57 protein-coding genes, 1 tRNA gene, 1 pseudogene and 1 riboswitch (1 of these 60 only partly in view) are annotated in these 55,560 nt (G+C 73.5%); of the genes and pseudogenes, 36 read left to right on the forward strand and 23 right to left on the reverse strand.

Annotation, left to right across the window (positions count from 1 at the left end):
* Window positions 1–927 precede the first annotated feature (927 nt).
* A tRNA-Pro gene (locus DMH08_RS02655) sits at window positions 928–1,001 on the reverse strand.
* 299 nt (window positions 1,002–1,300) lie between these two features.
* On the opposite strand from DMH08_RS02655, the gene DMH08_RS42285 reads away from it, so the two are divergent.
* The 9 genes from DMH08_RS42285 to DMH08_RS02700 all read left to right on the forward strand — a co-directional run bounded on the left by DMH08_RS42285 (window position 1,301) and on the right by DMH08_RS02700 (window position 13,857).
* On the forward strand, window positions 1,301–3,199 hold the full coding sequence (locus tag DMH08_RS42285; RefSeq protein WP_267898522.1) for a PP2C family protein-serine/threonine phosphatase: 1,899 nt from the start codon (window positions 1,301–1,303) through the stop codon (window positions 3,197–3,199).
* Between the two features lie 450 nt (window positions 3,200–3,649).
* A riboswitch (cyclic di-AMP (ydaO/yuaA leader) is annotated at window positions 3,650–3,803 on the forward strand.
* Between the two features lie 12 nt (window positions 3,804–3,815).
* On the forward strand, window positions 3,816–4,640 hold the full coding sequence (locus DMH08_RS02665; RefSeq protein WP_125611450.1) for a CHAP domain-containing protein: 825 nt from the start codon (window positions 3,816–3,818) through the stop codon (window positions 4,638–4,640).
* 162 nt (window positions 4,641–4,802) lie between these two features.
* A complete protein-coding gene (locus tag DMH08_RS02670; RefSeq protein ID WP_125611452.1) occupies window positions 4,803–7,685 on the forward strand; it encodes a bifunctional glycosyltransferase/CDP-glycerol:glycerophosphate glycerophosphotransferase in 2,883 nt (960 codons plus the stop codon).
* Entirely contained in the window at window positions 7,679–9,091 is a 1,413-nt protein-coding gene (locus tag DMH08_RS02675; protein ID WP_125611454.1) for a glycosyltransferase, read from the forward strand. The genes DMH08_RS02670 and DMH08_RS02675 overlap by 7 nt, the downstream gene beginning before the upstream one ends.
* Window positions 9,092–9,115: 24 nt before the next feature.
* Window positions 9,116–10,297 carry an acyl-CoA dehydrogenase family protein gene (locus DMH08_RS02680; protein WP_125611456.1) on the forward strand — a complete coding sequence of 394 codons (1,182 nt, stop codon included), beginning with the start codon at window positions 9,116–9,118 and terminating at the stop codon, window positions 10,295–10,297.
* Window positions 10,294–11,073 (forward strand): SDR family oxidoreductase, encoded by a 780-nt coding sequence (locus DMH08_RS02685; protein WP_026402057.1) that lies wholly within the window; start codon window positions 10,294–10,296, stop codon window positions 11,071–11,073. The genes DMH08_RS02680 and DMH08_RS02685 overlap by 4 nt, the downstream gene beginning before the upstream one ends.
* Window positions 11,074–11,087: 14 nt before the next feature.
* Window positions 11,088–11,705, forward strand: coding sequence for a TetR/AcrR family transcriptional regulator (locus DMH08_RS02690; RefSeq protein ID WP_125611458.1), 618 nt, complete (start codon window positions 11,088–11,090; stop codon window positions 11,703–11,705).
* A 73-nt stretch (window positions 11,706–11,778) separates the two neighbouring features.
* Entirely contained in the window at window positions 11,779–12,933 is a 1,155-nt protein-coding gene (locus DMH08_RS02695; RefSeq protein ID WP_026402059.1) for an acetyl-CoA C-acetyltransferase, read from the forward strand.
* 105 nt (window positions 12,934–13,038) lie between these two features.
* Complete coding sequence (locus tag DMH08_RS02700; protein ID WP_125611460.1) at window positions 13,039–13,857, forward strand: FAS1-like dehydratase domain-containing protein; 819 nt, start codon at window positions 13,039–13,041, stop codon at window positions 13,855–13,857.
* A 57-nt stretch (window positions 13,858–13,914) separates the two neighbouring features.
* Here DMH08_RS02700 and DMH08_RS02705 read toward each other — a convergent pair whose 3' ends face one another.
* Complete coding sequence (locus tag DMH08_RS02705) at window positions 13,915–15,066, reverse strand: acyl-CoA dehydrogenase family protein (RefSeq protein WP_125611462.1); 1,152 nt, start codon at window positions 15,064–15,066, stop codon at window positions 13,915–13,917.
* 120 nt (window positions 15,067–15,186) lie between these two features.
* On the opposite strand from DMH08_RS02705, the gene DMH08_RS02710 reads away from it, so the two are divergent.
* The 3 genes from DMH08_RS02710 to DMH08_RS02720 all read left to right on the forward strand — a co-directional run bounded on the left by DMH08_RS02710 (window position 15,187) and on the right by DMH08_RS02720 (window position 17,736).
* Complete coding sequence (locus DMH08_RS02710) at window positions 15,187–15,924, forward strand: GntR family transcriptional regulator (protein WP_125611464.1); 738 nt, start codon at window positions 15,187–15,189, stop codon at window positions 15,922–15,924.
* Window positions 15,925–15,998: 74 nt separating this feature from the next.
* Window positions 15,999–17,177: an acyl-CoA dehydrogenase family protein gene (locus DMH08_RS02715; RefSeq protein ID WP_125611466.1), complete on the forward strand. Its 1,179-nt coding sequence runs from the start codon at window positions 15,999–16,001 to the stop codon at window positions 17,175–17,177.
* Window positions 17,178–17,181: 4 nt separating this feature from the next.
* Window positions 17,182–17,736, forward strand: coding sequence for a CaiB/BaiF CoA transferase family protein (locus DMH08_RS02720; protein ID WP_125611468.1), 555 nt, complete (start codon window positions 17,182–17,184; stop codon window positions 17,734–17,736).
* 24 nt (window positions 17,737–17,760) lie between these two features.
* Here DMH08_RS02720 and DMH08_RS02725 read toward each other — a convergent pair whose 3' ends face one another.
* Complete coding sequence (locus tag DMH08_RS02725; RefSeq protein WP_158642241.1) at window positions 17,761–19,197, reverse strand: tyrosine-type recombinase/integrase; 1,437 nt, start codon at window positions 19,195–19,197, stop codon at window positions 17,761–17,763.
* Complete coding sequence (locus DMH08_RS02730) at window positions 19,124–19,633, reverse strand: helix-turn-helix domain-containing protein (protein ID WP_125611472.1); 510 nt, start codon at window positions 19,631–19,633, stop codon at window positions 19,124–19,126. Before DMH08_RS02730 ends, DMH08_RS02725 begins: the two co-directional genes overlap by 74 nt.
* Window positions 19,634–19,688: 55 nt before the next feature.
* Here DMH08_RS02730 and DMH08_RS02735 point away from each other — a divergent pair, with 55 nt between their 5' ends.
* The 11 genes from DMH08_RS02735 (at window position 19,689) to DMH08_RS02785 (ending at window position 25,601) form a co-directional block, all read left to right on the forward strand.
* Entirely contained in the window at window positions 19,689–19,940 is a 252-nt protein-coding gene (locus DMH08_RS02735) for a helix-turn-helix transcriptional regulator (protein WP_199747584.1), read from the forward strand.
* Between the two features lie 289 nt (window positions 19,941–20,229).
* Window positions 20,230–21,762, forward strand: coding sequence for an AAA family ATPase (locus DMH08_RS02740; RefSeq protein WP_125611474.1), 1,533 nt, complete (start codon window positions 20,230–20,232; stop codon window positions 21,760–21,762).
* Between the two features lie 103 nt (window positions 21,763–21,865).
* Entirely contained in the window at window positions 21,866–22,402 is a 537-nt protein-coding gene (locus tag DMH08_RS02745; RefSeq protein ID WP_125611476.1) for a hypothetical protein, read from the forward strand.
* A complete protein-coding gene (locus DMH08_RS02750; protein ID WP_125611478.1) occupies window positions 22,402–22,779 on the forward strand; it encodes a DUF7715 family protein in 378 nt (125 codons plus the stop codon). Before DMH08_RS02745 ends, DMH08_RS02750 begins: the two co-directional genes overlap by 1 nt.
* Entirely contained in the window at window positions 22,776–23,054 is a 279-nt protein-coding gene (locus DMH08_RS02755) for a hypothetical protein (RefSeq protein WP_125611480.1), read from the forward strand. The genes DMH08_RS02750 and DMH08_RS02755 overlap by 4 nt, the downstream gene beginning before the upstream one ends.
* A gap of 4 nt (window positions 23,055–23,058) precedes the next feature.
* The gene (locus DMH08_RS02760; RefSeq protein ID WP_125611482.1) at window positions 23,059–23,463 is read left to right on the forward strand and encodes a helix-turn-helix domain-containing protein; all 405 of its coding nucleotides are present in this window, start codon (window positions 23,059–23,061) and stop codon (window positions 23,461–23,463) included.
* A complete protein-coding gene (locus DMH08_RS02765) occupies window positions 23,426–23,650 on the forward strand; it encodes a hypothetical protein (RefSeq protein ID WP_125611484.1) in 225 nt (74 codons plus the stop codon). Before DMH08_RS02760 ends, DMH08_RS02765 begins: the two co-directional genes overlap by 38 nt.
* A gap of 12 nt (window positions 23,651–23,662) precedes the next feature.
* Entirely contained in the window at window positions 23,663–24,307 is a 645-nt protein-coding gene (locus tag DMH08_RS02770) for a hypothetical protein (protein WP_125611486.1), read from the forward strand.
* A 273-nt stretch (window positions 24,308–24,580) separates the two neighbouring features.
* The gene (locus tag DMH08_RS02775; RefSeq protein ID WP_125611488.1) at window positions 24,581–24,952 is read left to right on the forward strand and encodes a terminase; all 372 of its coding nucleotides are present in this window, start codon (window positions 24,581–24,583) and stop codon (window positions 24,950–24,952) included.
* A gap of 95 nt (window positions 24,953–25,047) precedes the next feature.
* Window positions 25,048–25,323, forward strand: coding sequence for a hypothetical protein (locus DMH08_RS02780; protein WP_125611490.1), 276 nt, complete (start codon window positions 25,048–25,050; stop codon window positions 25,321–25,323).
* Window positions 25,320–25,601, forward strand: a complete 282-nt coding sequence (locus DMH08_RS02785) for a hypothetical protein (protein WP_125611492.1) — start codon at window positions 25,320–25,322, stop codon at window positions 25,599–25,601. Before DMH08_RS02780 ends, DMH08_RS02785 begins: the two co-directional genes overlap by 4 nt.
* A gap of 55 nt (window positions 25,602–25,656) precedes the next feature.
* On the opposite strand, the gene DMH08_RS02790 is transcribed toward DMH08_RS02785, so the two are convergent.
* The 9 genes from DMH08_RS02790 to DMH08_RS02830 form a co-directional block, all read right to left on the reverse strand.
* Window positions 25,657–25,857 (reverse strand): hypothetical protein, encoded by a 201-nt coding sequence (locus tag DMH08_RS02790; protein ID WP_125611494.1) that lies wholly within the window; start codon window positions 25,855–25,857, stop codon window positions 25,657–25,659.
* 348 nt (window positions 25,858–26,205) lie between these two features.
* Window positions 26,206–27,495 carry a helix-turn-helix domain-containing protein gene (locus DMH08_RS02795; RefSeq protein ID WP_233617364.1) on the reverse strand — a complete coding sequence of 430 codons (1,290 nt, stop codon included), beginning with the start codon at window positions 27,493–27,495 and terminating at the stop codon, window positions 26,206–26,208.
* Window positions 27,496–27,645: 150 nt separating this feature from the next.
* A complete protein-coding gene (locus DMH08_RS02800; RefSeq protein ID WP_125611498.1) occupies window positions 27,646–29,832 on the reverse strand; it encodes an FtsK/SpoIIIE domain-containing protein in 2,187 nt (728 codons plus the stop codon).
* Window positions 29,833–29,929: 97 nt separating this feature from the next.
* Window positions 29,930–30,787, reverse strand: coding sequence for a DUF2637 domain-containing protein (locus DMH08_RS02805; RefSeq protein ID WP_125611500.1), 858 nt, complete (start codon window positions 30,785–30,787; stop codon window positions 29,930–29,932).
* A complete protein-coding gene (locus DMH08_RS02810) occupies window positions 30,784–30,993 on the reverse strand; it encodes a hypothetical protein (RefSeq protein ID WP_125611502.1) in 210 nt (69 codons plus the stop codon). The genes DMH08_RS02805 and DMH08_RS02810 overlap by 4 nt, the downstream gene beginning before the upstream one ends.
* A gap of 66 nt (window positions 30,994–31,059) precedes the next feature.
* Window positions 31,060–31,512: a hypothetical protein gene (locus DMH08_RS02815; RefSeq protein ID WP_125611504.1), complete on the reverse strand. Its 453-nt coding sequence runs from the start codon at window positions 31,510–31,512 to the stop codon at window positions 31,060–31,062.
* Complete coding sequence (locus DMH08_RS02820; RefSeq protein WP_125611506.1) at window positions 31,509–31,874, reverse strand: DUF6907 domain-containing protein; 366 nt, start codon at window positions 31,872–31,874, stop codon at window positions 31,509–31,511. The genes DMH08_RS02815 and DMH08_RS02820 overlap by 4 nt, the downstream gene beginning before the upstream one ends.
* Entirely contained in the window at window positions 31,871–32,176 is a 306-nt protein-coding gene (locus DMH08_RS02825) for a hypothetical protein (protein ID WP_125611508.1), read from the reverse strand. The genes DMH08_RS02820 and DMH08_RS02825 overlap by 4 nt, the downstream gene beginning before the upstream one ends.
* Window positions 32,173–32,445, reverse strand: coding sequence for a hypothetical protein (locus DMH08_RS02830; RefSeq protein ID WP_125611510.1), 273 nt, complete (start codon window positions 32,443–32,445; stop codon window positions 32,173–32,175). The genes DMH08_RS02825 and DMH08_RS02830 overlap by 4 nt, the downstream gene beginning before the upstream one ends.
* 257 nt (window positions 32,446–32,702) lie before the next feature.
* On the opposite strand from DMH08_RS02830, the gene DMH08_RS02835 reads away from it, so the two are divergent.
* The 6 genes and pseudogenes from DMH08_RS02835 to DMH08_RS02855 all read left to right on the forward strand — a co-directional run bounded on the left by DMH08_RS02835 (window position 32,703) and on the right by DMH08_RS02855 (window position 37,080).
* Complete coding sequence (locus DMH08_RS02835) at window positions 32,703–33,374, forward strand: CaiB/BaiF CoA transferase family protein (protein WP_125611512.1); 672 nt, start codon at window positions 32,703–32,705, stop codon at window positions 33,372–33,374.
* Window positions 33,373–33,528: pseudogene (locus DMH08_RS42740) on the forward strand (IS982 family transposase); the annotation flags it as partial. The gene DMH08_RS02835 and the pseudogene DMH08_RS42740, both read left to right, overlap by 2 nt.
* Window positions 33,529–33,638: 110 nt before the next feature.
* On the forward strand, window positions 33,639–34,493 hold the full coding sequence (locus tag DMH08_RS02840) for a helix-turn-helix transcriptional regulator (RefSeq protein WP_125611514.1): 855 nt from the start codon (window positions 33,639–33,641) through the stop codon (window positions 34,491–34,493).
* Between the two features lie 80 nt (window positions 34,494–34,573).
* Entirely contained in the window at window positions 34,574–35,344 is a 771-nt protein-coding gene (locus DMH08_RS02845; RefSeq protein WP_125611516.1) for a glucose 1-dehydrogenase, read from the forward strand.
* A gap of 33 nt (window positions 35,345–35,377) precedes the next feature.
* Window positions 35,378–36,385 (forward strand): aldo/keto reductase, encoded by a 1,008-nt coding sequence (locus DMH08_RS02850; RefSeq protein WP_026402064.1) that lies wholly within the window; start codon window positions 35,378–35,380, stop codon window positions 36,383–36,385.
* A 71-nt stretch (window positions 36,386–36,456) separates the two neighbouring features.
* A complete protein-coding gene (locus tag DMH08_RS02855; protein WP_125611518.1) occupies window positions 36,457–37,080 on the forward strand; it encodes a TetR/AcrR family transcriptional regulator C-terminal domain-containing protein in 624 nt (207 codons plus the stop codon).
* On the opposite strand, the gene DMH08_RS02860 is transcribed toward DMH08_RS02855, so the two are convergent.
* From DMH08_RS02860 to DMH08_RS02875, 4 genes are read right to left on the reverse strand one after another with little or no spacing between them, the layout of a single operon-like run.
* Window positions 37,077–38,147, reverse strand: coding sequence for an NAD(P)H-dependent flavin oxidoreductase (locus DMH08_RS02860; RefSeq protein ID WP_125611520.1), 1,071 nt, complete (start codon window positions 38,145–38,147; stop codon window positions 37,077–37,079). The genes DMH08_RS02855 and DMH08_RS02860 overlap by 4 nt on opposite strands.
* Window positions 38,144–38,911, reverse strand: a complete 768-nt coding sequence (locus DMH08_RS02865) for a CoA-transferase subunit beta (protein ID WP_125611522.1) — start codon at window positions 38,909–38,911, stop codon at window positions 38,144–38,146. The genes DMH08_RS02860 and DMH08_RS02865 overlap by 4 nt, the downstream gene beginning before the upstream one ends.
* Window positions 38,911–39,768 (reverse strand): CoA transferase subunit A, encoded by an 858-nt coding sequence (locus DMH08_RS02870; protein WP_026402068.1) that lies wholly within the window; start codon window positions 39,766–39,768, stop codon window positions 38,911–38,913. The genes DMH08_RS02865 and DMH08_RS02870 overlap by 1 nt, the downstream gene beginning before the upstream one ends.
* Complete coding sequence (locus tag DMH08_RS02875) at window positions 39,765–40,511, reverse strand: enoyl-CoA hydratase family protein (RefSeq protein WP_026402069.1); 747 nt, start codon at window positions 40,509–40,511, stop codon at window positions 39,765–39,767. Before DMH08_RS02875 ends, DMH08_RS02870 begins: the two co-directional genes overlap by 4 nt.
* A gap of 80 nt (window positions 40,512–40,591) precedes the next feature.
* On the opposite strand from DMH08_RS02875, the gene DMH08_RS02880 reads away from it, so the two are divergent.
* Window positions 40,592–41,365 carry an SDR family oxidoreductase gene (locus tag DMH08_RS02880; RefSeq protein WP_026402070.1) on the forward strand — a complete coding sequence of 258 codons (774 nt, stop codon included), beginning with the start codon at window positions 40,592–40,594 and terminating at the stop codon, window positions 41,363–41,365.
* Window positions 41,362–42,270 (forward strand): SDR family oxidoreductase, encoded by a 909-nt coding sequence (locus DMH08_RS02885; protein ID WP_026402071.1) that lies wholly within the window; start codon window positions 41,362–41,364, stop codon window positions 42,268–42,270. Before DMH08_RS02880 ends, DMH08_RS02885 begins: the two co-directional genes overlap by 4 nt.
* A gap of 25 nt (window positions 42,271–42,295) precedes the next feature.
* Here the strand turns inward: DMH08_RS02885 and DMH08_RS02890 are convergent, their stop codons facing one another.
* The gene (locus DMH08_RS02890; RefSeq protein ID WP_026402072.1) at window positions 42,296–43,243 is read right to left on the reverse strand and encodes an AraC family transcriptional regulator; all 948 of its coding nucleotides are present in this window, start codon (window positions 43,241–43,243) and stop codon (window positions 42,296–42,298) included.
* 73 nt (window positions 43,244–43,316) lie between these two features.
* Between DMH08_RS02890 and DMH08_RS02895 the strand changes: the two genes are divergently transcribed.
* Entirely contained in the window at window positions 43,317–44,171 is an 855-nt protein-coding gene (locus tag DMH08_RS02895) for an NAD(P)H-binding protein (protein ID WP_125611524.1), read from the forward strand.
* Here DMH08_RS02895 and DMH08_RS42290 read toward each other — a convergent pair.
* Window positions 44,156–45,703: a protein kinase domain-containing protein gene (locus tag DMH08_RS42290; protein WP_125611526.1), complete on the reverse strand. Its 1,548-nt coding sequence runs from the start codon at window positions 45,701–45,703 to the stop codon at window positions 44,156–44,158. The genes DMH08_RS02895 and DMH08_RS42290 overlap by 16 nt on opposite strands.
* Window positions 45,704–45,943: 240 nt before the next feature.
* Here DMH08_RS42290 and hrpA point away from each other — a divergent pair, with 240 nt between their 5' ends.
* Window positions 45,944–49,927 (forward strand): ATP-dependent RNA helicase HrpA, encoded by a 3,984-nt coding sequence (gene hrpA / locus DMH08_RS02905; RefSeq protein WP_125611528.1) that lies wholly within the window; start codon window positions 45,944–45,946, stop codon window positions 49,925–49,927.
* Window positions 49,928–49,969: 42 nt separating this feature from the next.
* Here the strand turns inward: hrpA and DMH08_RS02910 are convergent, their stop codons facing one another.
* On the reverse strand, window positions 49,970–50,194 hold the full coding sequence (locus DMH08_RS02910) for a hypothetical protein (RefSeq protein ID WP_026402075.1): 225 nt from the start codon (window positions 50,192–50,194) through the stop codon (window positions 49,970–49,972).
* 58 nt (window positions 50,195–50,252) lie between these two features.
* Between DMH08_RS02910 and pip the strand changes: the two genes are divergently transcribed.
* Together pip and DMH08_RS02920 are read left to right on the forward strand one after the other, a co-directional pair.
* On the forward strand, window positions 50,253–51,203 hold the full coding sequence (gene pip, locus DMH08_RS02915) for a prolyl aminopeptidase (protein WP_199747585.1): 951 nt from the start codon (window positions 50,253–50,255) through the stop codon (window positions 51,201–51,203).
* Window positions 51,204–51,484: 281 nt separating this feature from the next.
* Window positions 51,485–52,846 (forward strand): chromosome segregation ATPase, encoded by a 1,362-nt coding sequence (locus tag DMH08_RS02920; protein WP_125611552.1) that lies wholly within the window; start codon window positions 51,485–51,487, stop codon window positions 52,844–52,846.
* A 54-nt stretch (window positions 52,847–52,900) separates the two neighbouring features.
* Here the strand turns inward: DMH08_RS02920 and DMH08_RS02925 are convergent, their stop codons facing one another.
* Window positions 52,901–53,590 (reverse strand): hypothetical protein, encoded by a 690-nt coding sequence (locus DMH08_RS02925; protein WP_026402077.1) that lies wholly within the window; start codon window positions 53,588–53,590, stop codon window positions 52,901–52,903.
* A gap of 137 nt (window positions 53,591–53,727) precedes the next feature.
* The gene (locus tag DMH08_RS02930; protein WP_026402078.1) at window positions 53,728–54,243 is read right to left on the reverse strand and encodes a hypothetical protein; all 516 of its coding nucleotides are present in this window, start codon (window positions 54,241–54,243) and stop codon (window positions 53,728–53,730) included.
* A 233-nt stretch (window positions 54,244–54,476) separates the two neighbouring features.
* Here DMH08_RS02930 and DMH08_RS02935 point away from each other — a divergent pair, with 233 nt between their 5' ends.
* Complete coding sequence (locus tag DMH08_RS02935; protein ID WP_125611530.1) at window positions 54,477–55,286, forward strand: ABC transporter ATP-binding protein; 810 nt, start codon at window positions 54,477–54,479, stop codon at window positions 55,284–55,286.
* A gap of 27 nt (window positions 55,287–55,313) precedes the next feature.
* Here DMH08_RS02935 and DMH08_RS02940 read toward each other — a convergent pair whose 3' ends face one another.
* On the reverse strand, window positions 55,314–55,560 hold the end of the coding sequence (locus tag DMH08_RS02940; protein ID WP_125611532.1) for an AAA domain-containing protein. 1,175 nt of this gene lie beyond the right edge of the window; only the last 247 of its 1,422 coding nucleotides appear in the window; its start codon lies beyond the right edge, outside the window; the stop codon is at window positions 55,314–55,316.

A 55,560-nucleotide genomic window follows, 5' to 3' on the forward strand; every position in this document is an offset into this window, starting at 1 on the left:
TATAAGGCCCGTATAGAAGACCGTACAGCCATCGATTGCCACAAAACCCACCCACGTGGTGCGGCGCGCGGGACTCTCGGGCCTTTCACCTCCCTCGAGTCGCCCCGCGGAGCGGCGTCCTTCACCGCGATCCACGCGAAACCATCGATTCCCCGTGGCGGAGGCAGGCAGGTGTGCTGGCGACACGTTCGCGGTCCTCGCCGGCGCCTCCGCTGAGCCCCAGCAGAACCACACCCGGTCCGGCTGAACCAGCAGCTATACGCCGCCAGGCTGTCCGGCAGGACCACCGTCGACCTGACGACACCCACGACCGGTTCGACTCCACCAACCCCGGCGCCGACCCAAACATGCACACCGGCCGTCCCCGCCGCGCCGACAACGAGCCCGCGCCCCAACCAGTAACCAGCCGCAGCACAAATCAGCCTCCCACCTTCGGCGAGGCTCGACAGGCTTGATGGCCCGGAGACAAGCGCCGCCAGCACGTGTCCACAACGCGGCGGCGTTCTCGCAGGCTCCGACAGCGCCATCGGACTAACGGCAACAAGGCCCAGGGCGACGGCCACCTCGCGCTTTCTGCGAATATCTTTGCTGGGCTCGTCGCGATCCGGCGCTGTCCGAAACGGGCTGTGGCGCGGACGGCGGTCCTCCGCCCGGCGGACGAGACGGACCTCAGCAGGGCCTTCGCTCTGCTGAGCGGAGAACTAGCGGTTGCGGGACGGCTCACGTGGCAGTCACCATGCGTGGCGTCACGGACCCCACACTCGGTCGGAGCGAGTGAACACCGCTGCTCGCGGACGTTGAACCTGAGGCGCATCCGGTGCCGTGTGAACCGGGGGGCGGTGAGGACGCTCTGATTCGCTCACGAGCGGCTAACGGACGATCAAGAAGGCCGGTCCTCCGTGGTGGAGAACCGGCCTCTGAGCTCTGTCGGGACGGCGGGATTTGAACCCACGACCCCTTGACCCCCAGTCAAGTGCGCTGCCAAACTGCGCTACGTCCCGGTGCCTGCCTGTCTCGGCGGGCGTTGATTACTCTAGCGCAGTCCGCGGGGTTGTGCGTACCGGGAATCCGAAGGCCGAGGGTGGCGGTGGGACGGCCTGGACGGTGCGGGGTGTGACGCGGGTCACTCGGTGGGGTAGGGGTTGGTCCCCGGAGGGTCACTGGAACGGGTGAAGTTCGGGCATCCAGGGAAAACCGGGTTAAAGATACGGGTAGGAGACCCGGAAAGGGACGAATAGTCCTTCGTTGGCGTATGTAGCTTTTTTCTCTCGGGGCATGCCGTGCCGAACGGGGGAGTGGCTTGGCCGAAGCGGAGGGGCCGCGCGCGCCGGGGGTGCACGCGGCGGTGCCCGACCTTGAGGACCTGCGGGGGGCCGCGCATGACCGCGCGATCCTGGCCGAGGCGCGGGTCGTGCTGGCACGCAGGCTCGGGGTGCCGCCCGGGGAGGCGCTGCAGCACCTGATCTGGCTCGCGCGCGACCTGGACATGGAGCTCGCCGAGGCGGCGGCGCTGGTGGTCAAGGACGTCGGGGCCGGGGCGGCGGAGGCCGTCGCGGCGGCGCGGCGGGCGCCGCGGGCGGAGGTGGCGCGGACGCGGCGGGCGGTGGTGTCGGAGGCCGAGGACGTGCTGCGGCGGGTCACCGCGGAGGACACCGGGGGCGATCGGGAGATCCTGGCCGGACTGCCGGACGATCCGGTGGCGCGGGCGGTGCTGGACGGCGCGCTGGACTCGGCGGCGCATCTCGTGCCGGTGCGGGGGCCCGAGGGGAATGTCGCGGACTTCCTGTACGCGCGGTTGAACGAGCAGGCGAGGGATCTGTTCGGCCGGGGCGCCGAGAAGCTGACGGGGCGGCGGCTGCTGCAGACGGATCCGGGTGCGGCCCTGACGGGGGTGTTCGAGGAGTACGTGGGGGTCCTCGACGGCGCGGGGACGCTGGAGCGCGATTCGATCATGTACACGACGGCGCAGAGCGGGTTGTCGCGGACGTCGCGGATGAGCGTGCGGTGCGTCCGGGTGCCGACGGGGGTGTGCGTCGTCTGGCGCTACCACAGCAGGGAGGACCGGCTGGCGCGGCGGCTGGAGCGGGTGGAGCGGCTGGCGCAGCTGGGGTTCGGGGAGTGGGACCTGGTGACGGGCGAGGCGTCGTGGACGCCGCAGATGCTCGCGAACTACGGGGTGTCGCAGGACGAGGTGCCGCCGATGCCGCACGATCTGCCGAAGGTGGTGGCCGAGGACGATCTGCCGCTGGTGGAGGAGGCCCTGCAGACGCTGTTCTCGCGGCGGGAGCCGGTGGAGGCCGAGCACCGGGTGATCGGGGCGGACGGGCGGCCGCGGCACCTGTGGGTGTTCGCCGAGCCGGTCCTGGACGACGCGGGCCTGCCGGTGTCGGTGAACATCGTGTCGCAGGACATCACGCGGCGGCGGGGCGTGGAGCGGGCGCTGGCGGACACGCGGCGGCAGATGCTGAAGCAGCAGGCGCGGACGGCGCAGGAGCGGCGGGTCGCGGTGACGCTGCGGCGGGCGATCCTGCCGGACGAGAGCGAGCTGGAGCGGCTGCCGGGAGTGCGGATCGCGCTGCGCAGCCTCGCGGCGGAGAGCGCGGCGCGGATCGGCGGCGACTGGTTCGCGACGCGGGGGATGCCGGACGGACGGGGCCTGTTCGCGATCGGGGACGCGGCGGGGCACGGGCTGCCCGCGGCGGCGGCGATGGCCCGGACGCGGAACGGGCTGCTGGGGCTCGCGTTCACCGGGGAGCCGGCGGGCCGGCTGGTGGGCTGGCTGAACGAGCTGGTGGGGACGATGGACCCGCCCGCGACGGGCACCGCGATCGTGGGGCATTTCGACTCGGGCCGGGGCGTCATGGAGTGGACGTGCGCGGGGCATCCGCCGCCGATCCTCGTGCGGGGCGGGCGGGCGTGGCCGCTCGAGGTCGTCCGGGATCCGATGCTGGGGGCGATGCCGGGGTGGGAGTACACGACGATCAAGACTCCGCTGGTGCGGGGCGACATGGTCTTCCTGTACACCGACGGCCTGGTGGAGCGCCGGGACGCGGATCTGGACGAGCGCATCGAGCGGCTCACGCGGATCCTGGAGGAGGGGTCGGGCCGTCCGGAGGTGGCGCTCGACGAGGTGCTGGCGCGGATGGAGCACGACCGGGCGGCGGACGACACCACCCTGTTCGCGCTCCGGGTCGAGTGACGGACGCCGCCTCTGACCTGCGCCGATGCGGTGGTGTGACTTAGGGCACAGCCAAGGCGGCGGTGGGCGGCCCGGGGGGCGGTGCCGGGCCGTCGCGCCGGGCGTCTCGTCGATCTCCGGGGGCGCCGGACGGCGGTGCCCGGCAACCCCTGTGCGCCAAGGGTTCCGGGACCGCCGATAAAGATCGGGAAGAACGGCCCGCGGGTGAGCGTTGGGATGTCCTTGAAGGCCGCTTGACCAGGGAAAAGATCAATTTTGGCCTGGTTTGCTTTCTTTCTGAAGGTTGGTACCTTCAACCCGAATCTCGCAGCGCGATCCACGCGTTGTACCGGCCGTGCCAGGGGCGCGGCCGCCGGTCGCGGAGCGGTCCACGCACGCGACGCGCGCCATGCACGCGCGCCCCTTCAAGAGCAGTCGCTCAGAGAAATCCGACAATCCAGCGCCGCACGCGCGGCGTGAAGGCCGAGTCCGCGCAGGTCCACGAGGGCCGCAGCGGAGCCGGGGACCCAAGTTTCTGGGGTGAATCGGCGCGTTTCGAGCGCGCCGTAGGGCTCTTCCATGCCCGAATCCGTCAGCTAACCCGGTAGGCGTCATGGGAGACAAGGAGATTCCCTGCATGACCGGTCGTTTCGATCGACTTACCGAGTCCGTGAAGCGCCTGAACCCCCAGTCCGCGGTCAAGCGGCTGGCCCCCGAACTCGCGATCAAGCGCGTGACCCCCGAGGACCGGGCCGTCGGCGTTGCCGTCGGCGCGGTGCTGGCCGGCGCCGTCGGGCTGTCGGTGTTCAACCCCATGGCGGGAGCGAGCGCGGCCACCGAGGCCGCGGGCCCGACCGTCGAGAAGGCCGCGGCCGTCACGAACACCGCGGCGGAGAAGGCCGAGCCGGCGTCGTCCTCGACGATGAGCCTGGCCGAGGCCAAGGCCGAGGGCTGGAAGGTCCCGCCGCGCGCCGTCGAGGCGTCCGAGGTGATCGACCTCGCCAAGGAGCAGGTCGGCATCGAGGAAGAGGGCCCGGGCAAGATGACCAAGTTCCACGAGTGGTGGACGTCGACGCCGCGCGCCGAGGCGGCCGCGAGCAGCGGCGGCTTCTCGGTGGACGCCTACAACGGCGCCGCGTGGTGCGACATGTTCGTGTCGTGGCTCAGCGCGGAGACCGGTGTCAAGGGCATGGGCTGGGACGCCTACACCGTGTCGCACGCCAAGTGGTTCGAGGACCAGGGCCGCTGGGGCCAGAAGGCCAAGCCGGGCGCCATCGTGTTCTTCGACTGGGGCGCCGGTTCGGACGGCTCCATCGGCGACATCGACCACGTCGGCATCGTCGAGAAGGACAACGGCGACGGCACCGTCAGCACCATCGAGGGCAACAGCAACAACGCCGTCGAGGAAAGGGTCCGCGACAAGGGCCAGATCGTGGGCTACGGCTACCCCGAGTACGCCTGATCGACCGGCACCGGCCGATCACGAAGGCGCCCGGCGCTCCGCCGGGCGCCTTCGGCGTTCGCACGGTAATGCGAACCATTGACAGGCTTTGGCCGCGCTTGGACCTCCCTCCGCCGTTCCTGGAAAGGAATCCCTGGCACGCGGAGGAGCGGAGGGAGGCCCATGCGGGTGCGCCCGGATGTCAGTGTGGTGGTGATCGCCTACAACGACGCGCGGCGGCTGCCCCGGGCGGTCGCCTCGACGCTGGCGCAGTCGCTGCGCTCCGTGGAGACGGTGATCGTGGACGACGCGAGCACCGACCGCACCGGGGACGTCGCGGAGCGCCTCGCCGCCGCGCATCCGGGCCGGGTCCGGGCCGTGCGCCTGCCGGTGAACTCCGGGGGGTGCGGCCGTCCCCGCAACACCGGGGTCGAGCGTTCGGACGGCCGGTTCGTCATGTTCCTCGACAGCGACGACCTGCTGGACCGGCACGCGTGCCTCAACCTGGTGTCCGCCGGCGAGGAGACCGGCGCGGACCTGGTCTCGGGCCTGTGCACGAGGGTGTTCCTGAACCGCCCACCGGACGCGAAGAACCGGACGCGCCCCTGGTATCCGTGGCTGTACGAGCGCAGCGCGGTCTACGGTTCGCTCAGCGAGAACCCCGATCTGCTGTACGACACGCTGTCCACGAACAAGGCGTACCGCAGGGAGTTCCTGGACGAGCACGGGCTGCGGTTCGTCGAGCGCCTCCACTACGAGGACCTGCTGTTCACCGCCGAGGCGTACCTGGCGGCCCGGCGCACCGCGCTGATCCCGCACCGGGTCTACAACTGGCTGGTCAAGGACGCCGCGGCGGGTCTGTCGATCTCCAACCGGCGCGCCGAGCTCGCGAACTTCGCGGACCGGCTGGAGATCCACCGCCGCATCGACATGCTGTTCGCGCTCCGCGGCGCCCACGGGCTGAAGCGCGCCAAGGACGTCAAGTTCCTCAACCACGACCTGCTGCTGTACCTGCGGGAGCTGCGGGGGCGCGACCCCGGGCACCGGGCGCGGTTCCTCGACCTGGCGGCGGGCTACGTCGCCGAGCTGGACCCGCGGGCGTTCGAGGACGCCAACCCGATGGCGGCGGCCGCCGCGTACCTGATCCGGGAGGGCGACCACGCGGCGGCGCTGGCCGCGGCCGAGCACCGGCCCGACCACCCCGTGCTGGGCGCGCCGCTGGCGGAGCGGGACGGCCGGATCTACTGGGGCGCGCGCCCGCCGCGCGGGGGGCTCGGGCGGCGCGTGCTGGACGTCACGGGGTTCGGCTTCCACCTGCGGCCGCTGCGGGAGCTGTGCCCGGGGAACACGGTGACGCGGCTGGAGGTCCGGGACGGCTGCGCCCGCATCGCCGGGCACGTCCTGAACCCGCTCGGCCGGGTGCCGCCGGACGCCGACCTGTCGGCGGTGCTGGTGTTCCGGGACCGCCGCGGGCGGGCGCCGGCGGCGCGGGTCGGCGCGGACGTCGAGCACCGCGGCGACCGGCTGGTCTGGCGGGCGGAGTTCGACCCGCGGCGGTGCGTCCGGCCGATCGGCTTCGTCGACCGGCTGTGGGACGTGCGGCTGCGCGTCACGGTGAACGGCGAGACGATGGTCACCCGCCCGGGGAGCGGCACCGGTTCGCCCCCGCTGAACGACGTGGACCTTCCGGTGCGGCCGCGGCTGACCCGCCTCGCCGGGGACGTCCTGCGCTCGCACGTGACCGCGGCCGGGCACCTGTCGTTCGTCCTGGACGGGCGCGGCCGCGGCGCGCGGTTCGCGGGGGCGGTCGTGCGGGGCGCGGCGGGGACCCCGGCGGGTCGGAACTCGTGGCGGCGCGCGCGGCGGCTGCACCGGTCGGCGCGCCGGGCGCTGACGTCGCGGCGGACGAAGACGGCGGTGTTCAACCGGGTCCTGACGCGGCTTCCGGTGCGGCCCGGGCTGGCGGTGTTCGAGAGCCACCTCGGCCGGTCCTACTCCGACAACCCCAAGTACATCTACCGTGAGCTGCGCCGGTCCGGACTCGCGGTGGACGCGGTGTGGTCCTACCGGTCCTCGCCGAAGGGGTTCCCGCCCGACGCGCGGCTCGTCCGGCGCGGCTCGTGGGCCTACTACCGGGCGCTCGCGCGGGCGCGGTTCTGGGTCGACAACCAGGGCTTCCCGGACGGCCTGCGCAAGCGGCCCGAAACCACCTACATCCAGACGTGGCACGGTTCGGCGGTCAAGCTGATGGGCCTCGACCAGCCGCGGCTCAAGGGCGGTCCCGCGGGCGGCCGGCACCGGCTCCGCCGGATGGTGGAGCGCTACGACTGCTTCCTGGTGCGGTCGGAGCACGACGTCCGCACCCTGTGCCCGGCCCTGGGCGTGCGCGCGGAGGCGCTGCCCGCCGGGTATCCCCGCAACGATCCGCTGGTCCGCGGCGCGGACGCCGATCCGGAGACGGCCGCCGAGGTCGCCGGGCTGCGCAGAGAGCTCGGGCTGGAGGGGGACCGGCGCCGGGTGCTGCTGTACGCGCCGACGTTCGCGACCGGCCCCCGCGGACGCCCGGTCCGGACGCTGGAGCCGCCGATCGACCCGGACGTGTTCGCCCGGGAGCTGGGGGAGCAGTTCGTGCTGCTGCTCCGGCCCCACTACCTGTGCCGGGCGGGCCTCCCGCCGTCCGCGCGCGCGTACATGCGGGACGTCGGCGACGTGCCGGACGTCACCCCGCTGCTGCTGCTCGCGGACGCGCTGATCACCGACCGCTCGTCGATCATGTTCGACTACGCGCTGCTGGACCGCCCGATCGTGCTGCACCTGCCGGACGTCCCGCCCGGTCAGGGGGGCGACCCCGGCGGCGGGTACGTCGACCTCGAGCGGGACGCGCCCGGGCCGATCGCCCGGACGGCGGACGAACTCGTCGCCGCGCTCGCGGACCTGGACGCGGCGGAGGCGGTGCACGCGCCCCGCCGCCGGGCGTTCGCCGCGCGGTTCGGCGAGCACGACCGCGGCACGGCGGCGCGCACGGTCGTGGAACGCTACTTCGCCGATCGGGGGCGGGCATGCTGACGGGCAGGGAGACCGGCGGGGGCGCCGCCGGGCGGGACGTCTTCGTCGTCTGCAACAGCGCCGACGGCGTCGGGGGCGTCCAGCGGTGGGCCCACCACACGGCGCGGCTGTTCGCGGAGCGCGGCGACCGCGTCACGCTCGTCGGGATCACCGCCGGTCAGGGGCCCGCCGCGCACGACCCGGCCGGCGCGTACCGGGTGGCGGCGCTGCACGGCCGGTGGCGGCCGCCCGCCCTCGCCCTCCCGCCGCGCTCGCCGCGCGCCCGCCTGGACCCGGCCGCGCGGGGGCGCGACGCGTGGCGCTCGGCCGCGCAGCGGCGCGGCGCCGCGCGGCTCTCCCGGCTGCTCGCCGCGGCCCGCCCGGGCGCCGTCGTGATCGTCGCGCAGGTGTGGGCGATGGAGTGGGTGCGGCTCGCCGACACCTCGGGCCTGCGGGTCGTCGGGATGACGCACGAGTCGTTCGAGGCCACGCGGCGCTCGTCCCGCTACGGCCGGGTCCGGGAGCACTACGCGCACGCGGACCGGCTGCTCGCGCTGACCGCCGAGGACGCCGACGCGTGGGCCCGCGCGGGCATGACCAACGCCGGCCACGTCCCGAACCCGCTGCACGTCGAGCCGACGGTGTACCCGACGCTCGACCTGCCGGCCGTCGCCTGCGTCGGGCGGCTGTCGGACGAGAAGGGCGTCGACCTGCTGCTGGAGGCGTGGGCGCGGGCCAGGGAGCGGCGCCCGGGCTGGCGGCTGCACGTCTACGGCACCGGACCGGACGAGGAGGCGCTGCGGCGCCGCGCCGCCGAGGCGGGCCTCGCGGACACCGTGGAGTTCCGCGGCGTCGTCGCCGACGTCGAGGACGCCCTGGTGGAGGTGTCGGTGTTCGCGCTGCCGTCGCGGGCCGAGGGGTTCCCGATGTCGGTACTGGAGGCCATGGCGTACGGGCTGCCCACGGTGGCGTTCGACTGCGCGCCCGGCGTCCGCGCCCTGCTCGGGGAGGCGCCGCCCGGGGACGGGGCGCCCGGGCACGGGGCGTCCGGGCTGCTGGTCCCGCCGGGCGACACGGCGGCGTTCGCCGAGGCGCTCGGCCGGCTCATGGACGACCCCGACCTGTGCCGCGAGCTGGGGGCGAACGCGCGCGCGTCCGTCCGGCGGTTCCGGCCGGAGGCGGTGCTGGCGCACTGGGACCGGCTGTTCGACCTGCTGCACCGCGACCTCCCGGCGGTCCCGGCGGGGGACCGCGCGCCGACCGGACGGACGGCCCCGGCGCGGGACCGTGCGGAGCGGAGGCGCGCGCGGCGCGGGCGCCTCGCGCGCGAGGCCGCCCGCGGGGCGGCGCGACCCGCGGCCCCCGCGGCCCGGCCCGCCGCCGCCGGGCGGGACGCCGCACCCGCCCTGGAGGGCGATTCTTTCTAACAACTGTTTGGTAGAGTGCGCCACGTGAACGAGAACGAGTCCCCCGAGGACCGGGCGTTCCGGGCCGAGGTCCGCGACTGGCTCGAGTCCAACCTGGCCGGCGAGTTCGCGCACGCCCGCGGGCTCGGCGGCCCGGGCCGCGAGCACGAGGCGCACGAGGAGCGGCTGGCCTGGGAGCGGCACATGGCCGCCGCCGGCTGGACCTGCGTGGGCTGGCCGAAGGAGCACGGCGGCCGCGGCGCGAGCCTCCGGCAGCAGGTGATCTTCCATGAGGAGTACGCGCTCGCCGACGCCCCCGCCCGGGTGAACCACATCGGCGAGAACCTGCTCGGCCCGACGATCATCGCGTTCGGCACCGAGGAGCAGAAGGCCCGCTTCCTGCCCCCGATCGTCGCGGTCGAGGAACTGTGGTGCCAGGGCTACTCCGAGCCCGACGCCGGGTCCGACCTCGCGAACGTCCAGACCCGCGCCGAACTCCGGGACGGAGCCTGGGTCGTGAACGGGCAGAAGGTGTGGACCTCGCTGGCGCTCGAGGCCGACTGGTGCTTCGTCGTCTGCCGCACCGAGCCCGGATCGTCCCGGCACAAGGGCCTGTCCTACCTGCTGGTGCCGATGAAGGCGGACGGCGTCGACATCCGGCCGATCGTGCAGCTCACCGGCACCTCGGAGTTCAACGAGGTCTTCTTCGACGGCGCCCGCACCGACGCCGCCAACATCGTCGGCGCGCCCGGCGACGGCTGGAAGATCGCGATGGCCACCCTCGGCTTCGAGCGCGGCGTCGCCACCCTCGGCCAGCAGGTCGGCTTCCGCCGCGAGTTCGAGGGCGTCCTCGACCTGGCCCGCCGCACCGGCGCGATCGACGACCCGCTGCTGCGCGACCGGCTCGTCCGCTCCCACATGGGCCTGGAGATCATGCGCCTCAACGCCGTGCGGACGATGGCCGGCGTCGCCGCCGGGGCGCCCGGGCCCGAGTCGTCCATCTCCAAGCTCGTCTGGGGCACCTGGCACCGCGAGCTCGGCGAGCTGGCCATGGACGTCCTCGGCGCCGCCGGCCTCGTCGCCGACGGCGAGCCGTACGACCTCAACGACTGGCAGCGGCTGTTCCTGTTCTCCCGCTCCGACACCATCTACGCCGGGTCGAACGAGATCCAGCGCAACATCATCGCCGAGCGCGTGCTCGGGCTCCCGAGAGAGGCCCGCGGATGACCCCGCCCCCCTACGTTCCCGGCCACGACCTGCTGAAGGACCGCGCCGTCGTCATCACCGCGGCCGCCGGGGCCGGGATCGGCGGCGCCACCGCCCGCCGCTGCCTGGAGGAGGGCGCCCGCGTGCTGATCTCGGACGCGCACGAGCGGCGGCTCGCCGCGTCCGAGCAGGAGCTCGCCGCGGAGTTCGGCGCCGACCGCGTCGCGTCCCTGCCCTGCGACGTCACGTCCGAGGACCAGGTCCGCGCCCTGTACGACCTGGCCGTCGAACGCTTCGGGCGCGTCGACGTCGCCGTCAACAACGCGGGCCTCGGCGGTACCGCCGACCTCGTCGACATGCCGGACGAGCAGTGGGACCGCGTCCTCGACATCACCCTCAACGGCACCATGCGCTGCACCCGCGCGGCGCTGCGGATCATGCGCGGGCAGGGCTCGGGCGTGATCGTCAACAACGCGTCGGTGATCGGCTGGCGGGCGCAGCGCGGCCAGTCGCACTACGCCGCCGCCAAGGCCGGGGTCATGGCGCTCACCCGCTGCGCGGCGCTGGAGGCCGCCGACTTCGGCGTCCGGATCAACGCCGTGTCGCCGTCCCTCGCCATGCACCCGCACCTGGTCAAGGTCACCTCGGAGGAACTGCTGGACGAGCTGACGCGCCGGGAGGCGTTCGGCCGCTACGCCGAGCCGTGGGAGGTCGCCAACGTCATCGTCTTCCTCGCCGGCGACTACTCCTCGTACATGACCGGAGAGGTCGTCTCCGTCTCCTCCCAGCACCCGTAGGAAGTGCGCAACCCATGAGTCCACGACGGCGCGACTCCGAGGGCACCGCGGCCGCCCGCGCGGTGCGGCGGGCCGAGCTGCTCGCCACGGCCGCCGAGGTGTTCGCCTCCCAGGGCTACTCCGCGACCACCGTCCGGAAGGTGGCCGACGCCGCCGGGATCCTCGGCGGCAGCCTCTACTACCACTTCGACTCCAAGGAGTCGATGGCCGACGAGATCCTCTCGACCTTCCTGGACGAGATGTGGGCCGGGTACGGGCGGGTCCTCGCGGAGGGCCGCAGCGCCCGCGACACCCTCGAGGGCATCGTCGTGGAGTCGTTCCGCTCGATCCACCGGCACCGCCCCGCCGTCGTGATCTACCAGAACGAGTCCAAGCACCTGGCGACCGGCGAGCGGTTCCGGTACCTGCTCGACTCGCAGCGCCGGTTCGAGGAAATGTGGCTGTCGCTCCTCGACCGGGGCGTCGAGGAGGGCGCGTTCCGCGCCGACCTCGACCGGGCGCTGATCTACCGGTTCATCCGCGACACCGTCTGGGTGGCGGCGAACTGGTACGAGCCCGGCGGGCGGCTGTCCGCCGACGACATCGCCAAGCAGTACCTCGCCATGTTCCTGGAAGGGATCAAGGCGAGCTGACCCGTACCGCCCCCCACCCTTACCCGCCTTTCAGCACCCCCAGCCTCCACGAAGGCCCCACGAAGGAGACACCATGGCCGAGGCGTACATCGTCGAAGCGGTCCGCGCGCCGGTCGGGCGGCGCGGCGGCGGGCTCGCCGGAGCGCACCCCGCCGACCTGGGCGCGCACGCCCTGACGGCGCTGATGGACCGCGCGAAGGTCGACCCGGCCGCCGTCGAGGACGTGGTGTTCGGCTGCGTGGACACCGTCGGCCCGCAGGCCGGGGACATCGCCCGCACCTGCTGGCTGGCCGCCGGGCTGCCCGAGGAGGTCCCCGGCGTCACGGTCGACCGCCAGTGCGGCTCCTCGCAGCAGGCCGTGCACTTCGCCGCCCAGGCCGTCCTGTCCGGGACGTCCGACCTGGTGGTCGCGGGCGGCGTGCAGAGCATGTCGCAGATCCCGATCTCCTACGCGATGATCGCCGGCGAGCAGCTCGGCTTCACGCAGGGCCCGTTCGTCGGGTCCAAGGGCTGGGTCCGGCGCTACGGCGACGGCGAGGTGTCGCAGTTCAACGGCGCCGAGATGATCGCCCGCGACTGGGACCTGTCCCGCGAGGACATGGAGAGGTTCGCCTACGAGTCGCACCAGCGGGCCATCCGCGCCATCGACGAGGGCCGCTTCGCGCGCGAGATCGCCCCGTTCGAGGGCGTCGAGCACGACGAGGGGCCGCGCCGCGACACGTCCCTGGAGAAGATGGCGGGGCTGAAGACGCTGGTGGACGGCGGCCGCCTCACCGCCGCCGTCTCGTCGCAGATCTCCGACAACTCCGCGGCCCTGCTGATCGCCTCCGAGCAGGCCGTCAAGGACCACGGCCTCACCCCCCGCGCCCGCATCCACCACCTCTCCGCGCGCGGCGAGGACCCGATCCGGATGCTGTCGGCGCCGATCCCCGCGACGGCGTACGCGCTGAAGAAGACGGGCATGACGATCGGCGACATCGACGCCGTCGAGATCAACGAGGCGTTCGCGTCGGTCGTCCTGGCGTGGCTGAAGGAGACCGGCGCCGACCCGGCGATCGTCAACCCCAACGGCGGCGCCATCGCGCTCGGCCACCCGCTCGGCGCGACCGGCGCCCGGCTGATGACGACGCTGCTGCACGAGCTGGAGCGCACCGGCGGCCGCTACGGCCTGCAGACGATGTGCGAGGGCGGCGGGCAGGCCAACGTCACCATCATCGAACGCCTCTGACGGACGGCGCCCGCGGGGCGGCCGTCCCGGGCCGCCCCCGTGCGCCGCGGTCGCCGCGGCGGTTCGGCATAATCCCCTATGAAATATATGAAAGGGGTGCGGCCGATGATCGACGTCGCGGGATGGGCGCCGGAGGCGCGGGAGACGACCGAGGTCATCGGCGCGGCGCCCGCGGCGGCGCTGGCCGGGGTGCTGGACGCCCCGCCGCCGGGGGAGGAGCTGCCGCCGCTGTGGCAGTGGCTGCACTTCCTCGAACGGCCGGCGCAGCGCGAGCTCGGCGCCGACGGGCACCCCCGGGACGGGCGGTTCCTCCCGCCGATCCCCGACCGGCGGCGCATGTTCGCCGGGGGAAGGTTCCGCGCCGCCGAACCCCTCCGCGTCGGCGACACCGTCACCCGGCGGGACGAACTGGCCGCGACGGCGGTCAAGGCGGGACGCACCGGCGAGCTGCTGTTCGTCACCGTGCGGCACACGTTCCTGCGGGACGGCGCCGAGATCGCGGTCGAGGAGCAGGACCTCGTCTACCGCAGCGGCGACGCTGCCGCGCCCCCGGCGGAACCCCCGGCCGGGCCGTCGTTCGAGCCCCCGGCCGTCGCGGCGCCCTGGACGCTGCCGATGGCGGCCGACCCCGTGCTGCTGTTCCGGTTCAGCGCCCTCACCTACAACGCCCACCGCATCCACTACGACGAGCGGTACGCCACCGCCGTCGAGGGCCACGCCGGACTCGTCGTCCACGGCCCGCTGCTGGCGATCCTGTGCCTGGAGCTGCCGCGCCGGGCGGGCGTGCGGGTGCGCGAGCTGGCGTTCCGCGCCCGCAGGCCGGTCTTCGCGGGGCAGCCGTTCGCGGCGGCCGGGGGCCCGGACGGAACGCTGTCGATCGAGGCGCCGGGCGGCGTCACCGCGATGACCGCGACGTTCTCCTGAGCGTCCGCCCGCCCGTACGCCCCTGCCCGGGGCCGGCGTCCGGTCCGGGCCGCCGGGTCAGATGCGGTGCCGGTCCACGAGCTGCTTGACGATCACGTTCCGCTGGATCTCGTTCGTCCCCTCGCCGACGATCATCAGCGGCGCGTCCCGGAAGTAGCGCTCGACGTCGAACTCGGTGGAGTAGCCGGCCGCGCCGTGGATGCGGACGGCGTTCAGCGCGATCCGCATCGCCGCCTCCGACGCGTACAGCTTCGCCATGCCCGCCTCCATGTCGCAGCGCTCGCCCGCGTCGAGCCGGGCCGCCGCGTCGAGCGTCAGCAGGCGGGCGGCGCGCAGCTCGGTGGCCATGTCGGCGAGGAGGTTGCCGACCGACTGGTGCTCCCAGATCGGCTTGCCGAACGACTCGCGTTCCTGGGCGTACCGCAGCGAGTCCTCGAGGGCGGCCCGGCCCACGCCCAGCGCGCGCGCCGCCACCTGGATGCGTCCGACCTCGAGCCCGCGCATCATCTGCGCGAAACCGCGCCCCTCCTCGCCGCCGAGCACCGCGTCGAGCGGCGCCTCGTACCCGTCGAACGCCAGCTCGCAGCTCTCCACGCCCTTGTAGCCGAGCTTGGGCAGGTCGCGCGACGCGGTCAGCCCGGGGCCGTGCCCGACCAGCAGGATGCTCATCCCGCGGTGCCGGGGCGTCGCGTCCGGGTCGGTCTTGCACAGCAGCGCGATGAGCCCGGACCGGCGCGCGTTGGTGATCCACATCTTGGCGCCGTCGACCACGTACCGGTCGCCGTCGCGGCGCGCGACCGTGGTCATGGCCTGCAGGTCGGAGCCGCCGGACGGCTCGGTCAGCGCCATCGTGGCCCGCAGCTCGCCCGTCGCCATCCGCGGCAGGTAGCGGGCCTTCTGCTCCTCGGTGCCGAACACCGACAGCAGGTGCGAGACGACCGTGTGCCCGCCGAACGCCCCGGCGAGCGTCATCCAGCCGCGGGCGAGCTCCTCGGTGACCAGCGCGTAGCACGCCTTCGACACCTTCGCCTCGCCGTACGGCTCGGGCACGGCGAGGCCGAAAACGCCCAGCTCCTTCATCCGCTCGATGAGCCGCTCCGGGTAGGCGTTCGCGTGCTCCAGCCCGCGCGCCGCCGGGCGGACCTCCCGGTCGACGAAGTCCGCGACGACCTCCACGATGGCGCGTTCCTCCGCGCTGAGCTCGAACACCGCCGCGTCTCCTTCGCCTCGCCGATCCGAGAATGCAGTTTCATATATTTGATAGGCGACTGCCTGGCTGTCAACGCGGGTCGTCCATAATGTGAGCTCCCGACACCCGTCCCGGAGGCGATGACCGTGCCCATCCCCGGCGAGAGCCGCGCCGGCGGCGCCCCGCCCGGCTCGCCGCCCGGCGGCTCGCTCGGCGGGCGCCGCCAGCTCAGCGACGAGGTCGCCGCGTACGTCCGCGAGCTGATCATGTCCGGGCGGGTGCGGCACGGGGAGTTCCTCCGCCTCGAGCGGGTCGCCGACGACCTCGGGATCAGCGTCACGCCCGTCCGCGAGGCGCTGCTGTCGCTGCGCGGCGAGGGCTTCGTGACGCTGGTGCCGCGCCGCGGGTTCATGCCCGCGCCGCTGTCGCGGCGGGACGTCCAGGACCTCTTCGAGGCGCAGGCGTACTTCGCCGGTGAGCTGGCCGCCCGCGCCGCCGAGAAGATCACCGAGGAGGAGCTGGCCGAGCTCGCGCGCACGCAGGAGCTGCTGGAGGACGCGTCCCGGACGCGCGACGCCGAGGGCATCGAGCGGGCGAACCACCGGTTCCACCGGACGGTCAACCTGTGCGCGGACTCGCCGAAGACGGCCTGGCTGCTGCAGCTCGTGGTGCGGTACGCGCCCCGCCGGTTCTTCTCCAGCATCGACGGCTGGAGCCAGGCGTCGGTGGACGACCACCACCTCGTCCTCGCCGCGCTGCGGGCGGGCGACGCCGACGCGGCCCGGCAGGCGATGCGCGCCCACATCCGGCACGCCGGGACGCTGCTGGTCGTGCATCTGGAGGGGCGGGGGTTCTGGGACGACGGCGGCGCCGGCTGAGGCCGGCCCGGGAGGTCTTCCTTTCCGTCGTCGGCGCCAATATCGTATAAAAAATTGCCGACGTGGAGGTGAGGATGGCGGACCGGCTTCGGCAGACCCACGGGCTGTCGGACGAGCAGCGGGAGATCCTCGCGACCGTGCGGGCGTTCGTCGACAAGGAGATCCTCCCCGTCGCGACCGCCCTCGAGCACGCCGACGAGTACCCGCAGGCGATCGTGGACGGCATGCGCGACCTCGGGCTGTTCGGCCTGACGATCGCCGAGGAGCACGGCGGGCTCGGGCAGTCCCTGCTGACCTACGCCCTCGTCGTCGAGGAGCTCGCGCGCGGCTGGATGAGCGTGTCGGGCGTCATCAACACCCACTTCATCGTGGCCTGGATGATCGACCGGCACGGCACCCCCGAGCAGCGGGCGCACTACCTGCCGAAGATGGCCGCCGGCGAGATCCGGGGCGCCTTCTCCATGTCCGAGCCCGACTGCGGCTCCGACGTCTCCGCGATCCGGTCCCGCGCCGTCCCCGACGGCGACCACCACGTCATCGACGGCCAGAAGATGTGGGTCACCAACGGCGCGTCCGCGAACCTCGTCGCCACCCTCGTCAAGACCGACCCGGACGCGGGGCACCGCGGCATGACGACGTTCCTCGTCGACAAGACGCCCGGGTTCGGGGAGGTCGCGCCCGGCCTGACGATCCCGCGCAAGATCGAGAAGATGGGCTACAAGGGCGTCGACACCACCGAGATGGTGTTCGACGCGCACCGCGTCCCGTCGTCCCGGATCCTCGGGGGCGAGCCCGGCCGCGGCTTCTACCAGATGATGGACGGCGTCGAGGTCGGCCGCGTGAACGTCGCGGCCCGCGGCTGCGGCGTCGCGATGCGCGCCTACGAGCTGGCCCGCGACTACGCGCGGCGCCGCGAGGCGTTCGGCCGCCCGATCGCCGAGCACCAGGCCGTCCTGTTCCGGCTCGCGGAGATGGCCACCAAGGTCGAGGCCGCCCACCAGATGGTGGTGATGGCGGCGCGGCGCAAGGACTCGGGCGAGCGCAACGACCTCGAGGCCGGGATGGCGAAGTACCTCGCGGGCGAGTACTGCAAGGAGGTCGTGGAGGCGTCCTTCCGGATCCACGGCGGCTACGCGTACTCGAAGGAGTTCGAGATCGAGCGGCTGTACCGGGAGGCGCCCATGCTCCTCATCGGCGAGGGCACCGCCGACATCCAGAAGATGATCATCGGTCGCCGGCTGCTGGAGGACTGAGCGGGTGCTGCCTCTCGAGGGGATCACCGTCGTCGCGCTGGAGCAGGCCGTCGCGGCGCCGTTCGCGTCCCGGCAGCTCGCCGACCTCGGCGCCCGCGTCGTCAAGGTCGAGAAGGTGGACGGCGGCGACTTCGCCCGCGCCTACGACGCCGGCGTGCGCGGCGGGCTCGGCACCCACTTCGCCTGGCTGAACCGCTCGAAGGAGTCGGTGGCGGTCGACCTCAAGACCGACGAGGGCCGCGCGATCCTGGACGACCTGATCGCGGGCGCCGACGTGTTCCTGCAGAACCTCGCGCCCGGTGCCGCCGACCGCCTCGGGTTCGGCGCCGCGCGGCTGCGGGAGCGCGACCCCCGGCTCATCGTCGTCGACATGTCCGGGTACGGGGCGAGCGGGCCCTACCGGGACAAGCGCGCCTACGACATGCTCGTCCAGGCCGAGGCCGGGCTGATCTCGGTCACCGGCACCCCGGAGACGCCGGTGAAGGCGGGCACCCCCGTCTCCGACATCGCCGCGGGCATGTACGCGTTCTCGGACATGCGGGACCGCGTGAGCCATTGACCTGCAGCGGAGCCTTGGCGGCGTTCACTCTGCCACCGCCCGTTCCGTCGCTGTTCCGCCGGAACGATGATCTTGGACCGAACGGAGCCGGAACAGCGATCGGTCGATGGCGTTGCGAGCCGCCTCGTACGCCTCCTCGGTCGTGTGCCCGTACACCCGAATCGTGATCGGTACCCGCCGCTGGTTCTGGCGAGAGTGGCCGAGGAAATCCATCACCGCGCCGAGCTGAATCCCGGCGTCCTGCAACGTGGTCGAGTAGAAGTGCCGCAGCGCGTGCTCGCCGTCGCCCTTCCCCGGTGCCTGGTAGTGCCGCGTCACCCCGCCGCGCGGTCCCGGCTTGGGGTCAGGAATGACCCCTGCGGCGGCCAGTGCGGGTAGCCACACCGTTCGCTCGTACGACCGGGAACGGATGTGTTGGTCATGGGTGCGAGGGTGATCACCCTGCCAACGGAACAGGAGTCGGCACACGTGCTCGCCAGCCACTTCCCCGTTCTCCCGCATCCACGGAAGCCCGTACGGCCGCGGTGGGTACTCGTCGATGTGTGCCTGTACGAGACGCGCCACCCCGGACGGCAACGGCACCGAACGTTCCCGGCCACCCTTGGGCGCCTTGAACACCCACTCGCGCCCCACCTGCACGACCTGGCGGACGATCCGCACCCGGCCCGCCTCGAGATCGAAGTCTTCGAGGGCGACGGCGAGCGCTTCGGACTCCCGCAGCCCGCACCCGGCCTCGAGCGCGGGGATCGCCCGATACGGTTCCGCCGTCCCCTGAATCACTGCCCAAGCACGATCCGCCGACCACACCTCGCGCTCGTCGACGCCGTTCTCGTCGCGCGGGCGAGGCTTGGCGATGATCGGGGATTTGGCGGGGTTGTCGCGCCGGAGACCGTCCGCGACGGCGAGCGAGAAGATCCCTCGCAGGATGAAAAGGGCTTGTTCCTGGACGGACACACCGTGCGTGCGAGACAGGGCCAAGAGCCATTCGGCGACCTCGGAAGGCTTCACCGACCGAACCTGACGGTGGCCGAACGTCGGCTCAATGTGGAGCCGGAATGCCCGCTCGTACTTGATGCGGGACGCGCCTCCCACATCTCGCAACCGCAGCCACTTGTTGCCGAGAGCGCCGAACAACTCTTTACCGGCGGCCGGGTCGATGTACTCGCCCCGGGCGATGTCTTCTTCCTGCTTACGGGCGTACTTAGCCGCCGCATCCTGGATGCGGAATGCCTTGGTCTGCTCTCGTCCGTCCGGTCCGATCCAGCAGGCGAGCCACCTCTTGGAGCTCTTGGAGCCACCACGGTCCGGGTGCCGGTTGGTCTTCACCTTGACGCGACGCCGGCCGGTGGGGTCGGCCGCATCCTTCACCGAGGTGTGCCAGAGATCCCTAACGCGCGCCATCGTCGTTGCCCTCCGGTCGGCGTCCCCGGAAAACCTCAGTGATTCGGGAACGCTGCTCAACCTCTTCCTCGGTCATCTCCGGCGGTTGCCACTCCTTGTCGGGCACCTCACTGAAGAACAGTCGGGCGTTGGTGCTCTGCAGAGGGTGGCGCCCTCGCACCCACTCCCGTACGAAGCCGGTGGGCGTGGCTCGCTCGGGGGTGAAGTGATACCACTTCCCATCCTCGAGAGGGATCAGGAGATGAATCGGAGCAACGTCAAGGACGTAGGCCAGCGCCAAGAGCTCTTCGACGGTCACCGACCGGCGCCGACCACTCTCGAAGTTGGCAACGATCGACCGGTTCCACTTGATGCCCTCACGAGCCAGTTCGTCTGCAAGCTGGCTCGCCGACATCTTCCGCCGCAGGCGAACGTCCTTCACTCGTTCGGCGATCACCTTCGCCGGGTGTGCGGCCTTAAGGGGATGGCCCGGCTCCAACTCCTCATCCTGTGTCATGAGAGCACACGCTAGTGCTTTCGGGTGGACACAGTCAACGGCTATCACTACAGTGATGACGGAAGTGCTCTCAAAGCACACCGACATCTCATGGAGACACACAGCCATGAACGAAAAGCACCTGTCCGTTGCTGACCTCGCAGAACGTGAGGGCGTCGCCATCGACACCGTGTACGGCTGGAACCGCCGGGGCGAGGGGCCGCGGTACATGAAGATCGGTCGCTCGTGCCGGTACCGGATCGAGGACGTTCTCAAGTGGGAGGAAACCCGCCTGGTCGACAAGGAACCCACCGGTGAGGCCGCCTGATGTCCCCTGACAAGCCGAACGGCGCGCCCCCCGCCAAGGAAACGCGCCGCGTCGACAGTCCAGTCACCCCGATGGTACAGGCCACCATCGACGACGTCCCGACCGTCCGCGCGTCCGCATACAGCCCGGACGGATCTCGCCGCCTGTGGGCTCTCGCGTACCGCTGCACCTGCGGACACGTCCACATGGGTCGTGCCCGCTCGTACGGATCTCTCGGCGGTGAGCGCCGCGCCCGGTGCGGCCGGCGCGTGTTCATCCGCGTTGTCCGCACCTACCCCGCGGAGGCGGCGTGAACGGTCTCGACCAATCCCTGATCGCCGACGTCGACGCCGAGCGCGCCGTCCTCGGCGCGTGCATGAACTCGTCGACGGTCACGCTCGAGGTCGCCGAGATCCTCGCCGAGCCTGACGACTTCATCCGCCCGGCGCACCGCGCCATGTTCTGGGCGCTCGTCGAACTGGCGACCACGGACAAGCCCACCGACCCCATCAGTCTGCGTGACCACCTGCAGGCGTCTGGGCGGCTCGCCGAGGCCGGCGGCGCCCGCTACCTCCTCGAGGTGAACGAGTCCCTGGTGTCTGTGCACCAAGCGACGCACCACGCCGGGATCGTTGCCCAGCTCGCCGAACGGCGCCGCGCCGTCCAGGCAGCGCGCGTCCTCCTGCAGAAACTCGAGAACCCGGAACGGGAAACTGGGGACGCACTCGAGGAGTTTGCCGCTGACGTTGCACGCGCCCGCCATCCCAACGCGCGCACCGGTGGCCGCATCCGGCTGACCCCGGCGTCGCAGATCGAACCGCGGCCGGTCGTGTGGGCATGGGAGGACGACGGCCACGGGCGTATCCCCGCGGGCTCGCTCGTCAGTGCCGCCGGGCGGGAAGGGACCGGCAAGTCGTCCTTCGGCATCTGGCTCGCCTCCGAGATCACGCGCGGGTCCTTGCCCGGGACGCTGTACGGACAGCCCCGGCAAGTCGTCTACGTCGCCGTCGAGGATTCGTGGTCACACACTCTCGTCCCGCGGCTCATCGCGGCCGGCGCTGACCTTGACCGGGTGTACCGGGCGGAGGCGGTGGTGGACGAAGACGAGACGTCGACGCTCAGCCTCCCGCACGACCTCGCCGAGTTGGAGACGGTCATCACCAAGCACGGGGTCGGCCTCATCGTTCTGGACCCGCTGATGTCCACCATCGGCGGAACGATCGACACCCACCGAGAGCGGGACGTCCGCAAGGCGCTGGACCCACTCGCCCGGCTCGCTGACCGCACCGGCGCCGTCGTCCTCGGCATCGCCCACTTCAACAAAGGGTCCGGAACGGACGCTTCCTCGCTCATCACCGGGTCAGGGGCGTTCAAGAACGTCCCGCGCGCCATCTTCGGATTCGCCGCCGACCCCGACGACGGAACCCGAGTAATGACGCAGACCAAGAACTCGCTCGGCATTGGGGACCTGCCGTCGCTGGAGTACCGCATCGTCTCGGCGAAGGTTGAGACCGCCGACGGTACCGCGGAGGTTGGGCGGTTCGTGTTCGACGGACACAGCGAACGCAGCGTGGCCCAGATTCTCGGGGACCGCACTGACCCGGATGAGCGCAGCGAGCGCGATGAGGCCGCCGCATGGCTTAGCGACTACATCACCTCACAGGGCGAGGTCGCCGCCAACGACGTGATGAAGGCGGGCATGGCGGCCGGGTTCTCCAAGGACACGCTTAAGCGCGCCAAGGGCAGGGCCGGTGTCGAGTCGCGCAAGGCGAGCTTCGGCTCCGGGTGGGTGTGGGCAATGGCACGCAGCGAAGGGAGCACGAAGGGAGCGAAGGGAGCATGACTCTGTACCCCTGCACTCTTCGCTCCCTTGGCGCTCCCTTGGGCGGCGCGACCGTGTCTCGGACGCAGTCAGGCACGGTCCGACACAGTCCCCAGGGCAGCCCGTGAACGACCTCGACGATGCGATGCGGCGGGCGGTGGACGAGCGTCTGCAGGCCCGCCTCGCCGAGAACCGAGAGCGCCGCAGCAACCGCCGCCGGCGCCTCGCCGAACTGTCCGAACGGCGCCGACACGGCCTCGCCGCACGGCACGACACCAAGCTCGCACGCCACCAGGAGAACGACATGACCAGCGCCGCCGAATTGCGAGCCGCTCTGAACGATGCCCTCGGACCAGCCACCCGCTTCTGCCGCTTCTGCCGGATCAACCTCATGCCAGACACACCGGGCGGCTCCCGCGACTGGCAGCGGTACATGCTCAACGACAATGTGTGGGCGGCAGCCGGGATGGAATATGACGGCGGCTGGCTTTGCATCGACTGCGTGGAAAAGCGGCTCGGTCGCCCGCTCACCGGACAGGACTTCGCTGCGGTGCCGCTGAACGACCCGGGCCGCGACGACGACACACCCAAACTTGCCGACCTCAAGAGGGCCGCGCAGACGTACTGGCTCGCTATCCGTACCGACGGGGGGAGCCTCTGATGCGCGTCCTCGCCGCCCCACCGCATAACCCCCGCCGTGACGACGGGTTCACCTACACCATCCCCGGCGAGCTCCTCTACCGGCCGTTCGCGTGCGACTCCGACCAGGACGGCCAGTGCGGATACGGACGCGCATGGGTCGGCATCACCAGCCGCAAAGGCACCACCGCCGCGCAGATCGCAGAGCACGACATCACCGTCGAGGAGTACGCCGGCCTCATCGCCGCGCACTTCACCGAGGTATGGGGATGGGACCCGCTCGACGGCCGCCACGAAGCCGCGATCCTCGCGGAGATCGCCCTCGAGTTCCCGCTCGGTGCCCTGATCACCATCGCCGTGCAGGGCGACCACGACGCCATCACCCAACTGGAGATGTGACCGTGCCCCGCCGCGACGCAGCCGCCAAAGCCGCCCACCTCCTCGCCACGGGCGCTGTCACCGTCGTGTTCTGCCACGGCGACCACGTCCACATCACCGTGCAAGGCCGCACCGGCACCCGCTACTGCGGACACGACCCGCACCGCGGATGGTGGTGCTCATGCCCCGCCGGCACCGGCCAGTGCTCCCACATCCGCGCCGCGATGCTCATCACCTCCCGGCGCCCGCCCCACAAGCGCCGCCCCTGGGCCCGCGGCATCCCCGGAAAGCGGTAACCGCGTGACCGATCCCCGCATCTCCGCCCGCACCGTCGCCGTCCTGGTCGCCGCGGTCAACCTCCGCCGCGTCTACCGCCTCCATGCCCACGACGACCGGGTCCGCGACGACCTCGCTGTCCTCGCCCGCATCGCCTACGAATGGCACCACCTCAACAACGATGTCGACGAAGTGGCCATTGATCAGCCGCCCCCGCCACCGTGGGAACTGACACCCACTGAGGCGGCGAACCTTCTCGGAGTCTCGCCCTGGTCGATCCGCTGGGCACTGCGAGAGGGGCACCTCGAGGGCGTCAAGAAGGGTTGGCAGTGGTCCATCAGCATCCGGGCCCTCGCCGACTACCAGAACCGCCCGACAGGGAGAACCCGGCATGACCGACCCCCGCCACGCCACGGCACCGCGGCGTAAGACCAGCCACACCGAGGGCGCCCTCACCGTCAACCTTCCCGGCCTGGTTGCCGTCACCCTCGACGCCAGCACCCGCACCATCACCGTTGACCAGGCGCCCGCCGCCGGCGACACGCCCCGCCACATGACCGACGACATGCGCGGCTGGAAGGTCACCGACCGGCGCCCCAAGAAGACCCGCGCCTGAGAGGGAAGCATCGTGGCTAACGACTACGCCGAGAACGCCGCCGCCATCAAGGAAGCGCATGACCGCAAGCTGCAGCGCATCCGCGACCGGTACGACCGCAAGGAGATCACCGCCGAACTCCGGGACACGCTCATCTCCCGGAACGTCGTCGCCACCCGCGCGCACCTCGCGCAGCTCCGGGAAGCCGAACAGGCCGAACGCGCCACCCGCCGGCGCACCCTCGAGCGGCGCCTGTTCGCCCCCACCGGCACCGACGGCACCGACCCTGCAACGCGCTCTGCAGCGTTCCGTCAGGCACGCAAGGAAGCCGCAGCCCTCGACGACGAAGGCGCGATTGCCGAGCAGCTCCGAGCAGCCGTACGCGCCGACGACAAGCTCATGGCCAAAGCCCTGTTCGAGCGCGCCCACGACATCACCCAGGTGACGCAGGGCACCAGCCTCAACAGGGTCGTCGCCGCTTACCTCAACGAAGTCGAACCCGAGAAGGTCGACGACTACCGGGAACTGCACGAGATGGCCACCGAGGAACGGTCACTCGGAGGACGGTTCGCCCGCGAGTCGACCTACCTCATGCCGACCCCCCGCGAGGTCGAGCGGTACCAGGATCACAGGCTCAACCAGCTTGCCGACGATCCAAGGTTCGCTGACGTCAAGTAGGAGCAACACGCAGCGTGCGACCCCACACCACGCCGCCGCCCGCGCCGCCCGCCACGGCCCCGCCGCACCGCGGCCGGCGACCGGTCGACCGGTCGACACCCCAACCGCCGTCACACAGCGTCACGAACGCGCATCGTCGCAGGTCACCGCACATGCGCACCGCATTTCCGCAGGTCAGGGGGTGGGGAGGTTGCCGTCCCCCCGGGTCCTCTCGCACCGGCCCCGTATAGCGGCTGCCCCTGGCTGACCTCTGAAACGATCGAGGTGCCCGATATGTCTGATTCTTCGTCACTGAGCGTGCCCGCCGATGTGGGGCCGTCCGGGCGCCGTCTGTGGGATTCGGTGCTGTCGGTGTACGAGCTCGACGAGCATGAGTTGGCGCTGTTCCGGGAGATGGTGCGGACGGTCGATCTCCTCGACGACCTCGACGCCCAGGTCCGCGCGGACGGGCTCATGGTGCGAGGGCCCGGCCTGACGCCGCGGGTGCATCCGGCGGTCGCCGAGGCGCGGCATGCGCGGATCGCGCTCGCTCGTCTCGCCGCGGCGCTGCGGTTGCCGACGGGTGAGGAGGGCGACGAGCAGAAGGGCGCGCGTCAGCGGCGCGTTGGGGTGCGTGGGGTGTACGGCGTGCGGGGTGTGGTGTGAGGCGCCGGCGGCTTGAGACGGTGTTGCCGCCGTTCCATCGGACGGTGGAGGAGTGGCGGGCGATGCGGGCGCCGGCGTTCATGTGGGATGACGCAGTGGCGTTGCAGGTGGCGCGGTCGGTGTTCCGGCCGGGGGCGCGGTTGGACGGCCCGGAGTGGGACCGGTGCCGGTCGCGGGTGGAGCGGTTGACGGTGTGGCGGTTCCGGCGGGATGTGGCGGGCGAGGTGCTGTCTCAGCGCGGCCAGTTGTCGGAGGTGGAGCGGGACCGGCTCGAGCGGTGCCCGCCGTTCAGGGCGCCGCGGATGGCGCCTGAGTCGTGGCGTGCCGGCGTGTCGGTCGCGCTCGTCGCTGCGGGGCGGGGGCCGCGGTGAGGCGCCGTGTCCGGCCGGGGTATCGGCTCGAGCGGGCGGCCGGTCTGGTCGCGGTCGCCGGGTACGGGCTGCTGCTCGACCCGGACCGTGCGGGGCGTCTGGCGCTTGCTGAGCTCGAGCGGATCGCCGAGGAACTCGGGTTGGTGTCGCCGGCGGGTGCGCGGGACAGTGACCGGCCGGTGCAGTGGCTTGACGCGTGGGCGAGCGAGGCGGGGGTGTGGCACGAGTCGGGGACGTGCCCGCGGGACCGTGAGGGGCATTGGGCGTGCCACTGCTGAAGGGTGAGACCGGGGCCCGGGGGACGCGCGCCTTCAATCACCCGGGCCCCGGGGTCTAGGAGGGCAGCAGCGTCGCCGCGACGTCCTCGGGCGTTGTGGGGCCCATGACGGTGTACTCGAGGCCGGTCGCGAGCGTGACGAGCCAGTAGCCCGGACGGTCGTCGGCGTAGAACGTGGCGATGCGGTCGCCGTTGGCGTCCCACATGACGTGGGTGCCGTCGGGGGTGGACAGCAGCATCGGCGCTTTCCCGGTCACCGGTCGTCCCCTTCCGGGGACGGCGACGCGGGGGGACCTGGCACATGGCCGGGTGCGTCACCGTCCCCGCTCCCCCCGACCCCGTCGAACACGGGGCGGCGCGAGGGCTCCCAAACGGCGGGAGCCAGAGCCAGCAGGAGCGTGTACGCCTCTTGGACGGCTTCGGGATGACCGGAACCGAGCGCGGTCATGACCTCGTCCCATGCGCGTCTAGACAAGGCCACGTGCTGCAAGCCCATTCCACCGGATCCGGTCATCATGGGGGGTCCTCCGTCGCTGCGATCACCTGGCAGAACGAAGCGTCACAGCAGTCGGGGGACCGGAGGGACACGATTCGTGTCCCCTACCTCAGACGAGAATTCCGATGCGGTCGGCCAGAACCCGCGCGTCACGCCGTACCGCCCGGTCCGGTGAGTCGGCGAGGTCGGCGACCAGGCGCCGCGCGTACCCGTTGAACCGGATCGTCTCGGGCGCCGCCCGGTGCGCGTCCTTCAGCGTCCCGACGGTCGCGGCCTGGTCGCCGCCGAGGTCCCATGCCCGCGCGACCTCGATGAGGTGCCGGCCGCGGCGCGGCCTCGAGGGGATCGCGGACTTCAGCGCGCCGCGCGCCTGCCGCCCCGACTCGCCTTTCTGTCGGAGCTCGACCGCGAACGTGACGGCGTGCGCGCCCATGATGACGCGGGAGAACGACGTCATGGGCTGGTAGTACCCGGCGGGCAGGGACCCGGCGATGCGGTCGGCGTCCTCCCACCAGCGCCACGCGGCGCCACGCTGACCGGCGCGGGCGGCGGTGTATCCGGCCTCGATGTGCAGGGCTCCCCACAGGGCTCTCAGGTCGTCGCCGCCGCCCTCGAGGCGCGGCCGTAGGTGGTCGAGGCCGGACCGGTTCACCTGCTCGGCTGCGTCGAAGTCGCCGGCGTCGCGGTGCGCCTGGGCCAGGGACCAGACCGCGGCGGCGAACGCCGCGGGGTCTTCGGACTCTTCGGCGGCCATGAGGGTGCGTTCGGCGATCCGCCACAGCAGGCCCGCGTCCGGCTGGTACGCCACGTAGAACTGCGCCACGTTGTACGCGCCGGCGAGGATCGCCAGAGCGCGCCGCCGGTCGGCGCCTTCGTAGGCGCGGGACGCGTGCCGGGCGTCGGTGATCAGGGACGGCAGCAGCTCGCCGAGGACGGTGCGGTGATCGGGTGCGGCGTGCCGGGCGCGCCATGCCGCGTCGACGCGGGCGGCGAGGTAGTCGAGCCGCTGCGGTTCCCTGCTCGGGATCGTCACGGCGTTGATCGCTTCCCGCACCGCGGGCAGGGACGGGTGCCCGGGACCGCGTGCCACGTCGACGCCGACGGGTTCCCCGCCGACGAGCAGCCCGACGTCCTTCAGTCCGAGCGCCGCGGCGAGGCTCTGCAGCGCGGCGAGCTGGGGCCGCTTGATCTGTCCGTCCTCCACTGCTTTCAGCCACCTCGGGTTCCTGCCGACAAGCCCGGCGAGGACTGCCCGGGTCATGCCCTTACGGCGCCGGTAGAACTTGATGCGTTCGCCCGTAGTCATGTCCGGGTCTGTCGGGTCTGGGGTACGGTCGCGCATGACGGCCTCGCTCGGTCCGTGGAGTCTCGACAACTCCCACGGTACGGGCGGGGCCATTCTCGTGTCCGGCGAGCACGGCCGCACGTGCCGTCTGGCAAGCCGAAGGCCCCGCCGGACACGGTTGCCCGGCGGGGCCCGAAACCCGAAACATTGCAGGTCACGCCTGATGTCGGGGGCGAAACCGGTTTCGGGGTGGGTGAACCCGGATCACGTCGGCAGGTCGTCCCAGCGGACGCCCTTCCCGCCGCCGCCGGCGCCGCGCCGGTTGATCTGCCGCGTGGTCACGCCGTAGGGCTTCAGGGCTGCGGCGAGGGCGGTCGAGGCGGCCGTGCGGGCGTCGCGGTCGCCGTCCTCGGCGGCGGTCTGGTCGACCCACGCCCCGTACAGCTCCGGGCGGTAGACGGCGAGGGCGGTCGCCAGGCGCCACGAGTGCACGGCGTCCTCGCCCGCGGGCCAGACGGCCCGGACGTGGTCGATGAGGGTGGACGTGTCGAGCTGCTGGGCCTTCTCCCCAGTGGCCTGCCCCGACAGGGTCCCGGCCGCGGTGCGCAGCGCCAAGGCGCGGCGGCCGATCTCAACGGCCTCGTCCTGCTTGATGAACGCCGCGCGGGCAATCTGAGCGTCGAGCGCGGACCGGGCGAGCCACCCGGTGCCGGCGTCCTTGCGCGGGTCGAACATCGTTGCCCGGACGCCGCGCGCGTACGCGCCGGAGCCGAGGACGAGGTTGTTGGCGGTGTGTCCGGTGACGGCGAGGCAGAACCGCAAGATGGCGTTGTCGCTGATGGCCTTGGGGATCGACTTGGCGTCCGGCCGCTGCGTGGTGAAGACGACCACGATGCCGTACGCGCGTGCCTTGCGGATGAGCCGCCCGGCGATGTCTGCGGCCTGGTCGCCGTACTCGGGGTGCTCGAACAGGGTGTGCGCCTCGTCGAAGATGGCGAGGATCGGGTGCAACCGCAGTTCGCGCCGGTCGGCGAGCCGCCTCGACACCTTCCGGCCGTCCGGAACATCCGATAGCGGAAGGTCCCGAACGATCTTCTTCCGGCGCTTCATCTCGCCCTCGAGCGCGGCGAGCCCACCGAGCGCGGCGAGGCAATCCTCGTCGTCGTCGCCCGACTGGTAGTGGTGCGCGACCGGCTTCACGGCCTCGAGGTCCCCGGACCCCTTCATCTCGTAGAGCCACAGCTCACACGTCGGGTCGAGCGCGCCGGCAAGCGCCAGGACCAGGACCGCGCTCGTCTTCCCGGACCCCATGACGCCGCCGATGAGGACGTTCGCGCCCATCAGCTCGAGTGTGACGGGACGGCCGCGCGGGTCCCACCCGAACGGGATCGGCGCGAACAGGTCGGTCTGTCCGTCCTTCAGCAGCGGCCACAGGCGGCGCGCGGCCTTGGACGGGTCCTGACGCGCCACCCACAGCTTCAGCCGTCCGGGGTGGGCGTCCGGGTCGGTCTCGGGCCACACGCAGCCCAGCGGGCGGCGCATCGCCCCGGCGAGCTGGGCGCGCTTCTCGAGTACCTCGTCGGCGAGGGCGCCGCGGGGAAGGTCGATCTCGGCGAGCCATCCGGGCCCGTCGACCGCGATGGGCGCCACGTAGTCGAGCTTGCCCTTGATCCCGATCGCGGTCATGGCCTCGTCGACCTCGCCGGACTCCAACCGGCGTTGGACGTGCACGGCGACGTACCGGTGGACGATCGGCCGGTCCGGGTGCCGCCCGACCCATCCGAGCGCCGACAGCGCCGCGGCGCCGGCGGCCGTGAGCGCCCACCCGGGCAGCAGGATCGCGGCGAGCGTGACGAGCGCGGCGACGGGGACCAGGACGACGAACGTAACGCGGCGGCGGCCACCGGTCCGGCGGGTCTGCAGGGTGGTGAACTGCGCCCAGGTGTGCGGGTCGGACGCCGCGGCCTTGGCGGCGACCGGGCGCGCCTCGACGTCGCTGACCCACCGCCACCACCGGCCCGTCAGTCGGGCGGCGCCGCGCGGCGCGGTCGACCACAGCCGGGCCGTGTAGACGGGCGCGCGGACGGTGTGGTGTGCGGCTTGCCGCCCGTACCAGCGGGCGAGGAAACGGGCCGTGTCGGTGAGCTGGGCGCGGTCGCGGACCCACTCGGGCAGGACGGGCGGCGCCGTGTCGAGGCGGGCGCGGCGCTCGTCGACCCACCCCTTGGGGCCGTCGTCGCCCTGGTCGACGGGGACCGGTGCGGCCTCCTCCTCGTCGACGTCGACCGCGGCGGCCGTCACGGCGTCGAGGTCGTCGCCCTCGAGGACGAGCGCGGGCTTGTCCAGGCGGACCGGCGAACCGGCGGGCGGAGCGGTCGGCCAGTCGACCAAGACCGGCCGACGAACCGGCCGGGCGTCTGGCCGGGTGCGGCCGTTCAACTGTTCGGGCATTCTTGGGGAACCTTCCGTGAGGAGGGACCGGCCGCCGGAGAGGTGTGATGGCTGCTCCGGCGGCCGGGCTTACATGGGTGGCCGAAGGTTCGGTCGGTCAGCCGACCCGGTGGCCGTTCACCGCGACGGGGACACCAGCGGTGACCTTGTCGACGCGGTACCGCGACACCCCGAACTCCTCGGCGATCGACCGCACCGACCGGCCCGCGGCTCTGGCGGAACGGATGGCCGAGTCGAGGTCGACGGGCGCGTTCTCATCTGCGGTGGGACCGTCCGGGCGGTGGCCGATCTCGCGGCCGTCGTCCGGGTTCTCGGCGTCGCCCTGGCGCTCGTCCTCGGCGTCGTCCTGGTCGACGTCGGCCACCGGTTCGGCCGGGTCGGTCGGCCACCCGTCCGGGGCGTCCGCGGGCATCAGCTCCCACAGCCCCGCCGAATCGACGGCGGGCGCCTCGTCGGCCGTCTGGTCGACCGGTTCGGCCACCGTCCGGCCGCTGTGGTCGACGTCGGCCGCCTTGTCGGCCGCGGGGCGGGCGACCAGGCGGTGCACCGTCCGCAGCATCACCAGAAGGCCCAGCATCGACGCGACCGGCGCGACCGCGGCCGTGACCTGGTCGGCGAACTCGTCGCGGACGGCGCCGACGTTGAACGCCAGGGACACGCCCCACCCGCCGGCGGCGAGCGAGAACGGCAACGCGATGTCGACCCACGCCAGGCCCCGTCGGGTCAGGCGGTGGCCCTCGAGCGCGAGCGCGAACAGCCCGAGCTCTCCGACCGCAATGAACAGGTCGACCAGCAGCGGGAAGCTGTCGGCCTTCCAGCCCTTCAGACCGTGCTCGAGCGCCCACCGGTGAAGACCGGCGTAGGACTGTGCGAACCCGTCCGCGGTCGCGACCAGGACGAGCACCGCCATCAGCACGATGGACACGCGGTGCGCGATGAGAGTTGTGCGGGTCACGCGCCACCGCCGATCTCGTTCGCCTCGAACGCGAAGAACAGCACGACCGGCATGCCGTCGCGGCCGCGGCGCATCTGCTCGATGAGGCCCTGCAGCGCCTTCTCGCGCGTCAGGTCCGCCGGGATAGCGACGGTGCCGTGCTGCGTCTCGGTGGACAGCCCCACGGCCGTCTGCCACTGCAGGGTAAGGATGAAGTGAAAGCGCATGATCGCTCCGTGTTCAGGGATTGAGCGCCGTCCCGCGATGGCGGTCCACCGCGGGACGGCGAGGCTTCACGAGCGGACGCCCACGGCGATGGCCGCCGCGAGGTTGACCGCGTTCTGGATCGCGTCCGCGAGCTGGTCGGCGCCGGTCGCCCGGAGCATCCCGACGAGCGTGACCGCGTCCGGGACCGCCAGCGACAGGTCACCGGCGTCCCCCTCGTTCGGGGAGTACTGGAACACCCGCACCCGGGGCGCTTCGTCGTCGTTGGGGTAGAACAGGTCGCCGCTCTCCCGCCACGGCGTGACCGCCTTCACCTGCCACACGTCCACCGACAGGACCAGGACGTCACCGTGGAACGCGTTCGCGATCATCCGGCCGTGCAGGACGTTGGACGCGCCGGCCGGGGCGGTGTCGCACCCGCCGCCGCACCACGACACCGTCGGGCATCCGGCCGGGCCGGTGATTCCCTCGAACGTCCACCGCACGGGCCGCCGGGCCGCCTGAAGGATCTGTGCGCTCACTGGTCGTCCCCCTTCATGGCGGCCCGCGCGGTCGCGAGCACGGCGCCCAGGTGCTCGTGCAGCGCCGCCGCTTCCCCGAGCGTCATGTGAACCGAGTCGCTGTAGGTCGACAGCACCACCCGCGGCCCGACCTCGCGCGGCCCCTGCTCGAGGAACGCGTAGACGGTCATGAGCTGCGCCGCCGGGTCGGTGTTGCCGTCGGCCGGGTGCAGCGTCAGCGGCACGCCCGGCATGGTCTTCGGCGCGATCGGGTCGGAGCTGCAGGCCCGGTTGACCGGCGCGTCGAGGTGGCCGTGCGGGACGACGCACCAGGACGGGCACGCCTCCGACTGCCAGATGCGCATGGTCTGGCCGGCGCTCACTGGGCACCCCCGGGCAGGACGCTCAGCGCGGGACGGCGCCGCACCGGGCCGCCCTCGAGCCGCTCGACCAGGTCCCACAGCGGCGAGGGGTCGTCGCGGTAGGAGTTGTCCGGCGGGGGGAGGTGCGCGGGCCGCTCGTACGCCATCGCCGAGATGGTGACGCCGGCGTACATGCCGCCCTGCTCGATGGTGCGGACCGACACGTCCGCGCCGTGGATCCCGTGCCGCTCGAGCAGCGCCGCGATTCCGGCGCTGATGGCGGCCGTGTCGACCACGGGCCGCTCCGGCATGAGCGCGGTCATCGGCCCGCCTCCCCGTCCTTCGTGACGTAGTCGACGGGGTCCGTGGCGAGGATCGTCCGCAGCACCCGCACCTCGATCGCGAGGTCGGTTTCGTCCTCGAGGACGCGCTCGAGGGTGGCGACCACGCGGGTGGCGTTGTCGTTGCGGAGCAGCTTGCGCCGTTCGTGGCCGTCGGGGGTCGCGGCGTACGGCAGGTCGAGCGCGTCACGGATGAGCGTGAGCAACTCGCGGGTCTCGGCCGTCAGGCCGGTCGTGGGAGGATTTCCCATGGGTCTGGAACCTTCGCTTCCGGATCAAGGGCTCGGCCGGCGCTGTCATCGCCGCGTCCGGGCCCGCTTTCTTGGGGCCGATGGCGTCCTTGGGACACCCGGTCCTGCCGGGGGTCCTCGCGGCCGGTTCTGTTCCGTCACCGCTCCGTCCGAGGTTGACGGACGTTGATCAGGATCGACGGACGCTGACAAGCGTCTTCCCTGGTCGGAGTGCGTGTTGTAGAAGTTGCCACAGGTCATGAACTTGCGCTCGATAGATGTACGCGTTCTCGGGCGCGCTCGCGGCGCTCGTCCGGCGCGGGACGACCGGGGAGGGCGCGTCGGTCGAGGTGAGCATGTTCGACGCGGTGGCCGAGTGGATGGGCCAGACGGTGTACACGACGCTCTACACGGGCGCCGTGCCGCCGCGCTCGACGCTGGGCCACCCTGTGATCGCCCCTTACGACGCGTACCCGACGGCCGACGGCGCCGACGTCGTCATCGGCGTGCAGAGCGACGCGGGCTGGGCGGCACTCGCCACCGGCGTGCTCGGCCGCCCCGAGCTGGTGTCCGACCGCGACTACGCGACGAACATGGCGCGGGTCCGCAACCGCGCGGAGGTCGACGCGCTCGTCGCGTCCGTCACCGCGCGGCTCGGCCGGGAGGAGCTGCTGCGGCGCCTGGACGAGGCGGGCGTGCCCAACGCGACGCTGAACGACGGGCACGGCCTGGTCGCCCACCCGCAGCTCGCCGAACGCGGCCGGTGGCGGGAGGTCGGCTCGCCGGTGGGGACGATCCGGGCGCTGCTGCCGCCGATCGCCCTCGCCGGGACCGAGCCGCGGATGGACCCGGTCCCGGCGCTCGGCGAGCACACCGACGCGGTGCTCGCCGAGCTGGGCCGCGACGCCGGGACGGTCGCCCGGCTCCGCGCGGCCGGGGTCGTCGGCTAGGCAGGCGATCCACCTGCTGCACGCCCGGCCGCCTGCGCCGGGACCATGCCCGATCGTGTGCGACAAGGGGTTCGCCGGGGCCGGTGCGGAGGAGGCCGCCGCCGACCTGGGCCAGGTCCTCATCCGCCCCGTCCGCCAAGACGAGCCCGCACCGCAGGCCGCGGTCTCTAGGGCGCGGTCCCGGGAGGCTCCCCCCCGGCCCTGCGATCTTCGGCCCCCCTGATCTCCGCTGCGCTTCGGGGAGCGGGTGGTTATCGTGACTGCATGCCCGAGACGTCCTCCGGCGGTGACCGCCGCCGCGCCGAACTGCGCGACTTCCTGCGCACCCGCCGCGCCCGGGTGACGCCCGCCGACGTCGGGATGCCGTCCGGCGGGCGGCGCCGCACCCCCGGCCTGCGCCGCGAGGAGGTCGCGGTGCTCGCGGGCGTCGGGGTGTCCTGGTACACGTGGCTGGAGCAGGGCCGCGACATCAAGGTGTCCGAGGACGTCCTCGACGCGGTCGCCCGCGCCCTGCGGCTGGACCGCGCCGAGCGCGAGCACCTCTACCTGCTCGCCGGCCTGAACCCGCCGCGCGCCGCCGCCGGCCCCGCCGTCCCGGTGACCCCGGAGCTGCGGCGGCTGCTGGACGCGTGGTCGCCGCGCCCGGCGTACATCCGCGGGCGGCACTGGGACCTCGTCGCGATCAACGACGCGGCCCGCGAGGTGTTCGGGTACGGCGACACCGACCACAACTGCCTGGTCACCTTCTTCACCAGCATGCGCTACCGGCGGCAGCACCTGCACTGGGAGGCGGCGGCCCCGGGCGTGGTGGGCCGGTTCCGCGCCGACGCCGCCCGCCATCCCGACGACCCCGAGTTCGCCCGGATCGTCGCCGACCTCGGCACGGTCAGCCCGGAGTTCGCCGAGCTGTGGGCGCGGCACGAGGTGAGCACGGGGGCGCAGGCGGTCAAGGCCGTCCTGCACCCGGAGGCGGGGGAGCTGGTGTTCGAGTCGACGCTGCTGCCGCTGGCGGACCGGCCCGGCCAGGACCTGGTGCTCCACAACCCCCGGCCGGGGACCGGCACCGAGGAGCGCCTCGAACGGCTCATGGCCCGGCGGCGCCTGGCCGCCGCGAGCTGAGGCGGGCCGAGGGTGGTGGTGCCACACCCACGATAAGCGGACTCTGCCGCGTTCCCCGGGCCCCCGGCAGCATCGTCGGCATGACGAACGACTCACGTTTCGACGGCAAGGTCGCGCTCATCACGGGCGGGACGAGCGGCATGGGCCTGGCGGCCGCGCGGCGGCTGCTGGAGGAGGGGGCGCGGGTGCTCGTGACCGGCCGCGACCAGGGGAGGCTGGACGCGGCGGCCAAGGAGCTGGACGGCGCCGCACCGGACGCGGGGGAGCGGGTCCTCACGGTCCGCGCCGACGCCGCGAGCCTCACCGACCTGGACGCGCTGATGGACGCCGTCCGCGACCGCCACGGACGCCTGGACGTGCTGTTCGCCAACGCGGGGGTCGGCGCGTTCGGCCCGACCGCGGACGTCACCGAGGCCGAATTCGACCGCACCGTGGACGTCAACTTCAAGGGCGTCTACTTCACGATCCAGAAGGCGCTGCCGCTGCTGGCGGCCGACGCCTCGATCGTCATCAACGCGTCCTGGACGCTGCACCGGGGACTACCGACCGCGTCCCTGTACTCGGCGACGAAGGCCGCGGTGCAGAGCCTGGTCCGCACCCTCGCCGCCGAACTCGGGCCGCGCGGAATCCGGATCAACGCGGTCAGCCCGGGGTACATCGACACTCCGATGTTCCGCGCCGCCATCCCCGCCGACGAGGTGGAGGGCACCCGCGCGCAGGTGGCGTCCGGGCGGATCGGCACGTCCGAGGAGGTCGCGGGCGCCGTCGCGTTCCTCGCGTCGGCGGACGCCGCGTACGTCAACGGCCAGGACCTGATCGTGGACGGCGGCCTCGTCGGGGCCGTCGCGTGACGGTCGTCCCGTAGAGCACGAAGAGGAGAGCACATGAGGAAGCGCGAGTTCGCGGGCACCCCCGTCGGCGCCGTCGGGCTGGGCTGCATGGGGATGAGCTGGGCGTACGCCGAGTCCGAGCGGGACGACGACGCGTCCGCGGCGCTGATCCGCGAGGCGCTCGATCTCGGGGTCACGTTCCTCGACACCGCCCAGCCGTACGGCGACGGGCACAACGAGACGCTCGTCGGCCGCGCGCTGGCGGGGCGGCGGGACGAGGCGGTGCTGGCCACCAAGACCGGGCTGGTCGTCGAGGACCTCGCGTCCCGGCGGATCGTCCGCCGGGGGACCCCCGAGCACGTCGCGTCGTCCGCCGAGGACAGCCTGCGCCGCCTCGGCACCGACGTCATCGACCTGTACTACCTGCACCGCGTCGACCCGGAGGTGCCGCTGGCCGACACCTGGGGCGCGATGGCGGAGCTGGTCGCCGCGGGCAAGGTCCGGCACCTGGGCCTGTCGGAGGTGACGGTCGCCCAGGCGGCGGAGGCCCACGCGATCCACCCCGTCGCGGCGGTCCAGTCCGAGCTGTCGCTGTGGACGCGCGACGCGCTCGGCGTCCCCGGCGGCGCCGCGGGCGGCGCGAGCGACGGCGTCGCGGGCGCGGGCGACGCCGGCGACGTCGTCGGCTGGTGCGCCGCCAACGGCGCCGCGTTCGTCCCGTTCTCCCCGCTCGGCCGCGGCTTCCTGACCGGGACGGTCACCGCCGCGGACTTCGAGGAGACCGACTTCCGCGCCGCCAACCCGCGCTTCCAGGAGGAGGCGCTGCGGGCGAACCTGCGGATCGTCGACGCCGTCCGGGAGGTCGCGGCGCGGCACGGCGCCACGCCCGCGCAGGTCGCGATCGCGTGGACGCTGGCGCAGGGCGACCACGTGATCCCGATCCCGGGCACGAAGAAGACCCGCTACCTGCGCGACAACGCGGGCGCGGCCGGCCTCGACCTCACCGCCGCCGACCTGGCGGACCTCGACGCGCTGCCGTCCGCGGTGGGCGGCCGGTACTGAGCGGCGGGCAGGCCGGGCGGGGACGGTTCCGGGCGCCCGCCCGCGGTGAGCGGGTGCCGTACGCTCGGGCGATGCCCCGACCGCGCTCGCTCACCCCGGACCGGGTCGCCGCCGCGGCCCTCGCCGTCATCGACCGGGACGGCCTCGCCGCCCTGTCGATGCGGGCCGCGGCGAAGGAGCTCGGGATGAGCACGATGGCGCTCTACCGGTACGTGCGCGACCGCGAGGAGCTGGAACGCCTCGTCGTCGAGCTGGTGCTCGGCGCGGTCGACCCCGCGCCGCCGCCTCCCGGCCCGTGGCGCGGCCGGCTCGAGGAGATGGCGCGGCGGGTGCGGGACGCGGTCGGCGCGCACCCCGGCACCGTCCCGCTGACGCTCGTCCACCGGCACCGCTCCGCGGGCGTGCTGCGCTGGTCGGAGACCGTGCTCGGGATCCTCGCCGAAGCGGGACTGGAGGGGCGCGCGCGGGCCGTCGCGCTGCGCGCCCTGCTCGCCTACGTGATCGGCGCGGTGCAGATGGAGCACCTCGGCCCCCTGTCGGGGGAGGGGACGGCCGCCATGGCGGAGCTGCCGCCGGACGAGTTCCCCCGCATGGCCGAGACCGCGCGGCACGCCCGCACCATCGGCCCCGACGAGGAGTTCCGCCGGGGCCTGGCGGCCGTGCTGCGCGGTCTCCACGCGGACGGCGACCCCTAGCGCACCAGGAGGCCCTGCTGGGCGGCGATCCGCTCCGCGGCCTGCGCCACGATCGCGCCGATCAGCTCCGCGCAGCTCGGCAGGTCGTCGATCACGCCCACGACCTGCCCGGACGCCATGACGCCGAGGTCGGGACGGCCGTCCACCATCGCCGCCTTCAGCAGCATCGGCGTGTTGGCGGCCATCAGCACCTGCGACCAGGACAGGTCCTTGCCGTGCTTCATCGCCTTCCCGTCGGCGACCATCTCCCGCCACGACATCCCGGACAGCTTCTTGAACCGGGCGCCGTTGCGCAGCGCCCGCAGCAGCCCGCCGACCCGGCCGGACGACTCCAGGCCGTCCACGAGCTCGCTGCGCAGCACCCGGTGCGGCATCCCGTCGACCTGCCGGGTCACCACGGTTTCGCCGGTCTTCAGGTACACCTGCTTGACCGCGTCGGGCACCGAGCTGTCGGAGGTCAGCAGGAACCGGGTGCCCATCGCCACGCCCGCGGCGCCGTACGACAGCGCCGCCGCGAGGCCGCGGCCGTCGAAGAACCCGCCCGCCGCGATCACCGGGATGTCGACGGCGTCCACGACCTGCGGGAGCAGCAGCGTCGTCGCGACGGCGCCGGTGTGCCCGCCGCCCTCGCCGCCCTGCACCAGGACGGCGTCCGCGCCCCAGCCGGCGACCTTCTCCGCGTGCCGCCGCGCGCCCACCGACGGGATCACCACGAGCCCGGCGTCCTTGAGCTTGGCGATCAGCTCCTTCTTCGGGGCGAGCGCGAACGAGGCGACCTTCACCCCCTCCTTGATGAGGAGGTCGATGCGGTCGCCCGCGTCGCCCGCGTCCGCCCGCAGGTTGACGCCGAACGGCGCGTCCGTCCGGTCCTTGACCTCGCCGATCGCCGTCGCGAGCTGGTCGAGCGTCATCGTCGCGGACGCGAGGATCCCGAGGCCGCCCGCGTTCGCGACCGCCGTCACCAGGCGCGGCCCGGCCACCCAGCCCATGCCGGTCTGGACGACCGGGTGCCGCACCCCGGTGAGCCGGGTCAGCGGGGTGTCGAGCACCTGCCCGGTCCCGGTCACGACGGGACCTCGCGCTCGCGCAGCCCCTTGGGGTCGAGGACGTCGCGCATGACGCGCAGCTCCTCGGCGTCCGGGAGCCGCGTCTCGGGGACGCCGTCCGGCACGACCAGCTCGAACCCGGTCGCGGCGACGACGTCGTCGACGGCCACCCCCGGGTGCACCGAGCGGAGCCGCATGCGGCGGTCGGGGGTGTCGAAGTCGAGCACGGCCAGGTTCGTCACGACCGCGCGGATCTCGTGCGCGCCGCGGTCCCAGCCGACGCCGCTGACCATGTCGACCCGCTCGGTGAACACGCGCGTCGAGTGCTTGGGCACCCAGTAGCTCGTCGTGTTGAGCAGCGTGTTGCCCGGCCCGCCGCGGACGCCGAGGAGCTGCCGGGAGGGGCGCTCCCAGTCGCCGATGCACGAGATGTTGGTGTTGCCGTACCGGTCGATCTGGCTCGGGCCCATGACCACGTGGCGCCGCCCGTTCAGCACCAGCCACAGGTGGTCGCGGAACGGCAGCCAGCCCTCGACGACGTCCGCGGGCGCGCCCAGCGGGAGCGGGTCCGCGCTCAGCGACGGTCCGCCGTCGGTCGTCAGCAGGTCCGGCTCGAACGTCGACCGCGCCAGCCGGGAGCCCAGCATCGGCACGAACCCGGCGACCGCCGCCGCCACGATCTCCCCGTCGCCGCGGAACAGCTCCGCGCACGCGACCGCGCAGACCTCCGCCCGCGTCGCCTCCGTCGCCGCGTCCGTCGTCGCGGCCGTCTCGTTGGTCGCCATCACTTCTCCTCCCGCCAGGCCCGGACGGCGTCCTGGTACGCGGCCTCGTCACCGGACAGGAAGCGGTCGCGGAACGCGGCCCACTGCTCCGGATCGGCCGCCGCCTTCGCGTACAGCTTCTGGAACGCCTCGTCCCGCCCGTGGTCGGGCGCGCAGTCGGTGAAGTGCGCCCCGTTCGGCGTCTCCACCACCCCCGCCACCTGCGACCGGCTGATCAGCAGCGACTGCGGCGGGCCCTCCTTGGCGAAGTCCGCGGTGTCGACGAGCCGCTCGCACGACACGTACGTCCGGTCCGCGGCCTTGGCGAACAGGTCGTCCATGTAGGGGTCGGGGCCGAGGTACTGGGCGTTGCCGCGGGCGTCGGCGCGGTTCAGGTGGACGAGCGCCGCGTCCATCCGCAGGGCCGGGACGGCGACGAGCTCGGTGCCGTCCTCGTAGGGCGACCGGACGGTCCGCAGCTCCGGGTTGACCTTCATGACGTCCGAGCCGAGGCCGACCGGGGTGGGCAGGAACGGCAGGCGGTGCGCCGCCGCGTACAGCCCGAACATGAACATGCCCTCGTCGTACTCGGTCAGCTCGATCGCGCCGGTCTGGCGCGCGTGCCGGAAGTGCGGCTCGAGCGGGACGGAGTCCATCGTCACGAACGCGGTGACGAGGCGCCGCACCTTCCCGGCGGCGCACAGCAGCCCGACGTCCGGGCCGCCGTACGTCACGACGGTGAGGTCGGTCAGGGACGACCGGCAGATCGCGCGGACGAGCGCCATCGGCTTGCGCCGCGACCCCCAGCCGCCGATGCCGAGCGTCATGCCGCTCTCCAGCGACCCGACGATCTCCTCGACCGTGGTCACCTTGCTCATTTCGCTCCCTTGGCCACGAAGGCGTCGCGGTGGGCGTCGCCCGCGCCGACGAGGTTCAGTTCGAAGGTGAGGCCCTGCTCGAAGCGGTAGCTGCGCTTGACGTCGACCGGGTCGATGCCGTTCAGCGACTCCTTCGCGCGCCGGATGACGTACCGGTCCTTGGCGGCGATGTTCGCGGCGACCTCCAGGGCCTTGTCGCGCAGGCCGTCCGCCGGGACGACCTCCAGCACCGATCCGTGCCGGTGCAGCTCGTCCGCCGTGACGTTGCGGCACGTGTAGACCATCGCGCGCATCAGGTGCTGCGGGACGAGCCGCGCCAGGTGCGTCGCGGCGCCGAGGGCGCCCCGGTCCACTTCGGGAAGCCCGAAGTAGGCGTCGTCCGACGCGATCACGATGTCGGCGTTGCCGGCGAGCCCGATCCCGCCGCCCAGGCAGAACCCGTGCACCGCGGCGATCACCGGGACCTCGCAGTCGTAGACGGCCGCGAAGGCCGCGTAGCAGCCCCGGTTGGCGCCCACCAGCGCGGTGTGCCCCTCCGTGGACTGCATCTCCTTGATGTCGACGCCCGCGTTGAAGCCGCGGCCCTCGGCGCGGAGCACGACGGCCCCCACCTGCGGGTCCCGTCCGGCCGCGAGCACCGCGTCCGCCAGTTCGTGCCAGCCCGCGACGGTCAGCGCGTTGACCGGCGGGGCGTCCACGACGATCTCGGCGACCCCGTCCCGGGTCGTGGTGGAGACTCCCATGCGCTACCTTTCCACCAAACATTTGTTAGAACTGACCGTAGCAGAGGTGCAAAAGGAGGCGGGATGCCCGAGGTGGTGGGATGTCACTGACGCTGGACCTGAGCGGGAAGACCGTCGTGGTCACCGGAGGCGTGCGCGGCGTGGGCGCGGGCATTAGCCGCGCCTTCCTGGCGGCGGGCGCCGACGTGGTGGCCGTCGGCCGCCGCGACCCCGACGCGCTGCCCGAGGCGGACGGACGCGCGGCGCGGTTCGTCTCGCTGGACGTGCGCAAGCCGGAGGCCGTCGAGGAGTTCATGAACGGGCTCGACCGCGTCGACGTGCTCGTCAACAACGCGGGCGGCGGCCCCTTCCTGCCCCTCGCCGACGGGGAGCTGCGCACCCACGCGAAGATCATCGAGCTGAACCTGACCGCGCCGCTGCTCATGGCCCGGGCCGCCTACCCGCGGATGCGCGAGCTGGACACCGGCGGCTCGGTCATCAACATCGGCAGCGTCAGCGGCGTCCGGCCGTCGCCCGGGACGTCCGCCTACGGCGCCGCCAAGGCCGGGCTGCACAGCCTCACCCGGTCCCTGGCCGTCGAGTGGGCGCCGCACGTCCGGGTGAACACGCTGATCCTCGGCATGATCCGCACCGAGACGGCGCACCTGCACTACGGCGACGAGGAGGGCATCGCCGCGGTCGGCCGCACCGTCCCGATGGGCCGCCTCGGCACCCCCGACGAGGTCGGCGGGGCCTGCGTCTACCTGGCGTCCGACCTGGCCTCCTACGTCACCGGCACCGAGATGCTGCTGCACGGCGGGGGCGAGCGCCCCGCCTTCCTGGACGCCGCCACCGTGAACAAGGAGACACGATGATCTGCAAGGACCGCGTCGTCGCCGTCACCGGGGCCGGCCGCGGCCTCGGCCGCGCGCACGCCCTCGAGTTCGCCCGGCAGGGCGCCCTCGTCGTCGTCAACGACCTCGGCGTCGCCCGCGACGGCACCGGGGACGCCGCCGGCGGCCCCGCGCAGGAGGTCGTCCGGGAGATCGAGGCGCTCGGCGGGAAGGCCGTCGCCAGCACCGACGACATCGCCACCGACGCCGGCGCCGCCGCGCTCGTCCGCACCGCCGTCGAGACGTTCGGGCGGCTGGACGTCCTGGTCAACAACGCCGGGTTCCTGCGCGACCGGATGCTCGTCAACCTCTCCGAGGACGAGTGGGACGCGGTCATGCGCGTCCACCTCAAGGGCCACTTCCTGCCGCTCAAGCACGCGGGCCTGCACTGGCGCGCCGAGAGCAAGGCGGGCCGCCCCGTGGACGCCCGGGTGATCAACACCTCGTCCGGCGCCGGTCTGCTCGGCAGCGTCGGGCAGGGCAACTACTCGGCGGCCAAGGCCGGCATCGTCGGCCTCACCCTCGTCGCGTCCGCCGAGCTGGGCCGGTACGGGGTGACGGTCAACGCGATCGCGCCCGCCGCCCGCACCCGGATGACCGAGGAGGTCTTCGCGCAGACGATGGCCGCGCCCGGCGAGGGCGAGTTCGACGCGATGGCCCCCGAGAACGTGTCCCCGCTCGTCGTCTGGCTCGGCTCGGCCGGGTCCCGCGACGTCACCGGCCGCGTCTTCGAGGCCGAGGGCGGCAAGATCTGCGTGATGGACGCCTTCCGGCACGGCCCGACGGCCGACAAGGGCGCCCGCTGGGACCCGGCCGAGGTCGGCGAGGTCGTCGCCGGCCTGCTCGCGCAGGCCCCCGCCCCCGAGCCGGTCTACGGCGCGTCCTGACCCCGGACCGCCCGCCGGTCCCGGGTCAGGCGTTCGCGGCGTCGCGCAGCACGCTGCTCGGCGCGGCGCCGCGAACCCGCTTGAACGCGTTGCTGAACGCGAACCCGTCGGCGTACCCGACGCGCCGCGCCACCGACGCCACCGTCGCGCCGGGCTCGCGCAGCAGGTCGGCGGCCAGCGTCATCCGCCACTCGGTGAGGTAGGCCAGCGGCGGGCGGCCGACCAGCTCGGCGAACCGCCGCGCGAACACCGCCCGCGACTGCCCCGCCTCGGCCGCGAGCTCCGCCACCGTCCACGGCCGCGCGGGGCTCTCGTGCAGCAGCCGCAGCGCGCGCCCGACGTGCGGGTCGCCGAGCGCCCGGTACCCGGCGGGCGGCTCGGCGTCCGGCCGCGCGAACCACGCCCGCAGCGCCCGCACCAGCAGCATGTCCAGCAGCCGGTCCAGGATGATCTGCTGGCCCGGCTCCTCCCGCGCGACCTCGACCGCCAGCAGGTCCAGCAGCGGCGCGAAGTCCGGCCGCGCCGGGACGACCGCCAGCGGGGGCAGCGCCTCCAGCAGCCGCTCGGACACGTCGCCGCGCATCGGGTACTCGGCGGTGACGAACAGGTCCGAGCCGTCCGGCACGAGCCCGAACGTGCGCGGCCCGAGCCGGAAGTTGTGCCCGGCGGTCGCGGGGCCGCCGTCGACCGCGTAGCAGCGGTCGGCGTCCAGCACCACGATCTCCGGTTCGGCGCCCGGCCGGTCCCCGGCGACGATCGGGGCGCCGCCCCGCAGCAGCACGATGTCCCCCCGCCCGGCCCGCACCGGCTCCCCGCCGTCGCGGGAGATCCAGCCGGTGCCCCGGAGCATCGTGGCGAGCGACAGCGGCGCGGGCGCCGCGAAGCGCACCGCCCACGGAGGCTGCGCCACGGAGCGGCAGTACACGGCCCCGCGGGCCCGCACCCCGGCCAGCAGGTCGTCCAGAAGGTCCATGCCGAGACGATCTCACATGCCTTTGAGACGCGCGGCCATGGAACGTCTCGGCGCCCGCTGGTGTGCTGGGCGCATGACCGAATCACCGATTCTCGTACTCGGCGCCCGCGGCAAGACCGGCCGCCGCGTCACCGCCCGCCTCACCGCCCTCGGCGTCCCCGTCCGCGCCGCGTCCCGCTCGACCGGGACGATCTTCGAGTGGGCCGACCGGGACACCTGGGGCCCCGCATTGGACGGCGCCCGCGCCGTCTACCTCGTCCCGATGAACGAGAGCGTCGACCAGGACGCCGTCGCCGAGTTCGCGGACGCCGCCGTCGCGGCGGGCGTCCGGCGGCTCGTGCTGCTCGCGGCGCGCGGCGCCGGCGGCGGGCCGCAGCCCGCCCAGGAGCCCGCCGAACGCGCCGTCCGCGCGTCGGGCGCGGAGTGGACGATCCTGCGCCCGGCGTGGTTCGCGCAGAACTTCAGCGAGGACTTCTTCCGCGAACCCCTGCTGGCGGGCGTGCTCGCGCTGCCCACCGGCGAGGGGCGCGAGGCGTTCGTGGACGCCGGGGACATCGCCGACGTCGCCGTCGCCGCGCTCACCGGCGCCGGCCACGCGGGGGAGGTGTACGAGCTGTCGGGGCCGGAGCCGCTGACGTTCGGCGCCGCCGTGCGGATGATCGCGGAGGCGTCGGGGCGCGAGATCCGGTACACGCCGGTGGAGGTGCCGGAGTTCACCGCGATGCTGGAGTCGCTGGGGGTGCCGGCCGCGTTCGCGGAGATGCTGGCGGGCCTGCTGACGACCCTCCGCGACGGCGACGGGGACCGGGTGGGCGACGGCGTCCGCCGCGCGCTCGGCCGGGACCCCCGCCCGTTCGCCGAGTACGTGAAGGAGGCGGCCGCCGCCGGCGCCTGGGCGGCGGCGCCCGCCGATCAGCGCGGCCGGTAGTCCGCCAGGTAGCGGCGGACCCGCTCCGCGTAGGCCCGCTGCTCCTCCGGGACGCCGCCCGCCTTGACCACCGTCTCGGACGACGTGCGGTACGTGGCGGCGAGGTTCAGCGCGGGATCGCCCGGGACGCCTTCGAGGTCCTTGCCCCAGTAGCACAGGAAGCGGCCCATCGCCGGGATCGACAGCTCCGGCGTGATCTCCGCCGGGCGGGGTTCGGGGTTGTCGAGGCCGCCGGGCTGCCAGTGCACGAGGACGCGCGGCGTCCAGCGGGCGATCCCGTACTCGTCCTTCGCCGGGTCCGCCAGGTGCGGGTCGAAGCCGCTCTCCGCCTTGAGCATCGCGGCGATCAGCGCCGGGCTCAGCCCGGGCATCTCGCACCATTCCCCGGCCTCGACGATGAGGCCGCGGTACTCCTCCGGCACGTCGGAGCCGGGCCGGAACCAGCGCGCGCCGGCGGCGCCGGCCGCGCCGGTCGCCGCCGCGCCGCCGCCCGCCTCGCCGACCACCCAGAACGCGGCGCCCGCCGCGACGGCGCAGGCCAGCGCGCCCGCCGCGGCGAGGACGGCCCGGCGCCGGCGGCGCGGGGAGCCCGCGCCCGGGACGGTCCGCGGCGCGTCCCGGCCGGACGCCGGGGAGGCGGCGGGGAGCGGCCCGGCCGCCCCCTCGGGAACCTCGGCGCCCTCGGACACCTCGCTCCCCTCGGGGATCTCCAGGCCCTCCAGCGCGGCCCCGAACGCGGCCGCCGTCGGCCAGCGCCGCTCCCGGTCGGGTTCGAGCGCCCGCAGCACCGCCGCGTCCACCTCCGGCGGGATCCCCGGGCGGACCTCGCCCGGCGGGCGGGCCGGGGCGCCGGGCGGCTCCCCGGTGAGCAGGTGGTAGGCGAGGGCGCCGAGCCCGTAGACGTCGGCGCGGTGGTCTGGCGCCCCGTCGACCTGGGTCTGCTCGGGCGCCATGTAGCCGGGCGACCCGGCGGGCAGCGTCAGGCTGGACAGGTGGTCGCCGGTCCGCGCGATGCCCAGGTCGGCGATCATGACGCGTTCGCCGCCGCCCGGCGCCGTGCGCAGCAGCACGTTCGACGGCTTGAGGTCCCGGTGGACGATCCCGAGGTCGTGCAGGTCCTGCGCGCCGCGCGCGATCTCGCGGGCGAGGGCCAGGGCGTCCGCGAGCGCGCCCGGCCCGGCGTCCGGCCCGGCGTCCGGCCCGGCGGCCGGGCCGCCGGACGGGCCGGCGGCGAGCCGCTCCTCCAGCGTGCCGCGGTCGGCGTAGGTCATCACGAAGTACGGGCGCCCGCCGGGCAGCTCGCCGATGTCGAAGACCTGCACGAGCCGGTGCGAGTCGGCGCGGCGCAGCAGCCGGGCCTCCTGGACGAACCGCTCCCGCACGTCGGCGTGGAGCGTCCAGTGCTCGCCGAGAATCTTGATCGCGACGGGGGCGTCGAGGTCCGGGTCGTGGCCGAGCCACACGGACGCGAACCCGCCCGTCCCGAGGAGGCGGTCGATCCGGTAGCGGCCGGCGGCGCTGGGTGTGCTCACGTCTACCCATGGTGACTCATCGGAGGCTCCCGCGCACTACGTTGCGTAATGATTTAAGTACGCCCCGCCGTGGAGGGAATGGCGTCGCCCGTGGACGCGTTGTGGTTCGGGCGCCGCGGGAAAAATGGATCGCTCCGCCGGGAGCCGTCCGGCTACCGTGCATAGGTTCCGAGGGCGGCGCCCGATGAGACCTGGCCGAGGCAGGGGCGCGACGCCCGCGGCCTATCCTTGTCAACGGTTATGAGGACGCCTGTGAGATCGCCGCTCGCCGACCTGCGCGCGCGCCTGCCCGAACTGATGACGCGCGACCGCAGCAGGCTGCGCCGCCGCATCGACGGCACCGAGAAGATCAAGGACGCCGCGCGGCGGGCGAAGGTCGCCGAGGAGGTCGCCGCCGAGGTCGCGGCCGCCGAGCGCCGTGTCGAGCGGCGCCGCGCCGCCGTCCCGGCGATCACCTACCCGGCCGAGCTGCCGGTCTCGCAGAAGAAGGACGACATCCTCGCGGCCGTCCGCGACCACCAGGTCGTGATCGTCGCGGGCGAGACGGGGTCCGGGAAGACGACGCAGATCCCGAAGATCTGCCTGGAGCTGGGCCGCGGCGTGCTCGGGTCCATCGGCCACACGCAGCCGCGCCGGCTCGCCGCCCGCACCGTCGCCGACCGCATCGCCGAGGAGCTCGGCACCGAACTGGGCGACGCCGTCGGCTACAAGGTGCGGTTCACCGACCGGTCGAGCGACGACACGCTCGTCAAGCTGATGACGGACGGCATCCTGCTCGCCGAGATCCAGACGGACCGGCTGCTGCGGCAGTACGACACGCTGATCATCGACGAGGCGCACGAGCGCAGCCTCAACATCGACTTCCTGCTCGGGTACATCAGGGAGATCCTGCCGCAGCGCCCCGACCTCAAGGTGATCATCACCTCCGCGACGATCGACCCGGAGCGGTTCTCCCGGCACTTCGGCGACGCCCCGATCGTGGAGGTGTCCGGCCGCACCTACCCGGTCGAGGTCCGGTACCGGCCGGTCACCGACCCCGACGACCCGTCCGCCGACCCGGACCGCGACCAGATCCAGGCGATCATCGACGCGGTGGACGAGCTGGGCCGCGAGGCCCCCGGGGACGTGCTGGTGTTCCTCAGCGGCGAACGGGAGATTCGCGACACCGCGGAGGCGCTGACCAAGCACCTCGCGCGGCAGCGGGGGACCACCGAGGTCCTGCCGCTGTACGCGCGCCTGTCGGCGGCCGAGCAGCACCGCGTGTTCCAGCCGCACCGCGGGCGCCGCGTCGTCCTGGCGACGAACGTCGCGGAGACGTCCCTGACCGTCCCCGGCATCAAGTACGTCGTCGACCCGGGCACCGCCCGGATCTCCCGCTACAGCCACCGGCTGAAGGTGCAGCGGCTCCCGATCGAGCCGGTGTCGCAGGCGTCGGCGAACCAGCGCAAGGGCCGCTGCGGCCGCGTCTCCGAGGGCGTGTGCATCCGGCTGTACTCCGAGGAGGACTTCGAGTCCCGCCCGGAGTTCACCGATCCCGAGATCCTGCGCACGAACCTCGCGTCCGTCATCCTGCAGATGACGGCCCTCGGGCTCGGCGACATCGCCGCGTTCCCGTTCGTCGAGCCGCCGGACCGCCGCAACGTCAAGGCGGGCGTCGACCTGCTGCACGAGCTGGGCGCGATCGACCCGGCCGAGAAGGACCCGCGCAAGCGCCTCACCCCGCTCGGCCGCCGCCTCGCGCAGCTGCCGATCGACCCGCGGCTGGCCCGCATGGTCCTGGAGGCCGACCGCAACGGCTGCGTCCGAGAGGTCCTCGTCATCGCCGCCGCGCTGTCCATCCAGGACCCGCGGGAGCGGCCCGCCGAGCACCAGCAGGCGGCCGACGAGAAGCACCGCCGGTTCGCCGACCCGACCTCCGACTTCCTCGCCTACCTGAACCTGTGGAACTACCTGCGCGAGCGGCAGAAGGAGCTGTCGGGCAGCGCGTTCCGCCGCATGTGCAAGAACGAGTTCCTGCACTTCCTGCGCATCCGCGAATGGCAGGACCTGCACGGCCAGCTCAAGCAGGTCGCCAAGTCCCTCGGCGTCACCCTGAACGACGCCGACGCCGCGCCCGACCGCGTCCACGTGTCGCTGCTGTCCGGCCTGCTGTCGCACATCGGGCTGATGGACGCGCCCGGACGGTCCGAGCGGGCGGGACGCGGCGACCCGGCCAAGCGCGAGAAACCGCGGCGCGGCCACGAGTACATCGGGGCGCGCGGCGCGAAGTTCGCCGTGTTCCCCGGGTCCGCGCTGTTCAAGAAGCCGCCCCGCTGGGTGATGTCGGCCGAGCTCGTCGAGACGTCCCGGCTGTGGGGCCGGATCAACGCCAAAATCGAGCCCGAGTGGGTCGAGCCGCTCGCCGGGCACCTGGTGAAGCGCAGCTACAGCGAGCCGCACTGGTCGAAGAAGCAGGCCGCGGTCATGGCGCGCGAGAAGGTCACCCTCTACGGCGTCCCGATCGTCGCGGACCGCCGCGTCAACTACGGCTCGATCGACCCGGAGCTGTCGCGCGAGCTGTTCATCCGGCACGCGCTCGTCGAGGGCGACTGGGAGACCCACCACAGGTTCTTCCACGACAACCGGGCCCTGCTCGACGAGGTCGAGGAGCTGGAGCACCGCGCCCGCCGCCGCGACATCCTCGTGGACGACGAGACGCTGTTCGACTTCTACGACGCCCGGATCCCCGCGGACGTCGTGTCGGGCCGGCACTTCGACGCCTGGTGGAAGAAGGCGCGCCGCACCGACCCCGACCTGCTCGGGTTCGAGAAGTCGATGCTCATCAACGACTCCGCCGACGGGGTCAGCGAGGCCGACTACCCGGACGTGTGGAAGCAGGGCCCGCTGCGGCTGCGGCTGACGTACCAGTTCGAGCCGGGCGCGGACGCCGACGGCGTGACCGTCCACATCCCGGTGCAGGTCCTCAACCAGGTCCGCCCGGACGGCTTCGAGTGGCAGGTCCCCGGCCTGCGCGCCGAACTGGTCACCGAGCTGATCCGGTCGCTGCCCAAGCAGCTGCGGGTCAACTTCGTGCCCGCGCCCGACTACGCCCGCAAGGTCCTCGACCGGGTCGCGCCGCGCAGCGAACCGCTCCTGGACGCGCTGGAGCGCGAGCTGACGGCGCTGACGAGCGTCCCGGTGGCGCGGGAGGCGTGGGACCCCTCGCGCCTGCCCGCCCACCTGCGGATCACGTTCCGCGTCGTCGGCGGCGAGCCCGGCCGGAAGGGGGCGCGCACCCTCGGCGAGGGCACCGACCTGGACGAGCTGAAGCGCCGCCTCGCGGGCAAGGTGCGGGGGACCCTGGCGAAGGCGGCGTCGACCGTCGAGCGGACCGGCCTCACCGACTGGACGATCGGCGAGCTGCCCCGCACCTACGAGCGGAAGCAGGCGGGGTACGACGTCAAGGCGTACCCGGCGCTGACCGACGAGGGCGACGCCGTCGCCGTCCGCATGTACGAGACGGAGGCCGAGCAGCGCCGCGCGATGTGGCGCGGCACCCGCCGCCTCGTCCTGCTGAACGCGCCGTCGCCGGTGAAGCTCATCCAGAGCCGCCTCACCAACCAGGGCAAGCTGGCGCTCAGCCACAACCCGCACGGCTCGACCGCCGCGCTGTTCGACGACTGCGTCACCGCCGCCGCCGACCTGCTCATCGCCGAGGCGGGCGGGCCCGCCTGGGACGAGGCCGGGTTCCGCGCCCTGCACGACCGGGTCCGCGCCGACCTGCACGACGCGACGGCGCGGATCGTCGCGCAGGTCGAGCGGATCCTGGCCGAGGCGCACGAAACCGACCGCCGCATCCGCGGGACGAAGAGCATCACGCTCGTCCCGGCGCTGTCGGACGCGCGCGGCCACCTGGAGTCGCTGGTGCGGCCCGGGTTCGTCACCGCGACGGGCGCGGCGCGGCTGCCCGACCTCGTCCGCTACCTGCGCGCCCTGCAGGCCAGGCTCGACAAGCTGCCGGAGAACCCGAACCGGGACCGGCTGCTCGCGGGGCAGGTCGAGGCGCTCAAGGAGGAGTACCGCCGGACGCTGCAGCGGCTGCATCCGGCGCGCCGCGAGGACGAGCCGGTGCGGCACGTCCGGTGGATGATCGAGGAGTTCCGGGTGAGCCTGTTCGCGCAGCAGCTCGGGACGCGCTACCCCGTGTCGGACAAGCGCATCCGGAAGGCCATGGCGCAGCTGTGACCCGCGTCCTCCGCCCCGGGCGCCGGGGCGGGGGGCGCCGGATCACGCCTGGGCGGAGGCGAACATCTCCAGGTGGCCGCACTTGCGGCACCGGTGCGCGTCGATGCGCCAGCGGTCCTTGCCGAAGCGTTTCGCGCCGCCGAGGACCCCGAGCTTCAGCGGGCCGGGGATCCAGCGGGCGTAGCCCTTGCTGTGCTCGCCGGCGTCCTCGATGAACCCCGGGTCCAGCTCCGCGCCGTCGCACTGCGTGCACCTGATCGCCGTCATCCCGCGATGGTAGGCGGTTGCACCGGTGATCACGCGGCGATACGACTTGACCATGGAGTTGCGGGAGTTCTATCCGGCGGTTCGGCCCCATGAGTCCGGATTTCTCGACGTCGGCGGCGGCGAGGAGATCTACTGGGAGGTCTGCGGGAACCCCGGCGGCAAGGCGGCGGTCTTCCTGCACGGCGGTCCGGGCGGCGGCGTCCTGCCGGACCACCGCCGGTTCTTCGACCCGTCCGCCTACCGGGTCGTGCTGTTCGACCAGCGCGGCTGCGGGCGCAGCCGCCCGCACGCCGGGGACCCGTCCGTCCCGCTGGAGCGGAACACGACCCCGCACCTGGTCGCCGACATGGAGCGGCTCCGCGAGCACCTCGGCATCGGCCGCTGGCTCGTCTTCGGCGGAAGCTGGGGCAGCACGCTCGCGCTCGCCTACGCGCAGGCGCACCCCGACCGGGTGACGGAGCTGGTGCTGCGCGGCGTCTACCTCGTCCGCCCCGAGGACGAGGCGTGGGCGTTCGCCCCCGGCGGCGCGGCGCGGCTCTTCCCCGCCGAGTGGGCGGCGTTCCGCGACGCCATCCCGGCGGACGAGCGGGACGATCTCGTCGCCGCCTACGGCCGCCGCATCCACCACCCGGACCCGGCGGTCCGGACGCCCGCGGCCCGCGCGTGGATCGACTGGGAGACGGCGGCCAACACGCTGCTGCCCCTGGCGCCGCCGGACCTGGACGACTCGGCCGTGCTGGCGTTCGCGCGCATCAGCCAGCACTACATCGCCGCCGGCGGGTTCCTGCCGCCCGAGGGCCTCCTCGCGGGCGTCGACCGGATCCGGCACGTCCCGGCCGTCGTCGTGAACGGCCGCTACGACATGAAGACCCCGCCCGACCAGGCGTGGGAGCTGCACCGGGCGTGGCCCGAGGCGGAGTTCCACATCGTCGAGGACGCGGGGCACGGCGGGTCCGAACCGGGCGTCCGGCACCGGCTGATCGAGGCGACCGACGCCTTCCGGCCCTGACCACGGGACGTCGCGGCGGCGGCGGGGCGGCGCCCGGGCCGTCCGGTCGGCGGCCCGGGCCGTTTTCCGTCGCCGGGTGCGTCGTGGCGGCCCCACAACTGCCACCCAAGTCACTGCGGCCACGCCGACTAGTGCGTATCGTTCATTCCATGCCTAACAGCCAAGAGCGCGACAATAGCGGCCCGCAGGAGACGGCCGCGACGTCTTCTGCCGCGGTCCCCCGGGGACCGGGCGGCGACGTCGGCGCGTCCGGGGGATCGGGGGAGACCGCGGTGGCCCGCATGGGAGACCCCGTCGCGGTGTGGCCGTGCGCGAACTGCGGGCGCCCCGTGCCGCAGCCGGTCGGAGCGACCCGCGTCGTCCGCTACTGCCAGGACGACGACGGCACGTGCGCCCGCGAGGCGCGCGAGCGCCGGGAGCGCGGCCGGGACGCCCCGGGCCTCACCGGGCACGTCGCCTCCACCTGGGAGATGGTCGAGCGGCTGGAGAAGGCCGCCGACGTGCTCGCCGAGTCGCTGACCTCCGAGCTGAGCGTCGCCGGGGTGGAGCGGCGCGTCGCCGAGGTGCGCGCCGAGGCCGCCCGCGAGCTCGCCGTCGCGCAGAGCGAGCGGGACGCGTCGCAGCGCCGGGCCGAGGAGGCGTGGCAGGAGGCGACGTCCGCCCGCAACCGCGCGGAGAACGCGGAGCGGGACGCCGAGCGGGCCCGCGAGGAGGCCAGGCTCGCGACCGCCAAGCGGGACGCCGCCCAGCAGGCATGGGAGGAGGCGCACCAGATCGCGCAGCAGTCGATGACCGCGAAGCTGGCCGCCGAGAGCGAGCGGGACCGCGTCGCCGCCCGCGAGGCCGAGCTGCTGGCGGCGCTGGAGAGCGCCCGGGCCGAGCTCGTCGAGCTGCACGCCAAGGTGTCGGAGGCGGAGAGCGGCGCCGAGGCGCAGCGCGTCGAGGCGGCCGTCGCCAAGCAGGGCGCCGAGGACCTGCGCAACGCGATGCGGGACGCCGAGGCGCAGCGGCAGCGCGCGATGCAGGCCGCCAGCAAGGCGGAGGCCGAGCGCAGCGCCGCGCTGCGCGCCCAGTCCGAGGCCGAGGCCGAGGTCGTCCGCGTTCAGGCCCGCGCCGACGAGGCCGTCAAGGAGCGCGACGCCGCGCACGCGCAGGCGCAGGCCGCGGCGGCCGAACGGGACGAGCTGACCGGCCGGCTGAACGACCAGGCGACGCAGCTGCGGCAGCTGTCGCAGTCGGTCGCCGACCAGCAGGCCGCGCTCACCGCGCTGGCCGAGGAGCGCGACGCGGCCCGCGCCGAGGCCGACCGCGCCCGCCGCCAGGTGGACCAGTTCACCCAGGGCACCCTGTCGCCGGGCGCCCCGCAGGGCGGCCGGCTGCAGAGCGGGCAGATGCAGAGCACCGCCATGCAGAACGGCGCGCCCCCGCACGGCCCGCAGGTGCCGGGCATGCCCCCGGGCCCGCCGCCGATCGGCGGCCCCGTCCAGGGCGGCACCGGGCCGCACGGGGCCCCGGCCGCCGCCTCCTACCCGCTGCCCGGCCAGAACGGCGCGCCGACCGGAGCCCAGAACGGACTCCAGGCCGATCAGGGCCGCGCCGTGAACGGCTCGGACCGGGAGGACCCCCTGTTCACCGGCCCGTGACCCGCGCCCGCGGGCCCGCCCGGCGGCACGGACGCCCGGCCGCCGGGCCCCGGATCAGCTCCCGAACCGCTCCGGGTCGATCTCGATCCAGATCTGCTCGGCGCGGCCCAGCAGCCGGCCGTCCGCCCCGTACAGCGCCGTCGCCGTGTGCGTCTTGCGGCCCTCGCGGCTGCGCGTCGCCCCCATGACGACGCAGCGCTCCCCGGCGGCGGGCACGTCGGACACCTGCGCGGTCATCGTGCCGAGCACCGCCGGCCGGGCGGCGACGTCGAACGACCAGGCGCCCGGGCAGTCCAGCGCGGCCCACACCAGCTCCCGCGCGGGAGCCTCCTCGGGCGTCCACGGCGCCGCGACCGTGTCCTCGGCGACCGCCCCCGGCTCCAGCCGCAGCCCGTCGCCGGGCTCGCGGTCCGGGCCGCACACGAAGCAGCCGGGGAACGGGTTGTTCCCCGCCGCCCGGTACTTCTCCGCGGCCAGTTCCGCCTCCTCGAACGGGACGCCCGGGACCGGCGGCACCACGATCGCGCCCGCCAGCGCCTCGGCGACCAGCCGCTCGCCGTCCCACAGCCGGACGCTGTGCCACCGCTCGTCCTCCGCCGTCACGGTCAGCTCGGTGTCCAGCGGCGGAGGCCGCCGCAGGGTCACCGTGACGGTGTCGGTGGGCACCCGCTTCGCCAGGAGCCCCGCCACGTAGCCGCCGTTGCCCGACTCGTCCGGGCCGTGGAACCGTCTCTCGATGATCACTTGCCGTTTCCCCCGTGCTCACGATCCACCCCAAAAACGGGACCGATCATAATGAGCCGGTCGGACGTCCGAAGCGCCGACCCCGTCCGCGACGGCGGAACGGTCCGGCGGGCGGCGGCCGGACGGCGGGCGGCGGCTCAGACGGCGCGCGACGGCTGCGGGCGGCCCGGCCGGGTGGTGAAGAAGACCGACAGCGACCCCCGCAGGCGCGCCCGGACGGTCTCCTCGTCCACGGGCCCGTCCGGGCGGACGGGCGTGCGGTCCAGGGCGCGGGCGATGAGCCGGTCGACGTTGCGGTCGGCGACGAGCACCGAGCACGTGTCGCACGCGTACCACGGGTACAGCATGTTGAGGACGGCGACCGCGGTGTCGTCGTCCGACAGGTGCGTGGTGTCCAGCTCGACCTCGAACATGTCGGTGTCCTCGGGGTCGAGCGTGGGGTAGTACAGCCAGCTCGTCTCCGGGCCCCCGCAGAAGTCGCACGCCCGGTCCTGCGCGGCGGGCTCGCCCACCGCGAGCTCCAGCTCGTGGTCCCACGGCTCCACCCTGCGGTTGTGGCGGTAGCCGACGCCGTCGAGCGATCCCTCGCGGTTGTGCGTGACGTCGTGCACCTCGCCGCCGCAGCGGGCGCACATGAAGCCGATGTCCTCCATGTCCCTCCCCTGATCGCTGAGGCACCGGCTCTCACAGTATCCGTCCGGAGGCTCCCGTTGTACCCGGGTGCCGGGCGGTGCGGATAAGTTGGAGATCTTCCCCGACGCCCGCGCCCGGCGATCCCGGCCTCCGCCCGCGTCCGTCCCGCTCCGGCGCGCCCCGCGGTCCGCGTCCCCGCGACCCGGTGTTCCATGCCCCTCCCCGCGCGCCCGCACCCTGATCGGAGGTCCCGATGCCCCCCGCCGCGCCCGGTGTCGTCCTGAACGCCGACAAGATCGATCTGGTCCGCGAGCGCCGGCTCCTGCTCGACCGGGTGAGCATGACGGTGCTGCGCGGTGAGCACTGGGCGCTGCTCGGCCCGAACGGCGCCGGCAAGAGCACCCTGCTCGGCATCCTCGGCGCCTACACCCATCCCACGCGCGGCTCCGCCGAGATCCTCGGCCACCGCCTCGGCCGCGTCGACGTGCAGCGGCTCCGCAGGATGATCGGCCACGTCAACCCCCGGCACCCGCTGGAGTCGGCGCGGACCGTCCGCGAGATCGTCCTCACCGGCGCCACCGGCACGATCGAGCCGGTGCCGCGCTGGGCGCCGTCCGCCGGCGAGCTGCGCCGCGCCGACGAGCTGATCGCGCTGCTGGGCCTGGCGCACCGCGCCGACGCCCGCTGGCCGAACCTGTCGCAGGGGGAGCGCGGCCGGTCGCTGATCGCGCGGGCGCTGCTGCCCGACCCGCCGCTGCTGCTCCTCGACGAGCCCGCCACCGGCCTGGACGTCGCCGCGCGCGAGCGGCTGCTCGCGAGCATCGACCGGCTCCGCGCGGACCGGCCCGACCTGGCGACCGTGCTCGTCACCCACCACCTGGAGGAACTGCCGACCAGCACCAGCCACGCGCTGCTCCTGCGGGAGGGGCGGGTACTGGCGTCCGGGGCCGCCGCGGACGTGCTCACCACCGAGGCCGTCAGCGAGTGCTTCGACCACCCGATCACGATCACCCGGCACGGCGGCCGCTGGGCCGCGACCGCCGGGCCCGCCGGGCCCGCGTAGCCGCCGCCCCGCCGGTCGGCCCGCCCGTCAGCCCGCCGCGACCCGGTGCCGGGCCAGGTGCGCGAGGACCGACTGGTTCGCCTCCCAGCCGTCCGGGAACTTCACCGGGACGCCCAGGTGGACGGGCTCGGCCGACGGGTGGGCGTCCAGCAGCTCGGGGATGCCCGCCCGCGCCACCACGATGCACGCGTGCCGGTGCCGCGACGCCAGCACGCACAGCCGCCCCGACTCCAGGTGGAACGCGGTGGCGTCGCGGCGGCCCGACAGCGGGTGC

It is taken from the genome of Actinomadura sp. WAC 06369 (assembly GCF_003947565.1).
GTDB classification, from domain to species: Bacteria; Actinomycetota; Actinomycetes; order Streptosporangiales; family Streptosporangiaceae; genus Spirillospora; species Spirillospora rifamycini.

Bases quoted from the DNA above. Each gene is read 5' to 3' on its own strand.
- DMH08_RS02855 (WP_125611518.1), top strand. From the start codon at position 36,457: ATGCCCCGACCGCGCTCGCTCACCCCGGACCGGGTCGCCGCCGCGGCC.
- DMH08_RS02810 (WP_125611502.1), bottom strand. From the start codon at position 30,993: ATGCGCTTTCACTTCATCCTTACCCTGCAGTGGCAGACGGCCGTGGGG.
- DMH08_RS02690 (WP_125611458.1), top strand. From the start codon at position 11,088: ATGAGTCCACGACGGCGCGACTCCGAGGGCACCGCGGCCGCCCGCGCG.
- DMH08_RS02765 (WP_125611484.1), top strand. From the start codon at position 23,426: ATGACCGACCCCCGCCACGCCACGGCACCGCGGCGTAAGACCAGCCAC.
- DMH08_RS02930 (WP_026402078.1), bottom strand. From the start codon at position 54,243: ATGGAGGACATCGGCTTCATGTGCGCCCGCTGCGGCGGCGAGGTGCAC.
- DMH08_RS02795 (WP_233617364.1), bottom strand. From the start codon at position 27,495: ATGGCCCCGCCCGTACCGTGGGAGTTGTCGAGACTCCACGGACCGAGC.
- DMH08_RS02730 (WP_125611472.1), bottom strand. From the start codon at position 19,633: ATGACACAGGATGAGGAGTTGGAGCCGGGCCATCCCCTTAAGGCCGCA.
- DMH08_RS02675 (WP_125611454.1), top strand. From the start codon at position 7,679: ATGCTGACGGGCAGGGAGACCGGCGGGGGCGCCGCCGGGCGGGACGTC.
- DMH08_RS02880 (WP_026402070.1), top strand. From the start codon at position 40,592: ATGTCACTGACGCTGGACCTGAGCGGGAAGACCGTCGTGGTCACCGGA.
- DMH08_RS02865 (WP_125611522.1), bottom strand. From the start codon at position 38,911: ATGGCGACCAACGAGACGGCCGCGACGACGGACGCGGCGACGGAGGCG.
- DMH08_RS02800 (WP_125611498.1), bottom strand. From the start codon at position 29,832: ATGCCCGAACAGTTGAACGGCCGCACCCGGCCAGACGCCCGGCCGGTT.
- DMH08_RS02835 (WP_125611512.1), top strand. From the start codon at position 32,703: ATGTACGCGTTCTCGGGCGCGCTCGCGGCGCTCGTCCGGCGCGGGACG.
- DMH08_RS02885 (WP_026402071.1), top strand. From the start codon at position 41,362: ATGATCTGCAAGGACCGCGTCGTCGCCGTCACCGGGGCCGGCCGCGGC.
- DMH08_RS02895 (WP_125611524.1), top strand. From the start codon at position 43,317: ATGACCGAATCACCGATTCTCGTACTCGGCGCCCGCGGCAAGACCGGC.
- DMH08_RS02920 (WP_125611552.1), top strand. From the start codon at position 51,485: ATGGGAGACCCCGTCGCGGTGTGGCCGTGCGCGAACTGCGGGCGCCCC.
- DMH08_RS02710 (WP_125611464.1), top strand. From the start codon at position 15,187: ATGACCGTGCCCATCCCCGGCGAGAGCCGCGCCGGCGGCGCCCCGCCC.
- hrpA (WP_125611528.1), top strand. From the start codon at position 45,944: ATGAGGACGCCTGTGAGATCGCCGCTCGCCGACCTGCGCGCGCGCCTG.
- DMH08_RS02695 (WP_026402059.1), top strand. From the start codon at position 11,779: ATGGCCGAGGCGTACATCGTCGAAGCGGTCCGCGCGCCGGTCGGGCGG.
- DMH08_RS02715 (WP_125611466.1), top strand. From the start codon at position 15,999: ATGGCGGACCGGCTTCGGCAGACCCACGGGCTGTCGGACGAGCAGCGG.
- DMH08_RS02910 (WP_026402075.1), bottom strand. From the start codon at position 50,194: ATGACGGCGATCAGGTGCACGCAGTGCGACGGCGCGGAGCTGGACCCG.
- DMH08_RS02665 (WP_125611450.1), top strand. From the start codon at position 3,816: ATGACCGGTCGTTTCGATCGACTTACCGAGTCCGTGAAGCGCCTGAAC.
- DMH08_RS02935 (WP_125611530.1), top strand. From the start codon at position 54,477: ATGCCCCCCGCCGCGCCCGGTGTCGTCCTGAACGCCGACAAGATCGAT.
- DMH08_RS02685 (WP_026402057.1), top strand. From the start codon at position 10,294: ATGACCCCGCCCCCCTACGTTCCCGGCCACGACCTGCTGAAGGACCGC.
- DMH08_RS02700 (WP_125611460.1), top strand. From the start codon at position 13,039: ATGATCGACGTCGCGGGATGGGCGCCGGAGGCGCGGGAGACGACCGAG.
- DMH08_RS02875 (WP_026402069.1), bottom strand. From the start codon at position 40,511: ATGGGAGTCTCCACCACGACCCGGGACGGGGTCGCCGAGATCGTCGTG.
- DMH08_RS02825 (WP_125611508.1), bottom strand. From the start codon at position 32,176: ATGACCGCGCTCATGCCGGAGCGGCCCGTGGTCGACACGGCCGCCATC.
- DMH08_RS02870 (WP_026402068.1), bottom strand. From the start codon at position 39,768: ATGAGCAAGGTGACCACGGTCGAGGAGATCGTCGGGTCGCTGGAGAGC.
- DMH08_RS02845 (WP_125611516.1), top strand. From the start codon at position 34,574: ATGACGAACGACTCACGTTTCGACGGCAAGGTCGCGCTCATCACGGGC.
- DMH08_RS02890 (WP_026402072.1), bottom strand. From the start codon at position 43,243: ATGGACCTTCTGGACGACCTGCTGGCCGGGGTGCGGGCCCGCGGGGCC.
- DMH08_RS02750 (WP_125611478.1), top strand. From the start codon at position 22,402: ATGCGCGTCCTCGCCGCCCCACCGCATAACCCCCGCCGTGACGACGGG.
- DMH08_RS02670 (WP_125611452.1), top strand. From the start codon at position 4,803: ATGCGGGTGCGCCCGGATGTCAGTGTGGTGGTGATCGCCTACAACGAC.
- DMH08_RS02830 (WP_125611510.1), bottom strand. From the start codon at position 32,445: ATGGGAAATCCTCCCACGACCGGCCTGACGGCCGAGACCCGCGAGTTG.
- DMH08_RS02840 (WP_125611514.1), top strand. From the start codon at position 33,639: ATGCCCGAGACGTCCTCCGGCGGTGACCGCCGCCGCGCCGAACTGCGC.
- DMH08_RS02850 (WP_026402064.1), top strand. From the start codon at position 35,378: ATGAGGAAGCGCGAGTTCGCGGGCACCCCCGTCGGCGCCGTCGGGCTG.
- DMH08_RS02735 (WP_199747584.1), top strand. From the start codon at position 19,689: ATGACGGAAGTGCTCTCAAAGCACACCGACATCTCATGGAGACACACA.
- DMH08_RS02775 (WP_125611488.1), top strand. From the start codon at position 24,581: ATGTCTGATTCTTCGTCACTGAGCGTGCCCGCCGATGTGGGGCCGTCC.